The 57,671-nt window shown below is 45.9% G+C and carries 59 protein-coding genes (2 of these 59 only partly in view); 4 read left to right on the top strand and 55 right to left on the bottom strand.

Annotated elements, in window-relative coordinates; translation table 11 throughout:
* The 10 genes from BQ7364_RS09170 to BQ7364_RS09125 form a co-directional block, all read right to left on the bottom strand.
* A protein-coding gene (locus BQ7364_RS09170) for an N-6 DNA methylase (RefSeq protein WP_234973168.1) crosses the window boundary here: on the bottom strand, positions 1-1,842 show its 5' portion. It extends 99 nt beyond the left edge of the window; the window shows 1,842 of its 1,941 coding nt (coding positions 1-1,842); it begins with the start codon at positions 1,840-1,842; its stop codon lies off the left edge, out of view.
* A gap of 43 nt (positions 1,843-1,885) precedes the next feature.
* Complete coding sequence (locus BQ7364_RS18165) at positions 1,886-2,353, bottom strand: type I restriction-modification system subunit M N-terminal domain-containing protein (RefSeq protein ID WP_200798786.1); 468 nt, start codon at positions 2,351-2,353, stop codon at positions 1,886-1,888.
* 43 nt (positions 2,354-2,396) lie between these two features.
* Positions 2,397-3,386 carry a restriction endonuclease gene (locus BQ7364_RS09165; protein WP_072684432.1) on the bottom strand — a complete coding sequence of 330 codons (990 nt, stop codon included), beginning with the start codon at positions 3,384-3,386 and terminating at the stop codon, positions 2,397-2,399.
* A gap of 106 nt (positions 3,387-3,492) precedes the next feature.
* Positions 3,493-3,702: a helix-turn-helix domain-containing protein gene (locus tag BQ7364_RS09160; RefSeq protein ID WP_072684431.1), complete on the bottom strand. Its 210-nt coding sequence runs from the start codon at positions 3,700-3,702 to the stop codon at positions 3,493-3,495.
* A gap of 138 nt (positions 3,703-3,840) precedes the next feature.
* Entirely contained in the window at positions 3,841-4,086 is a 246-nt protein-coding gene (locus tag BQ7364_RS09155; RefSeq protein WP_072684430.1) for a DUF6061 family protein, read from the bottom strand.
* Between the two features lie 524 nt (positions 4,087-4,610).
* A complete protein-coding gene (locus BQ7364_RS09145) occupies positions 4,611-4,844 on the bottom strand; it encodes a complexin-2 (RefSeq protein WP_072684428.1) in 234 nt (77 codons plus the stop codon).
* Positions 4,845-4,937: 93 nt separating this feature from the next.
* On the bottom strand, positions 4,938-6,125 hold the full coding sequence (locus BQ7364_RS09140; protein ID WP_072684427.1) for an AAA family ATPase: 1,188 nt from the start codon (positions 6,123-6,125) through the stop codon (positions 4,938-4,940).
* Positions 6,115-6,450: a plasmid mobilization protein gene (locus BQ7364_RS09135; RefSeq protein ID WP_002566187.1), complete on the bottom strand. Its 336-nt coding sequence runs from the start codon at positions 6,448-6,450 to the stop codon at positions 6,115-6,117. Before BQ7364_RS09135 ends, BQ7364_RS09140 begins: the two co-directional genes overlap by 11 nt.
* Before the next feature lie 4 nt (positions 6,451-6,454).
* Positions 6,455-7,537 carry a site-specific integrase gene (locus BQ7364_RS09130; protein ID WP_072684426.1) on the bottom strand — a complete coding sequence of 361 codons (1,083 nt, stop codon included), beginning with the start codon at positions 7,535-7,537 and terminating at the stop codon, positions 6,455-6,457.
* Positions 7,538-7,539: 2 nt separating this feature from the next.
* Entirely contained in the window at positions 7,540-7,743 is a 204-nt protein-coding gene (locus BQ7364_RS09125; protein WP_002566189.1) for a hypothetical protein, read from the bottom strand.
* 310 nt (positions 7,744-8,053) lie between these two features.
* Between BQ7364_RS09125 and BQ7364_RS09120 the strand changes: the two genes are divergently transcribed.
* Positions 8,054-8,542 (top strand): helix-turn-helix domain-containing protein, encoded by a 489-nt coding sequence (locus BQ7364_RS09120; protein WP_072684425.1) that lies wholly within the window; start codon positions 8,054-8,056, stop codon positions 8,540-8,542.
* Positions 8,543-8,836: 294 nt separating this feature from the next.
* Here BQ7364_RS09120 and guaA read toward each other — a convergent pair whose 3' ends face one another.
* From guaA to BQ7364_RS09070, 10 genes are all read right to left on the bottom strand, one after another.
* On the bottom strand, positions 8,837-10,144 hold the full coding sequence (guaA, locus tag BQ7364_RS09115) for a glutamine-hydrolyzing GMP synthase (protein ID WP_072684424.1): 1,308 nt from the start codon (positions 10,142-10,144) through the stop codon (positions 8,837-8,839).
* A 181-nt stretch (positions 10,145-10,325) separates the two neighbouring features.
* Complete coding sequence (locus tag BQ7364_RS09110) at positions 10,326-11,828, bottom strand: IMP dehydrogenase (protein WP_006060786.1); 1,503 nt, start codon at positions 11,826-11,828, stop codon at positions 10,326-10,328.
* A 147-nt stretch (positions 11,829-11,975) separates the two neighbouring features.
* Positions 11,976-13,325 (bottom strand): dihydrolipoyl dehydrogenase family protein, encoded by a 1,350-nt coding sequence (locus BQ7364_RS09105; RefSeq protein WP_072684423.1) that lies wholly within the window; start codon positions 13,323-13,325, stop codon positions 11,976-11,978.
* Positions 13,316-14,311 carry a lipoate--protein ligase gene (locus tag BQ7364_RS09100; protein ID WP_072684422.1) on the bottom strand — a complete coding sequence of 332 codons (996 nt, stop codon included), beginning with the start codon at positions 14,309-14,311 and terminating at the stop codon, positions 13,316-13,318. Before BQ7364_RS09100 ends, BQ7364_RS09105 begins: the two co-directional genes overlap by 10 nt.
* Positions 14,312-14,315: 4 nt before the next feature.
* Positions 14,316-15,746, bottom strand: a complete 1,431-nt coding sequence (gcvPB, locus tag BQ7364_RS09095; protein WP_072684421.1) for an aminomethyl-transferring glycine dehydrogenase subunit GcvPB — start codon at positions 15,744-15,746, stop codon at positions 14,316-14,318.
* Entirely contained in the window at positions 15,743-17,065 is a 1,323-nt protein-coding gene (gcvPA, locus tag BQ7364_RS09090; RefSeq protein WP_072684420.1) for an aminomethyl-transferring glycine dehydrogenase subunit GcvPA, read from the bottom strand. Before gcvPA ends, gcvPB begins: the two co-directional genes overlap by 4 nt.
* A gap of 3 nt (positions 17,066-17,068) precedes the next feature.
* Entirely contained in the window at positions 17,069-17,452 is a 384-nt protein-coding gene (gene gcvH, locus BQ7364_RS09085) for a glycine cleavage system protein GcvH (RefSeq protein ID WP_072684419.1), read from the bottom strand.
* A gap of 166 nt (positions 17,453-17,618) precedes the next feature.
* On the bottom strand, positions 17,619-18,701 hold the full coding sequence (gene gcvT, locus BQ7364_RS09080; RefSeq protein ID WP_072684418.1) for a glycine cleavage system aminomethyltransferase GcvT: 1,083 nt from the start codon (positions 18,699-18,701) through the stop codon (positions 17,619-17,621).
* Positions 18,702-18,820: 119 nt separating this feature from the next.
* A complete protein-coding gene (feoB, locus tag BQ7364_RS09075) occupies positions 18,821-20,833 on the bottom strand; it encodes a ferrous iron transport protein B (protein ID WP_072684417.1) in 2,013 nt (670 codons plus the stop codon).
* Positions 20,830-21,063 carry a FeoA family protein gene (locus BQ7364_RS09070; protein ID WP_072684416.1) on the bottom strand — a complete coding sequence of 78 codons (234 nt, stop codon included), beginning with the start codon at positions 21,061-21,063 and terminating at the stop codon, positions 20,830-20,832. The genes feoB and BQ7364_RS09070 overlap by 4 nt, the downstream gene beginning before the upstream one ends.
* Positions 21,064-21,203: 140 nt before the next feature.
* Between BQ7364_RS09070 and BQ7364_RS09065 the strand changes: the two genes are divergently transcribed.
* Positions 21,204-22,904 (top strand): proline--tRNA ligase, encoded by a 1,701-nt coding sequence (locus BQ7364_RS09065; protein ID WP_072684415.1) that lies wholly within the window; start codon positions 21,204-21,206, stop codon positions 22,902-22,904.
* Between the two features lie 452 nt (positions 22,905-23,356).
* Here BQ7364_RS09065 and BQ7364_RS17980 read toward each other — a convergent pair whose 3' ends face one another.
* From BQ7364_RS17980 to BQ7364_RS09000, 11 genes are all read right to left on the bottom strand, one after another.
* Positions 23,357-24,106, bottom strand: a complete 750-nt coding sequence (locus BQ7364_RS17980; protein WP_159432783.1) for a TIGR04076 family protein — start codon at positions 24,104-24,106, stop codon at positions 23,357-23,359.
* Positions 24,103-24,927, bottom strand: a complete 825-nt coding sequence (locus tag BQ7364_RS09050) for a PfkB family carbohydrate kinase (protein WP_072684414.1) — start codon at positions 24,925-24,927, stop codon at positions 24,103-24,105. Before BQ7364_RS09050 ends, BQ7364_RS17980 begins: the two co-directional genes overlap by 4 nt.
* A 113-nt stretch (positions 24,928-25,040) precedes the next feature.
* A complete protein-coding gene (locus tag BQ7364_RS09045; protein WP_072684413.1) occupies positions 25,041-25,241 on the bottom strand; it encodes a hypothetical protein in 201 nt (66 codons plus the stop codon).
* 438 nt (positions 25,242-25,679) lie between these two features.
* On the bottom strand, positions 25,680-26,951 hold the full coding sequence (locus BQ7364_RS09035) for an alkaline phosphatase family protein (protein ID WP_072684411.1): 1,272 nt from the start codon (positions 26,949-26,951) through the stop codon (positions 25,680-25,682).
* Positions 26,944-27,510: a hypothetical protein gene (locus tag BQ7364_RS09030; protein ID WP_006059253.1), complete on the bottom strand. Its 567-nt coding sequence runs from the start codon at positions 27,508-27,510 to the stop codon at positions 26,944-26,946. The genes BQ7364_RS09035 and BQ7364_RS09030 overlap by 8 nt, the downstream gene beginning before the upstream one ends.
* Before the next feature lie 71 nt (positions 27,511-27,581).
* On the bottom strand, positions 27,582-28,919 hold the full coding sequence (locus tag BQ7364_RS09025; protein WP_072684410.1) for an extracellular solute-binding protein: 1,338 nt from the start codon (positions 28,917-28,919) through the stop codon (positions 27,582-27,584).
* A 47-nt stretch (positions 28,920-28,966) separates the two neighbouring features.
* Complete coding sequence (locus BQ7364_RS09020) at positions 28,967-29,806, bottom strand: carbohydrate ABC transporter permease (RefSeq protein WP_072684409.1); 840 nt, start codon at positions 29,804-29,806, stop codon at positions 28,967-28,969.
* Between the two features lie 15 nt (positions 29,807-29,821).
* The gene (locus BQ7364_RS09015; protein WP_072684408.1) at positions 29,822-30,742 is read right to left on the bottom strand and encodes a carbohydrate ABC transporter permease; all 921 of its coding nucleotides are present in this window, start codon (positions 30,740-30,742) and stop codon (positions 29,822-29,824) included.
* Entirely contained in the window at positions 30,735-31,787 is a 1,053-nt protein-coding gene (locus tag BQ7364_RS09010; protein WP_072684407.1) for an ABC transporter ATP-binding protein, read from the bottom strand. Before BQ7364_RS09010 ends, BQ7364_RS09015 begins: the two co-directional genes overlap by 8 nt.
* A 163-nt stretch (positions 31,788-31,950) precedes the next feature.
* Positions 31,951-32,880, bottom strand: coding sequence for a transketolase family protein (locus tag BQ7364_RS09005; protein WP_072684406.1), 930 nt, complete (start codon positions 32,878-32,880; stop codon positions 31,951-31,953).
* On the bottom strand, positions 32,873-33,694 hold the full coding sequence (locus tag BQ7364_RS09000) for a transketolase (RefSeq protein WP_072684405.1): 822 nt from the start codon (positions 33,692-33,694) through the stop codon (positions 32,873-32,875). The genes BQ7364_RS09005 and BQ7364_RS09000 overlap by 8 nt, the downstream gene beginning before the upstream one ends.
* A 216-nt stretch (positions 33,695-33,910) precedes the next feature.
* On the opposite strand from BQ7364_RS09000, the gene BQ7364_RS18600 reads away from it, so the two are divergent.
* Entirely contained in the window at positions 33,911-34,162 is a 252-nt protein-coding gene (locus tag BQ7364_RS18600; RefSeq protein ID WP_139248609.1) for an IS66 family transposase, read from the top strand.
* 540 nt (positions 34,163-34,702) lie between these two features.
* On the opposite strand, the gene BQ7364_RS18160 is transcribed toward BQ7364_RS18600, so the two are convergent.
* Genes BQ7364_RS18160 through BQ7364_RS18530 form a run of 3 tightly spaced genes read right to left on the bottom strand, consistent with a single transcriptional unit; the run spans position 34,703 to position 36,333 of the window.
* Complete coding sequence (locus BQ7364_RS18160) at positions 34,703-35,350, bottom strand: PD-(D/E)XK nuclease domain-containing protein (protein ID WP_200798784.1); 648 nt, start codon at positions 35,348-35,350, stop codon at positions 34,703-34,705.
* Positions 35,325-36,008 carry an AAA family ATPase gene (locus BQ7364_RS18155; RefSeq protein WP_200798783.1) on the bottom strand — a complete coding sequence of 228 codons (684 nt, stop codon included), beginning with the start codon at positions 36,006-36,008 and terminating at the stop codon, positions 35,325-35,327. Before BQ7364_RS18155 ends, BQ7364_RS18160 begins: the two co-directional genes overlap by 26 nt.
* Positions 35,980-36,333: an AAA family ATPase gene (locus BQ7364_RS18530; RefSeq protein ID WP_200798782.1), complete on the bottom strand. Its 354-nt coding sequence runs from the start codon at positions 36,331-36,333 to the stop codon at positions 35,980-35,982. Before BQ7364_RS18530 ends, BQ7364_RS18155 begins: the two co-directional genes overlap by 29 nt.
* An 889-nt stretch (positions 36,334-37,222) precedes the next feature.
* Between BQ7364_RS18530 and BQ7364_RS08980 the strand changes: the two genes are divergently transcribed.
* Complete coding sequence (locus BQ7364_RS08980; protein WP_072684403.1) at positions 37,223-38,293, top strand: hypothetical protein; 1,071 nt, start codon at positions 37,223-37,225, stop codon at positions 38,291-38,293.
* A gap of 114 nt (positions 38,294-38,407) precedes the next feature.
* Here BQ7364_RS08980 and BQ7364_RS08975 read toward each other — a convergent pair whose 3' ends face one another.
* The 21 genes from BQ7364_RS08975 to BQ7364_RS08885 all read right to left on the bottom strand — a co-directional run.
* The gene (locus BQ7364_RS08975; RefSeq protein WP_072684402.1) at positions 38,408-39,610 is read right to left on the bottom strand and encodes an IS110 family RNA-guided transposase; all 1,203 of its coding nucleotides are present in this window, start codon (positions 39,608-39,610) and stop codon (positions 38,408-38,410) included.
* A gap of 1,053 nt (positions 39,611-40,663) precedes the next feature.
* Complete coding sequence (locus BQ7364_RS18145; protein WP_200798781.1) at positions 40,664-41,212, bottom strand: hypothetical protein; 549 nt, start codon at positions 41,210-41,212, stop codon at positions 40,664-40,666.
* A gap of 139 nt (positions 41,213-41,351) precedes the next feature.
* Positions 41,352-41,732 (bottom strand): SMU1112c/YaeR family gloxylase I-like metalloprotein, encoded by a 381-nt coding sequence (locus BQ7364_RS08965; protein ID WP_072684401.1) that lies wholly within the window; start codon positions 41,730-41,732, stop codon positions 41,352-41,354.
* A 299-nt stretch (positions 41,733-42,031) separates the two neighbouring features.
* Positions 42,032-42,526, bottom strand: coding sequence for a hypothetical protein (locus tag BQ7364_RS18595; protein WP_369802554.1), 495 nt, complete (start codon positions 42,524-42,526; stop codon positions 42,032-42,034).
* Positions 42,527-42,547: 21 nt separating this feature from the next.
* Positions 42,548-42,766: a hypothetical protein gene (locus tag BQ7364_RS18590; protein ID WP_369802553.1), complete on the bottom strand. Its 219-nt coding sequence runs from the start codon at positions 42,764-42,766 to the stop codon at positions 42,548-42,550.
* Between the two features lie 318 nt (positions 42,767-43,084).
* On the bottom strand, positions 43,085-43,534 hold the full coding sequence (locus BQ7364_RS08955; protein WP_072684400.1) for a VanZ family protein: 450 nt from the start codon (positions 43,532-43,534) through the stop codon (positions 43,085-43,087).
* Between the two features lie 47 nt (positions 43,535-43,581).
* Positions 43,582-43,776 (bottom strand): 4Fe-4S dicluster domain-containing protein, encoded by a 195-nt coding sequence (locus BQ7364_RS08950; RefSeq protein ID WP_072684399.1) that lies wholly within the window; start codon positions 43,774-43,776, stop codon positions 43,582-43,584.
* Positions 43,748-44,740 (bottom strand): Coenzyme F420 hydrogenase/dehydrogenase, beta subunit C-terminal domain, encoded by a 993-nt coding sequence (locus tag BQ7364_RS08945; RefSeq protein ID WP_072684398.1) that lies wholly within the window; start codon positions 44,738-44,740, stop codon positions 43,748-43,750. Before BQ7364_RS08945 ends, BQ7364_RS08950 begins: the two co-directional genes overlap by 29 nt.
* A complete protein-coding gene (locus tag BQ7364_RS08940) occupies positions 44,740-45,747 on the bottom strand; it encodes a Coenzyme F420 hydrogenase/dehydrogenase, beta subunit C-terminal domain (protein WP_072684397.1) in 1,008 nt (335 codons plus the stop codon). The genes BQ7364_RS08945 and BQ7364_RS08940 overlap by 1 nt, the downstream gene beginning before the upstream one ends.
* A 19-nt stretch (positions 45,748-45,766) precedes the next feature.
* On the bottom strand, positions 45,767-46,777 hold the full coding sequence (locus tag BQ7364_RS08935; protein ID WP_072684396.1) for an acyltransferase family protein: 1,011 nt from the start codon (positions 46,775-46,777) through the stop codon (positions 45,767-45,769).
* A gap of 197 nt (positions 46,778-46,974) precedes the next feature.
* Positions 46,975-47,301: a hypothetical protein gene (locus BQ7364_RS08930; protein ID WP_159432782.1), complete on the bottom strand. Its 327-nt coding sequence runs from the start codon at positions 47,299-47,301 to the stop codon at positions 46,975-46,977.
* Positions 47,302-47,429: 128 nt separating this feature from the next.
* Positions 47,430-48,113: a glycosyltransferase 61 family protein gene (locus BQ7364_RS08925; protein ID WP_083538508.1), complete on the bottom strand. Its 684-nt coding sequence runs from the start codon at positions 48,111-48,113 to the stop codon at positions 47,430-47,432.
* Complete coding sequence (locus BQ7364_RS17975) at positions 48,088-48,243, bottom strand: hypothetical protein (RefSeq protein ID WP_159432781.1); 156 nt, start codon at positions 48,241-48,243, stop codon at positions 48,088-48,090. Before BQ7364_RS17975 ends, BQ7364_RS08925 begins: the two co-directional genes overlap by 26 nt.
* A gap of 73 nt (positions 48,244-48,316) precedes the next feature.
* On the bottom strand, positions 48,317-49,813 hold the full coding sequence (locus BQ7364_RS08920; protein WP_072684393.1) for an MATE family efflux transporter: 1,497 nt from the start codon (positions 49,811-49,813) through the stop codon (positions 48,317-48,319).
* A gap of 27 nt (positions 49,814-49,840) precedes the next feature.
* Entirely contained in the window at positions 49,841-50,935 is a 1,095-nt protein-coding gene (locus tag BQ7364_RS08915; protein ID WP_072684392.1) for a polysaccharide pyruvyl transferase family protein, read from the bottom strand.
* The gene (locus tag BQ7364_RS08910) at positions 50,925-52,226 is read right to left on the bottom strand and encodes an O-antigen ligase family protein (RefSeq protein ID WP_072684391.1); all 1,302 of its coding nucleotides are present in this window, start codon (positions 52,224-52,226) and stop codon (positions 50,925-50,927) included. The genes BQ7364_RS08915 and BQ7364_RS08910 overlap by 11 nt, the downstream gene beginning before the upstream one ends.
* Positions 52,227-52,267: 41 nt before the next feature.
* Complete coding sequence (locus tag BQ7364_RS08905; RefSeq protein WP_159432780.1) at positions 52,268-53,425, bottom strand: glycosyltransferase family 4 protein; 1,158 nt, start codon at positions 53,423-53,425, stop codon at positions 52,268-52,270.
* A 15-nt stretch (positions 53,426-53,440) separates the two neighbouring features.
* Positions 53,441-54,610 (bottom strand): glycosyltransferase WbsX family protein, encoded by a 1,170-nt coding sequence (locus BQ7364_RS08900; RefSeq protein ID WP_200798780.1) that lies wholly within the window; start codon positions 54,608-54,610, stop codon positions 53,441-53,443.
* Positions 54,611-54,612: 2 nt separating this feature from the next.
* Positions 54,613-55,737 carry a glycosyltransferase WbsX family protein gene (locus tag BQ7364_RS08895; protein ID WP_072684389.1) on the bottom strand — a complete coding sequence of 375 codons (1,125 nt, stop codon included), beginning with the start codon at positions 55,735-55,737 and terminating at the stop codon, positions 54,613-54,615.
* An 11-nt stretch (positions 55,738-55,748) separates the two neighbouring features.
* A complete protein-coding gene (locus BQ7364_RS08890) occupies positions 55,749-56,945 on the bottom strand; it encodes a Coenzyme F420 hydrogenase/dehydrogenase, beta subunit C-terminal domain (protein ID WP_083538507.1) in 1,197 nt (398 codons plus the stop codon).
* Positions 56,942-57,671 carry the 3' portion of a polysaccharide pyruvyl transferase family protein gene (locus BQ7364_RS08885; protein ID WP_072684387.1) on the bottom strand. It continues 431 nt past the right edge of the window, so the window shows 730 of its 1,161 coding nt (coding positions 432-1,161); the start codon falls outside the window, past its right edge; its stop codon occupies positions 56,942-56,944. Before BQ7364_RS08885 ends, BQ7364_RS08890 begins: the two co-directional genes overlap by 4 nt.

Raw genomic sequence — 57,671 nt, 5'->3', positions numbered from 1 at the left:
TACCAGCTGGGTCACACGAGCAGAAAGGTGATGGGACACCGCCTCGTGAATGGCGTCAATTCCGCTGTAAAGGGCGGCAAACCACTTTTCCTCTACCAGCAAATGGCGAATCTCCTTCAGCGTCAGCTGGGGGTACTTTTTCTCCAGTTTGGTGTCCAGGTCTGCCTCGGCCTGCTTAATTGCCTTCTTGTAATTGCTTTCGGCATCCAACAGGGACATATACTCTTTTAATGCAGCCAATTCTTCCTTGGCAGCGGGGTCTTTCTTGATTGCCTTGATTCGGGCGCCAACGGTGGCTTTTTTCAGATCGTCCAGCTGAGCAAACAGTCCATCCTCGCCGCCATTTTCTTCGGCCAGTTCTTCCAGTTTGGCGGACACCTCATCCAGTTGGCCCCGAAGGGTATCCAGTGCCTTGACATCCTCACCGAAAAAGTGTGCAGCAATCAAAGCCTTGGGGAGCAACTTGCCCTCAAAGCCCTTGATCTTATCGGTCTTGACCTCGATGGTCTGACCGTTTTCTTTTTTCTTCTTGGTCACATACTCATAGGCAATTTCTCGCCCGGCCTCATAGCCGTCATAACAGACCGCATACACATCGTCCTGCATGGTCTCCGCCCAGTACTCCATCAGCACTTCATAGACATCGTATTTGTTGAGAAGAGGTACCTGGGCAAAATCATCAAGGAGCAGCTCGGAAATTTTGGCAACCAGCTCTTTGGGTTGAATGTCCCGGCTGAGTTCCATCAAATCGTGGGTAACGGTCTCCTTCCATTGGGCATAGGCATCGTCCACCTGGTCGGCATGGCGGATAAACTCCGGGTGGGAGGTAATCGTGGAAACCACTTCGTCCTTGTCCACCGCCGGACACAGATATCCCGGACGCAGCGGCTGAAACAGGATTTCCTTCAAAGATGGATATACCGCCCAATATTCCGCCATGCTGTCCACATCGGTTTCTGGAATGCCGCCGTTTAGGTGAGCATTGATGTCCTGTAAATCTTCCGGCTCGCTGCTATCAATATAGCGCGGGATATTCAGGTTGTACTCGTTGGTGACTTTGATCTCCTCGTTCGGAACAAACCGGGCATACTTGGGGTCCGATTCATCCATTGTAAGGAAGGTGGTCACGATCTTGTGAATATCCTGTTCCCGCAGGCGGTTCTTGTTGCCATCCTTTACATAGCCTTTGCTGGCGTCAATCATGAAAATGCCGGTACGATCAGCAGCATCCTCTTTGTCCAACACCAGAATACAGGCAGGAATTCCTGTGCCATAGAACAAGTTGGCAGGCAGACCAATAATGCCTTTGATATATCCCCGGTCAATGATCTTTTTGCGAATATCAGCCTCGGCATTGCCTCGGAACAACACACCATGAGGCAGAATGATTGCCGCCTTGCCGGTAGATTTCAAGGATTTCAGGACATGCAGCAGCCAAGCGTAGTCGCCGTTTTTCTCCGGCGGCACGCCCAACACAGCCTCGCTGTATCGCCCGTAAGAATCAGGGATCGTAATACCGTCCATCCAGGATTTATCCGAGAAAGGCGGATTGACTACGATGTAGTTGAAGGTTTTGAGCAGTTCAGGGTTGTTCTCATCTTTATACTGGGGTGCAGACAAGGTGCTTTTATTGCCGACAATGACGCCAGCGCCCTTGTTGTGTAGGACCAGATTCATGCGGGCAAGACCGGCGGTGGAGTTGTCCTTTTCCTGTCCATAGATGGAAATCTCGCAGGGGGCCTCATCCGCCGCACGAATCAGCAGCGAACCGGAACCGCAAGCAGGATCGTAGACTGTCATGCTGGGGTCGGTAGCTTTATCAATACCGATTACCTTTGCCATGATACGGGAGACTTCGCCCGGCGTATAGAACTGACCCTTGCTCTTACCGAGAATCCTGGGCAAATTTCCGCATCAAAAATTCGTAGGCATCGCCCAAAATGTCATCACCGCCAGCGCGGTTGTTGGTGAAGTCCAACTCCGGTTTCTGGAAAATTTCCACGAGACCAGAGAGCTTATCCACCGCTTCTTTGTCGGTGCCCAGTTCCTCGCTGTTGAAGTCGGCAATGTCAATAATACCTTTCAAGTCGTTGGCTTCTGCCAGCTTGCCAATGATGATATTGATGCCTTCACCAATGTTTTTCTTGTATTTCAGCGCAGCAATATCGTCAAAACTACCGCCTTCCGGCACTTCAATGTCCCAGTTATCGCTGCTCTTGAAGCGGTCGGACACATACTTTACAAACAGCAGTGTCAGAATGTAATCCTTATAACGGGCGGGTTCCACACCACCTCGCAGTTTATCGCACGCAGCCCATATTTGGTTGTAAATTTCGCTCTTTTTAATTGCCATCGGTATCTCTCCGTTCCTTTCTAATTTCCTGTCAGGTTCCCATTTATTCCTCCAACGGAACGGGGATATATACCATTTTCAGGGGGATCATTTTTCGATATTTGACACTGAGCTGGTCGTAATATTTCAAGACCAAATCCACAAGCTCTGTGCCGTTAATACCCCGAATAATAGGAGTGTTATCCGGGTATCTCTGCGCATTTTTGGTATAGTTGGACAGTGTCACAAACAGGCCATAATCTCCTTCACGCATAGCACCTTTTAAGGACTGTATGGTAGTCTCTTTGATATCTCCATCCTGGCTTTTGACCTGGACAACAATGCGGGGCGGCAGTTCGTCTTTATAGGCGGTAATGTCGATACCGCTGTCACCACCATGCGGCGACAGAATCGTGCGGTAGCCCATAGCTTGCAAAAGATTTGCTACAAACGGCTCCAAATCATACCCTTTGAGATTTTTACTTAGCTCTTTTAAGATAAAATCGCGAGTGGCCTCGATGATTTCATCCGCCGTTTGTGCAACCGTCTCATCAGTATCCGGTTCCACAATATCGCCTTTAAAGTTTTTATCCAAAGCTTTCAAATACTCATCCGCATAGTTTTTCACCTGGAAAAAGCTCAGTGCCGAGCCGACTTCGTGCAGAGCCCCCTGGGAAAAGGCTGTGCGTGGCAAATGTTTAAGCCACTTTACTTTCCGGCGATTGGGATATAGCGCTGCAGTATCCTCATAGAAATAAGAGCTTTCAACAATTCCAATGTTGATCTTACGGTCAATCTTAGAGGGGAATACAACATAGTCACCTTCCTGTACCTCATGAACGAATCGGTACAGCATTCCGGCACTTGTAGCAATTGAACCCTTTTTAGCGTCTGGATAGACGGCGTTATACTTTTCTTTATAAGCATCACGGGATGCGATTATGGACGACAAGTTACCCATTCCTTCCCATCCGATTGCAATTAAATTTTGATTCAAAAAAAGTGGGTCATCCATGGTATGGATTCCCCAAACCGTTTTGTTTGCTGCCGCCATCACAGCCACACTCCTATCCGATCTTTTATGGCTTTTCAGTCTGCAATAGTCTTATAAATCGAAAGAAACTGTCAAACATCAAACCCTGTTGTCAAATTATCTTTGTCTATTTTTCTTCGGGAACAAACTCCAGAATATCGTCCACGCCGCACTCCATAACATGGCAGATCCGTTCTATACTTTCGATGGAAACATACTCGTTTCGCTTTAGGCGGGTGATAATATTGGCACTAAAACCAGCCTTTTCTTTCAGCTGTGCGTTACTTATCTTTTTGTCGATCATCAAATGGAATAAGCGGTCATAACAAATCGCCATTTTAATTCCTCCAAGACAATAAATGCTTAAGTTTATTTTATCACATTATCGTGAAAACTCAACTATTAGTTATCCTCTCGAAGAAAAATCCACCAAAGGCGTATCTTTTAGCATATTGCTTCTAAACGGATTTTATTTTTAATCTAATGGAACGATCTTTGTTACAGTTTTTAGATACAGTTCTGGCTCACCATTCAAAATCAGCTCAGCATAGGCCAGCGGATCGTTGTAGATCAGCCAGTCTAGCTCTGACCGCTGATACATACTATTCGCCACTTCGTTCTCTACGGCGGTGCAGTCGATGGAAATCAGTGACCCATCATCCAGGCGCAGCTCCACGCAGGCGGTGTCCAGGTTGAACTCACAGGACAAAATCTTTCTCATAGTCGTTACCTCCTGATGTTTAAATTTCGGTTGATTTTCCGCAGAGGCACAAGGTCGGTTTCGTTAATTTTAGAATCTGGCAAGCAATGCGTGTGGCTATCCACACACAAATCCGGCAAGCAATGCGAGTGTTAATACACACTCACATTTTCTGCCGTCTGCTTGTTGAGGGCAGCGCCCCCAAGCCCCCTTGAACACAGAATTTCATTCTGTGGCTGCGCGTTCTGCGAACGCTTTTTGCCCTGTACCCGGTATCCTGTTTCGGGACATAGTGTGTCGTGAAACGCGACATCCTATGGCGCTTTTGGAGTACCCTAAAATGGGGTACCCTCTTGAATAATGGGGTGGCAAAACGCCACCTCATCCGAGATATTTTTTAGCAGAATTTCTTTGCCCAAACTGCTGTCAGCCATTCCTTCTGGCAGCAGAAAAAACAGGAGCGTGTCACGCTCCTGTCCCTACCAACATAGAGAAAACTTTTATGCTAATCTCATCGGTGAAATTAGTCTAAACGGAAGCTTATCTTACCAGCGAAAATCCGGGAACACTCCACGCTTGTCCAGATACTCCTGCCGAGCCTGCTCCCGTTCTTCTGCGGTGGGTGCAGTCTTATATTTTGCATACAGTTCATGCCGCACCATCGCATCCAACTTTTGCTCCAACCCCTGATGAATTTCCTCAGCATAATCATCGTCATAGGCCAGATGATACCCCACCAAAGCTACAAAAAGGTCATAGGGAATTTGTACACTTTTCATATTCATTTCCTTTCCGCGACGGTTGCGACGATAGCGACGGTGTTTTTGACGGTATCATTTTCACCGTCGCGACCGTCGCTATCGTCGCGCCCCTTATTCTTCGGTTACTTCACAGGCAGTTGACTCTATCAGCAAGGTCAATTTCACTTGCCGACCGGAGTGTTTGGCCTTATTTTCATAGCCAACATGGTATTCCTCCAGCAGCCTGCCTGCCTTGACATTCAGGTACTTAGTGAGGGCATTGGAGGCTATTCCCGTTTGGATGGCTTCAGCCAGTTCGGATGGAGAGCCGATCCACTCCCGGCACTCGGTGGAAACCAACTTTGCAACCGCATCCAGCACCGGGTCCGGCGGTTCTTTATACAGTTCGTTTTCCATGCGTTCCAGATTCCAGATCTGGGTCTGCGGGTCCTTTTTTAAGTAAAGGATCTGATCCGGCTGATCCCGCCCCACAACTTTGATGGTAGCGTCCAGCTCCGTGCGTTTTTTCTTCTGCATCAGCAGCGAACCATCTGCACAGCCCAGCAGCCCAGTGGTGCCGGAAATCGTCTCAAAGGAATCGTCTGCCTGCTGCTTTCGGGTGTGATGAACGGTCAGAACACAGATACCGTGCTGATCGGCAAACTGCTTGATTCTGCCGATGATCTCATAGTCGCTGGCATAGCTGTACGCTTCGCCGCCTACCTCACGGATCTTCTGCATAGTGTCAATGATGATGAGATTGGTGTCCGGGTGCTCCTGCACGAAATTCTTCAGCTGTTCATCCAACCCATTCCCAATCTTTCCGGCGGCGGTGGCGAAGTGGAGGTTGGGGGTATCGTTCACGCCGTACATCATAAACATCCGGCTCTGGATACGCTGAAAATCATCTTCCAGCGCAAGGTAAAGTACCGTCCCCTGATGGACTTTATATCCCCACAAATCCTGCCCGGTACTGACATGGTAGGCAATCTGAGCCACCAGGAAGGACTTGCCGATTTTGGGTGCGCCGGCAAGGATATATGCCCCTGCATAAAGCAGGCCTTCCACCACCGGAGGCCTACTCTTATAGGTGGTTTGGAACAGCTCTGTCATGGTGAGTGTATGCAGGTATCGGGGGTCTGTCATACGCTGTATCTTGCGGTACATTTCTTCCAGACTGTCCTGGGAGTTTACAATTTCATCGTTGCTTTTTTGTCCGGAAGTGGGTATACTATTTTCAGAGTTTTTTGAGATTGACTGCCCATCATCTGCGCCAACAGATGAACCCTGGGCGGTCATTTTCTTTTTCTCATCGATCATAGGCGAATTCCTCCTGCATCCCGTTCATAATGGTTGTAATCATTTGGATCGTGTCCAGCAGCTCGTCGCTCACGCCCTGTCCGGCTTCGATTCGGCGCAGCTCGTCCAGCACGGCAGACAACTGATCCCGCAGGGCTTTGTAAACCTTTGGGTTGCCCTGCACCACCACATCTCGTTCCAATAGCCGACGGATAATGTAATCCTGCTTGGTCAGGCCGGTGAGTTTCACCAGGGTTTCCAGTTGGAGATCCTCTTCCGCCGATACTCGAAAAGCCACCGTCTTGTTTCTCCAGCGGTTGTGGTTGTCATAGTTCTTCTTGGACATCTTCTTACACCCCCTTCTCATTTTTCAGTGAATCCAACTTGTCAGCCATTTCCACCTGTCGAGTGGGGAACAGATGGGCATATCGGTAAGTGATGTCGATACTCTCATGCCCCACACGCTCTGCAATAGCCAGGGCGGTAAAGCCCATGTCGATCAACAAACTGATGTGGCTATGCCTCAAATCGTGTATGCGAATCCTTTTCACCCCAGTTTGCTTACAGCCACGGTCCATTTCTCGGTGGAGATAGCTTTTGCTGATGGGAAACATCCGGCTGTCCGGCTCCACTCCATAAAGCTGCTTGAGGTAGTCCTGGAGTTCATCACAGAGGAACTGCGGCATCTGGATCACGCGGTTACTCTTGGGTGTTTTAGGCGTAGTGACCACATCCTGCTTATTGAGCCGCTGGTAAGACTTATTGATGGTGACAGTGCGCTTTTCAAAGTCAAAATCTGCTGGGGTCAGGGCCAGTAGCTCTCCCTCACGGACACCGCACCAGTACAGTACCTCAAAGGCGTAGAAGGACAACGGCTTGTCCATCATGGCTTCGGAAAATCTAGTGTACTCCTCCCGGGTCCAGAACAGCATCTCCTTTCGTTCCTCCGCCCCCATGTTACCAGCCTGTCGAGCTGGGTTGAGGTTCAGGCCGTAAAACCGAGCAGCATGGTTGAAAATGGCGCTAAGCTGGTTGTGAACTGTCTTCAGGTAAGTTTTCGAGAGAGGTTTGCCGTGGCAGTCCCTCAACTCCCGGATTTCATTTTGCCAACGGATAATGTCCTTTGCCGTGATCTCCGAGAGTTTTCGATTCGCAAAATAGGGGAGGATCTTTTTCTTAATGATACTCTCCTTGGTGAGCCAGGTATTGAGTTTCAGCTTGGGTTTAATGTCCTTTTCATAGAGAGCAACGAAGCTCTCAAAGGTCATGTTCACATCAGCCTGTTTTTCCATCAGGAACTCCCGTTCCCATTCCAGCGCTTCTCGCTTGGTGGCAAAGCCACGCTTGAGCTTCTGCTGGCGTTCACCCTTCCAATCGGTGTAGCGGAATTGAACATACCAGGTGCCATTGTCCTTATTTTTGAACGCTGCCATAATTATTTCTCCTTCCTTTCTGTCTCAGATCTTGTACCGTAGAATTTTTCGTGGAAAAACTTTCGGTCAATTCGCCCGGCAATGGTGATGCAGCCGGTTTTAGCCAGTTCCTCATTCATCTGTCGAATGATCCTATAGGCAAAGGGGATGGAGATCCCCAACTCCTCCGCCACTTCGTTGACACGCATAAAAATCTGATTTGCCATAGTAAATACCTTCCTTTCTTTGTTGATCGTTTCTGCCTGCTAATTTTGCTTTTCATAAAGACCTCCTCACTTGCTACTGCCACTTTTTCTCGGTTTCGCAACCAAAAATCTGATGGTCCATTTGATTTACTATATTATCTAAACTTATTAGCTTAGTATTTTTATAATACTATACATATAAGCTTAGTTCAAGTGTTTTGAAAGAAATTGAAAGAAATATTATTAAATAAATTTGCTTAGATTATCTTGACAAAACTAAACAAATATGCTATGTTTCAAATAAGAACAATCATAGATTGGAGTTGGTCACATGGCGATTGGTGAACGAATTCACTTTTTCCGTCTCCTGCGGGGGATGACACAAAAATATCTTGGCATGTCACTGGGCTTCCCGGAGAAGTCTGCTGATGTGCGCCTTGCACAGTACGAAACAGGATCAAGAACCCCAAAGGCAGACCTGGCCGCTGCCCTGGCTGAAGTGCTGGATGTCTCGCCTCATGCACTCTCCGTTCCGGATATAGACTCCTATGTGGGGCTCATGCACACCCTGTTCACCCTGGAGGACAAGTACGGGCTGAAAGTCACCGAGCAGGACGGTGAGCTTGCCTTACAGGTGGATTTCCGCAAAAACCAGGATGCTGCCCGGCTGCATGAGATGCTTTGGGCCTGGCGGGAACAAGCCGCCAAGTTGGAGGCCGGAGAGATCTCTCAGGAGGAGTACGACCGCTGGCGTTACCATTACCCGGAGTACGACAGCAGCCAAATCCGCGTCAAGATGCCGCCGGAGGGTCTGATCTAACCCCTCTCACTTGTAGGCCACGGCAGAGGCCGTTTGTTGCACAAAATCAGAAAAATCAGATAAATGAGAGCAAAATAAAAAAGGGCTAACTGATCAGCAAAAATCAGTTAGACCTTTTACTTATGAATAAAAAGATGAGGATTTTTAGGCTACTCGCAAGCCACCCGATTTTTCTTTTCAAACTCAATAAATCGGGATTTGACGAGTGCTATCAATCTGCTATCAAATGGGGATTTTGAAAATCAAAAACCCAGTGTTTATGCGGGTTTGTGGGCCCTCATATCCACTTTTTGCTTATTCCCACTCGATCGTCGCACATGGCTTCGGCGATAAATCATAGCAAACCCGGTTCACATTTTTGACTTCCTTTAAAATCCGATCCGTGATCTTTGTCAGCACCGGCCAGTCGATCTGTTCAATCGAAGCGGTCATCGCGTCGATCGTGTTGACGGCGCGGATGATCACCGGATACTCAAAGCAGCGCGCATTGTTCTTGACGCCCACCGATTTGAAATCCGGAACAATCGTGAAATACTGCCAAACTTTCTTATCCAGTCCCGCCTTCGCAAACTCCTCGCGCAGGATCGCATCCGATTCCCGCACCGCTTCCAGCCGTTCTCTTGTGATTGCGCCCAGGCAGCGGACGCCCAGTCCCGGCCCCGGGAATGGCTGACGGAAGACCATGTCATGCGGTAAGCCCAGTTCCAGGCCGCATGCCCGGACTTCATCCTTGAACAGATAATACAACGGTTCAACTAACTCGAAATTCATGTCTTCCGGCAGGCCGCCGACATTGTGATGCGACTTGACGACCTTCGCGGTCTTCGTGCCCGATTCCACGATATCCGGATAGATCGTGCCCTGCGCCAAAAAGTCAATCCCTTCCAGCTTGCGCGCTTCTTCCTCGAACACACGGATGAACTCAGCGCCAATAATTTTACGTTTCTGTTCCGGATCCGCTACCCCTTCCAGTTTCGTTAAGAACCGCTCGCTCGCATCCACATAAATCAAGTTCGCATCCATCTGATTGCGGAACACTTCAATTACACTTTCCGATTCACCCTTGCGCATCAGGCCATGATTGACATGCACGCACACCAGCTGCTTGCCGATCGCTTTGATCAACAAGGCTGCGACGACCGAAGAATCAACGCCCCCGGACAACGCAAGCAGCACCTTTTTATCCCCGACCTGACGCCGGATCAATTCGATCTGGTCGGCAACGAAGTTTTTCATATTCCAATTCGCTTCCGCATGGCAAGTGTCAAACAAGAAGGAATTCACGACCGCTCGCATCGCGTCTTCCTCTGCCGGCCACTGATCAAGGCAATGCTTGCCCTTGGCCGCCGCATAATTCACTGCCAGCACCGGGACGCCTGCATCATAGATAAAATCACGAACTTCAATCGCCTTGCCGTCGACGATGTTCAGCGGGCCGCCGTTAAGGATGATCCCCTTGACATTATCCAGCTTCGCCAGTTCTTCTTCCGTGATATCATGCGGTTTAATCTCGCTGTAGACACCCAGATCACGGATCATCCGCGCCAGTACGGTATTTTCATCGCTGCCTAAATCTAAAATTAAAATCATATCCTGTTTCATCGCTGTTCCTCCTTCAACTTCCTTTTTATTCCAGTCCTAATGTAACAAAATTCGGGTTTCTTTGCAATCGCCGATTGCCTTTCTTACCAACTTTTGAATTTTGCCAACTTATCTTGATCCCCTTCCCCCTTTAGAAAAAGACCGGAGGTTTCCGATCTTTCACTCAGGGTAAGGGAAAAGCTTATTTCATCGAGCTCTTGTCTTTGACAATGACGTCGTGCGCCCCGCCTTCGACAATCGAGGTCGCGGAAACCAGGGTCAGCCGGGCATTCTGCTGCAGCTCAGGAATCGAGAGTGCACCGCAGTTGCACATGGTCGATTTCACCTTATACAACGTCAGCGTGACGTTTTCCTTTAACGTTCCGGCATACGGAACATAGGAATCGACGCCTTCCTCAAAGCTCAGCTTCTGAGCGCCGCCCAAATCGTAGCGCTGCCAGTTGCGGGCACGGTTGCTGCCTTCGCCCCAATACTCTTTGACATAGGTGCCATTGACCATCAGCTTCGTTGTCGGCGATTCTTCAAAGCGGCTGAAATACCGTCCCAGCATGACGAAATCCGCGCCCATCGCTAACGCTAAGGTAATATGATAATCGTAAACGATGCCGCCGTCCGAACAGATCGGGATGTAAATTCCGGTCTCTTCAAAATATTCGTCACGGGCTTTCGCAACTTCGATGACCGCTGTCGCCTGACCGCGGCCGATGCCTTTGGTTTCACGGGTGATGCAGATGGAACCGCCGCCGATGCCGACTTTAATGAAATCCGCGCCGCTCTCCGCTAAGAACCGGAATCCCTCGCGGTCGACGACGTTTCCTGCGCCAACCTTAACGGAGTCGCCGTATTTCGCACGGATCCAGGAAATCGTGCGCTTCTGCCATTCGCTGAAGCCTTCCGAAGAATCGATGCACAGCACGTCAACGCCCGCTTCCACTAACGCCGGAACACGTTCCGCATAGTCGCGCGTGTTGATGCCCGCGCCGACGATATACCGCTTGTGGCAATCCAGGAGCTCATCCGGATTTTCTTTATGCGTGGCATAATCCTTACGGAAAACAAGATACAACAGGTGCTGATTCTCGTCGATGATCGGCAGCTGGTTCAGCTTGTGTTCCCAGATCAGATCGTTGCAGTCCGACAAGGTGTCGCTCTCATGACCGACGATCAATTTGTCATACGGTGTCATGAAGTCCGCAACCTTGGTTTCCGGCGCCATCCGGGAAACCCGGTAATCGCGGCTGGTAACCATGCCGACTAAGCGTCCGTTGGCAGTTCCGTCCTCAGTGACCGGCATCGTGGAATGTCCTGTTTCCTCGACCAGTTCAAGAACCTGCGCCAGCGTCATATCCGGCGTAATGTTGGAATCGCTGACGACAAAGCCGGCCTTGTGATTTTTCACACGGGCAACCATCGCCGCCTGACTTTCAATCGACTGTGATCCAAAGATGAACGAAACGCCGCCTTCCTTTGCCAGCGCCACCGCCATCCGGTCATCGGACACCGCCTGCATGATCGCGCTGACCATCGGGATGTTCATTTCGATCGCCGGTTTTTCACCTTTCTTGAACTTGACTAACGGCGTCTTCAGGCTGACAGACGTCGGGATGCACTCGCTGGAAGAATAGCCCGGAACCAACAGGTATTCGCTGAAGGTATGAGACGGTTGATCATAGTAATATGCCATAGTATTCGCTCCTTTTCCCTTTTTGTATTATCCATGATTATAATGAAATTGTGCCCCAAAGTAAAGGATTAAATGATCCGTTTTGAAAAATTTTACAATTCTTACGATAAAAGGCGGTCCTCCGGTAAAAGAGAGCCCGCCTTTTCGTTATTTTGTACGCTTATATAAGGTATGAATGGCATGCTGATCAAAGTCCATCAGCGCTTCGTGCAGCGCTTCGCTCCAGGTTGGATGAGCCATGATCACGCGCTGGCAGTCGTCGATCGTCAAATGCTGGCTGACGGCCTGAGCCACTGTGCCGATCCAGTCGCTGGCATGCGCTCCAGCAATCACCCCGCCCACTAACTGACGGGTGGCCGCATCGGCGATCAGCTTGACAAAACCGCGCGGCGCCTGTTCGATCATGGATTTGGAATTGCTTAAGGTGCTGGTCTTGCCCACGATGACCGATAACCCCTGCGCCTGCGCTTCCTCCTCCGACAAGCCGACCCACGCCGCTTCCGGATGGGTGTACAGACATGACGGCACGCAGTTTAAATCAAACTGCGGCGTCCGGCCCAGCATTGTATCCACCGCATTGATCGCCTGCGCGCTGGCCAGATGCGCAAGCTGAATCCGGCTGGTCACATCCCCAGCAGCATAAATCGTAGGAACTGACGTCCGGCCGCAGGCATCCGTGATCAAACGGCCGCGCTCCTGCGCCAGCGCCGGCGCGCAATCGCATAACACCGGTTTGCGTCCGGTTGCGGCGATGATCCATTCCCCTTCCACGCACATCGGTTTTTCCTTTTCTACATAGTCTACGGCGTTTTCATGAATCTGGGTGATCGTAATGCCGCAATGCAGCTGCGCGCCCCGGCGCTTGAGGATCATTTGAAGATTCTGCGCGATTTCCCGATCCGCCTGAATCAACGGCCGCGGAGCAGCTTCCAGCAGCGTTACTCCAACTCCCAGATCCAATAATAAATCCGCAAATTCCAGGCCGATCACGCCGGCCCCGATAATCACAGCCTGCTGCGGCAGCGGACGATCCCACTGCAGCACCTGATCCGAGGTCATCGCCAGTTCAATTCCCGGAATCGGCGGAACTGAAGTCCGGGAGCCGGTCGCGATCAAAATATGCTCAGCTTCAATGATCTCATCATTCACACTGACCGTCTGCGGGCCGGTAATTTTCGCTTCGCCATGAAGAAACTGGATTGAATTGCCTTTGATCAGCTGGGCAATTCCCTTCTGCAGCTTCCCCACGGTGTCTTCCTTCTGCAGCCGCAGTGCTTCGCCGTCGATCTCGATCTTGGCGTACTGCGCCGCAATCCGCAGCTGATGCGCCTGGTATAACAGGCTTTTAGTCGGAATACACCCGCGGTTAAGACATGTGCCGCCGACCTGGTCTTTTTCGATCAGCACGACCTGCATGCCGCATTGAGCGGCGTGAATTGCCGCTTCATAGCCGGCCGGGCCGGCGCCGAGAATCACAAGCTCGGTTTTTAATCCCATTTTGCTTCCTGCCCTTCTATTTCTTGGCTGATCCACGCAATGCATTCCGGGATCAGCGGATGGTGCGGACTTGCGGATAAAGCGCGTTCCTGCAGCGCCTGGGACGTCAGCGGACAATCATGAAGCAAGGCTTCCAGCTCCGTGATCGCCGCCGCATCCATCGCGTCGGTATACAGCCGGCAGGCGCAGATACGCTGTGACTGCAGCTGCAGCTGCGCCTGGATCTCACCCCAGGCGAAACGTTTTTCCAAGCATAAATCAGCCTGGAATTTCTCTGGGAACAGCCAGGCGTCGCTGCGGTAAAACTGGGCCAGCGCTTTGATTTCCGCAATCTGCGCCGGCGTCCATTCCCACATTGTTCCCGGTTCTCCATAAACCTGTTCCATCGCTTCCCGCAGTGCGGTTTTCAGCCGGCTGATCGTCATCATTGGCGCGCATTCCTTTAAATTGATGACGCGCTGACGGACGGAATCGACGCCGTTGCCTTTCAGCTTCGCGGCGGATACCTTCAGGTATCTGGCCACTTTCTCACTATCCGTATTGACGAGCAGCGTGCCGTGATGAAAGCTGCCGTGGGGGCCATGATAAAAGGCGTTGCCGGAAAATTTCCGGCCCTGCGCCGTCAGATCGTTGCGGCCTGAAAACTGCGCGTCCACGCCGAACTGACGCACGGCCTGCAAAAGCACGGAGCATTGCCGATGCAGATCAAATTGATCGTTGGGAACCAACATCGTAAAGTTCAGGTTGCCCAGATCGTGATAAACCGCCCCGCCGCCGGAACAGCGCCGGGCTAACAAACCGCCGTCCTGCTTCAGCGCCGCCAGCCGGCATTCCTTCAGCGGATTCTGGTTTTTGCCGATGACAACGGTATGCTCGTTTTGCCACAGATAGAGAATTCGCCGGCCGTCGAGATGATCGCACAGCCACTTCTCCATTGCTAAATTAAAGTAAGGGTCAAAAGTCTGACCCTCTGTAAAATACAGCATTGTGCTATTCGTTTCCCTTTTGCCAGCGCAGAATCGGATGCCGGGCCGCCTGAACCTCGTCGATCCGGCCGACTGGTGTCGTCGTTGGACATGCCTGCAGTGCCTGCGGATCACTGGCCGCCAAGTCAAGCAGCTCACTCAGCACGCGCACCGCTTCATCGAGCACCGCCTTCGGTTCGGTTTCCGTCGGTTCCACCATCAGCGCTTCTTCCACAATCAGCGGGAAATACATCGTCGGCGGATGGATGCCGCGGTCGATCATCCCTTTGGCGATATCCATCGCGCTGACGCCCAGGTCGTGGTGCTGACGTTTCAGCGTCATTACGAATTCATGCATGCATGGCTGATCAATCGCCATATCGTAGCTCCGGCTCAGTTCATGTTCCAGATAGCGGGCGTTAAGCACCGCGACCTGGCTTGTCCGGCGCAGACCTTCCTTGCCCAAGATCATGACATAGGTTAAAGCCCGGACCATGACGCCGAAATTGCCATAGAACATTTTCATCCGGCCTAAACTTTCCGGACAGTCTTCATGAATCCGTCCGTTTTCGATCCGCGGCGACGGCAGATAGGGAATCAAATGGCGTTTGACGCCGATCGGTCCGCTGCCCGGCCCGCCCCCGCCATGCGGCGTGGAGAACGTCTTATGCAGATTCAGATGGACAACGTCAAAGCCCATATCGCCCGGACGCGCAATGCCCATGATCGCGTTCAGATTCGCGCCGTCGTAATAAACCAGACCGCCGGCGTCGTGAATGATTTTTGTGATTTCCAAAATATCTTTTTCAAACAGGCCCAATGTGTTTGGATTCGTCAGCATCAGCGCCGCGGTCGTTTCATCCGCCATCGCCCGCAACGCTTCCACATCGACGTTGCCTTCCGCGTTGCTTGGAATCTGCTTGACCGTAAAGCCCGCCATCACCGCACTGGCCGGATTGGTTCCATGAGCGGAATCCGGCACGAACACGACGGTGCGCTGATCTTCATGACGGCGTTTCAAATAGTTGCGGATCGTCATCAGGCCGCTGAATTCGCCATGCGCGCCCGCGGCCGGCTGGAAGCAGAACGCATCCATGCCGGTGATCTGCGTCAGATATTTTTCCAGCGTTGCGACAACTTCCAGACAGCCCTGCACATCTTCTTCCGGCGCCAGCGGATGGATCGCCGTAAAGCCCTCCAGGTTGGCCGCGTCTTCGTTGACTTTCGGATTGTATTTCATCGTGCAGGAGCCTAATGGATAAAAGACGTGATCGACGCCTTTGACCCGCTGGGAACATTCGGTGTAATGGCGCACGACCTCCAGTTCGCTGACCGAAGGCAGCTGCGGTTTCTCAGCGCGCAGTTTTGTTTTTAAAGTATACGCAGGAACCTGAAGCTTTGGCAGCGCCACGCCCCGATGTCCCTGGGTTCCGCGTTCAAAAATCAGCTGGCTCATGCTGCCACCTCCCCGATCAGTTCGACCAGATGATCCATATTTTCCTTATGGTTCACTTCCGTCGCGCACCACAGAATCTCGTGATCGCTCAGCGGCAGTCCGCCCAGGATGCCGTGATCTTCCAGATGTTTGAGCAGCACGCCGCTCGGCACCTCGCTGACCGTTACGAATTCATGGAAGAATTCGCCAGGATATTTCAGCTTGAGCTTAGTTTTTTCACATAGCTCCTGCGCTAAATAGTGGGCGTTGCTGACACAGTGCGAGGCGACCTGTTCGATGCCTTCCGTGCCCATCGCGCTGCAGTAGATCGCCGCTCTCAGCGCGCATAACGCCTGATTGGAACAGATCGAGCTGCTGGCCTTTTCCCGGCGGATGTGCTGTTCACGGGCCTGCAAGGTCAGGACGTAAGCCCGCCGGCCTTCGTGATCGGTACTCTGGCCGACAATCCGCCCGGGCAGCTTGCGCATCATCGCCGATACGCTGGCCATAAAGCCCAGATACGGCCCGCCGAAGTTCAGCGGCATGCCTAACGGCTGGCCTTCGCCGACCGCAATCACAGCGCCGGCTTCCTTCGCTGACGGCAGCAGCGCCGCCGCGATCGGATTGATGTGCAGAATCCCTTTTACCTTTTTCTCCGCCGCCGCTGCAAACAGCGTTTCTGCGTCTTCAATTAAACCGAAATAGTTCGGCTGCTGCAAAAGCAGACAAGCGGTATCCTCGCTCAGCGCTTCCCGCAGCACGCTTTCTTCCAGCACGCCGTGCAGACATTCCAAGACGGTGATTTCCATACCGTAGGCCTCGCCATACGTCCGGATTACCTGCAGGATCTGCGGATGCACCGACGCCGGCACCAGCACGCGGCGATGCTTCGGATCCCGGCACATCAGCAAGGCTTCAGCCGCGGCCGTCGCGCCGTCATACACACTGGCGTTGCTGACGTCCATGCCCGTCAGCTCGCAGATCATCGTCTGATATTCAAAAATGGAATGCAGCAGTCCCTGACTCATTTCCGCCTGATATGGCGTATACGCCGTCAGAAACTCGCCGCGGCTGGACAGCGCGTTGACGAGACTCGGGATGTAATGGCGGTAAGCGCCCGCCCCGCGGTAGAGATCTTCATAAATCCGGTTGTGCGAGGCCATTTTCTTCAGCTTCGCCAACGCTTCAAATTCACTCATGCCCTCCGGCAGATCCCAGCCGTCTTCTTTTAAAAGCACCGCTTCGGGCAGATGTCCGGTTAAAGCGTCTAAATCTTTCAGCCCCAGCGAATCGAGCATCGCCTGCAATTCTTCCGGGCTGGATGCAATGTAATCGCTCATGGGCTACTCCAGCGTCGTCAGATATTCGCTGTAGGCTTCCGGGCTTAACAGATCGTCTAATCCACTGACGTTCTCCATCACGCAGATCCAGTTGCCGTAACAGTCCTCGTTCAGCTTTTCCGGAGCGTCGATCAATTCCTCATTCGTTTCTTTGATCATTCCGGCGACCGGCGAATAAATTTCACTGACGGCTTTGACGGATTCGACGTCGGCTAACGCGCCTTCCGCTTCGACTTCCTCGCCGGCGGGATGCATGTCGACAAACACGATATCGCCCAGACTGTCCTGCGCGTAATCGGAAATCCCGATTTTCACTGTGCCGTCTGGCAGCGTTTCAACCCATTCATGCGACTTGCTGTAAAGCAGACCTTCTTTTACGACTGACATTTTGTGTGTCCTCCTTCATTTCTTATTTTATTTTTATTGTCCCAGTCCCGCCGGTTTTTTCCATTCCGGCAAGGACTGCAGGTTTCCTCGTTCAAGCGGAAGCTGAGGCCATGTTTCTGCGCTTCACGAACGTTTTCCTTCGCCCTTTTCCGTCCTTTGATCCGCGTTATTTCCGTTTGTAAAACGGCATCGGCGTGATCAGCGCCTTCATGCTTCGGTTTCCATGAACAACCTCGACCTCAGCGCCATCCTGAGCGTGATCGACGTCGACATAGGCCATCGCGATCGCTTTGCCCAGCGTCGGCGCCATCGTCCCGCTGGTGATGTGACCGATGACTGCTCCATCCTGGCGAACCTCGTAATGCTCGCGGGCAATGCCGCGGTCGAGCAGTTCCAGACCGATCCGGACCTTCGTCAGACCTTTTTCCTGAATCCCCTGCTTGCCGAAAAAATCAGCTTTACCCAGCTTCCCCGCGAAGTTCAGCCCCGCCTCTAACGGTGAGGTCTCAGCGTCCAGCTCATGCCCATACAGTGGCATCGCCGCTTCTAAGCGCAGCGTGTCGCGCGCGCCCAGTCCGCACGGGATCAATCCCAGCGGCGTTCCGGCAGTCATGATCGCCTCGACGATCGCCATCGCGTCTTCATTGCGCATGTAAATTTCGACGCCGTCCTCGCCGGTATAGCCGTTGCGCGAAACCAGACAGGCCTTGCCAGCGACCGCGATCTGATCGGTAAACCAATACGATTTTGCCGGCAGTGAAGTCAGATCGGCAATCTTGCCCAGGATCTCAATTGCTTTGGGGCCCTGCAGCGCAACTTGCGAAATGAGCGATGAAACATTGCGCAGCCGGACGTCGAGACGGCAGTTCTGATTAAACCACTCCCAATCTTTCTGCTTGTTGGAAGCATTGACAACACATAAAAAATGCTCGTCGTCAAACCGGTAGACAATCAGATCGTCGACCGTGCCGCCGTCTTCATAACACAGGCAGCTGTAGCGCATCTGTCCATGTTTCAGATTGGCGATCTTGTTGGTCAGCAAATGATCGAGAAAAGCGGCCGCTTCCGGGCCTTCGACGAGAAATTCGCCCATGTGCGACACATCGAACAGTCCCGCTTGTTCACGGACCGCCTGATGTTCTTTCAGGATGCCGGTTGGATACTGGACGGGCAGCCAGGTGTCGGCAAATTCAACGAGCTTGCCCTGGTGGCTTTGATGAAAGTCGTATAACGATGTTTTTTCTGTCATCTTCGTTTCCTTTCCTTTTCAGGTTCCTCTTGTAGCTTTATTATAGCGAAAATGAAAGCGCTTTTCCATAAAGTTCTGCACTTCACAAGACAACTCTGTTCTTTTTCCTATCCAACCGATTACAGCCAGAACAGCAAGCGTCCTAATTGGAACAAAAGCAGACTGACCGCATACGGCAGCGCCAGCATGATCGCGATGGATTTCAGCATCAGCTTCGTTCCATATTCCTGCCGCAGGGCGTTGAGCGTCATGATGCAGGGAATCGAAAACAGACAGTAGACAAGGAAGCAATAGGCCCGCAGCTTGCCTAACGGATCTGGAAAGAGCGCGCCCAGTTCGCTGATCAAACCGGCATCCTGCCCTTCCTGACTGAAATCCGCCAGATGCACGACACTGTTTTTCACCGCTTCGCCCAGACCTGAAATCAGGTTCCGGGATTCCTCAGCAAAGTCCGGCGGCGTTTCCGTCGTTTCGCTTAACACCGAAGCCAGAAAACCGACGACTGTTTCCTTGGCCGCGATGGATCCGGGCAGGCTGGCAACCAATGGCCATTGCGTGCCGAAACCCAGCGGTTCGTAAATCACGGACGCCGCCTTGCCAAACTGCGCGGCATAGGACGTGGCGATCTCCCCGGTCGGAAAATAGGTCAGTCCCCACAGCACTGTCATCGCCAGCATCACGACAGTCAGCGCTTTACGGGTGTAATTTTTGACTTCCTGGCGGACCTTGTTGAACACCACCGGCAGCGATGGGCGGCGATATACCGGCAGCTCCAGCACCATCCACGGCTGTTTGCGATGCTCCGGCAGCGACAGCACCAGCGATAACACCAACGCGCTGACCAGGCTTAATCCATACAGCGTAAACACGACCAACCCACCCTGTCCGGGAAAAAACGCCGCCGAAAACAACAGATAAATCGGCAAGCGCGCGCCGCAGCTGATTAATGGAACGACCAGCGCTGTCCGCCGGCGGCTGCTTTCCTCTTCAATCACGCGCGTCGCCATCACGGCCGGAACATTGCATCCCAAGCCTAACAACAAGGAAACAAACGCTTTGCCGCTGCAGCCAAACGGCCGCATCAGCCGGTCCATTAAAAACGCGATCCGGGCCATATAGCCGCTTTCTTCCAGCAAGCCGAGGAAGAAATACAAAAATGCCATTAACGGTAAAAAGCTGAGCACACTGCCGATCCCTGCCAACAACCCATCGCAGACCAACGATTGCACCCAGGCCGGCATTGAGGCCAATAAGAGCCGGCAGCCGTGCTGCATCCAGAGAGTTAATTGATTCAGCCATGCCACATACGGCGCGCTGCCATTATAGATAAGCATCAGCATCCCAAAGCTCATCGCCAAAAGCAGCGGCAGTCCCCAGATCCGGTGCAGCAGCACCGCGTCGATCCGCTTGGTTTTTAACAGCCGCCGCTGTGGATCCTGACGAACATGGCTCATCAAGCTGTCGACCGCTCGGTACAGCGCCTCATGCATCGCTTGCGGCTGGCGGTCACAGAGCTTTTGATAGGCTTGTTTCTTCAGCGCCAGCGGCGAGGCAAAGGGTTCTGCCAGCTGCAGCGCGTTGACTTCATCGACCCACGCCTGTTCCAACGGTTTTGGCAGCAGCGGCCGGTAGCCGTCAAAGGGCTGATGCAGCATCGCCAGAACGGTGTCCTTCACCTGCCGGCCGGCTTGCTTGTCAAAAGCGCTGGCGCAAAGAATCGGACAGGCCAAACGGCGGCTCAGCTTTGCCGCATCAATCTCAATTCCATTTTTCAGCACCTCGTCGTAAAAGTTAAAAATCAGAATCATCGGAATCTGCAGCGTCCTTAATTTCAGCGTCAGCCGCAGCGCCCGCTGTAAATGCGTCGCGTCCAGGACGTTGATGAGACAGTCGATTGGCTGGGATTCTAGAAAGTCCTGGGTGATTTGTTCCTCGTTGTTGGTTTTCTGTAAATCATAAATGCCCGGCAGATCGATCAGGGTAATCGCTTCCTTATCCCATTCAACCTGTGCCTGCTTGCGCTCCACCGTAACGCCCGGCCAGTTGCCAACTTCAAACCCAGCATCCGACAGTGCATTGATCCAGGCAGTTTTCCCGGCGTTGGGATTGCCGACAAAGGCTACGGTCTTCATTCGGTTTTCTTCAAAGCGACATGGATCCGCGCGGCATCTGGCCGGCGCAGCGCGATCAGGCTGCCCCCGACGCTGTATTCCGCCGGATCCTGCAGCGGCGCACTGCGGACAAATTCAATGTCCTCGCCCACCCGCAATCCCAGCGCTTCCAGCCGGTCCGCCAGCGCCGGCGGCAGGTCAATGCGCGTGATGACCGCACTGAGGCCGGATGGCAATTGTGTTAGTTTCATCGCTGACTCTCCTTTCCTTACAGACTATGCTTATAAAAAGCCCTTCCTTCCGCGCAAATTTCGACATCCTCACTCTGGTATAACAGGCAGATTGTGGTATAATCAGAAAGGTTAATTTCAAAGAATAGGAGAGAAGCGTTATGAGATTAAGTCAAAGTTTCTTTACGACTCTGCGTGAGAACGTAAAGGATGAAGATTCCGTCAGCGGTAATCTGCTGGTTCGCGCGGGCATGATCAAAAAAAGCTCGGCAGGAGTCTATATGTACCTTCCCCTTGGGTATAAAGTGCTGAAAAAAATTGAAAACATTGTCCGTGAAGAAATGGATCAGGCGGGAAGCCAGGAATTGTTGATGCCGGCGTTGATCCCGGAAGAAGTTTACGTCGCATCCGGCCGGCGGGATAACTTCGGTTCCAGCATGTTCTCGCTGAAGGACCGGTTTAACAAGAGCTATGTTCTCGGTCCGACGCACGAGGAACTGTTCGCTGTTGCGGCGGGTATGAAAATCCGCTCATACAAGGACATGCCGTTCAATTTATATCAGTTTCAGACGAAGTACCGGGATGAAGCGCGGCCTCGCTATGGTTTGATCCGCGTCCGTGAGTTCATCATGAAGGACGCTTATTCCTTTGACAAGGATGAAGCGGGCATGGATGTCGCCTATCAAAAGATGTTCGACGCTTACAAGCGGGCGTTTGACCGGATGCACATGGATTACAAGATCGTCCGCGCTGATACCGGCGTCATGGGCGGACTCTTGTCCGAGGAATTCCAGGCGGTCACGGAAATCGGCGAGGATGTTTTAGTTCTGTGCGACCAATGCAGCTTTGCTTCCAACCTGGAAGTTGCGCCGTGCAAAGATGAGGGCGCTGACAGCACGGAAGCGCATCTGCCGAAGGAATTGGTGGAAACACCGAATGCGCGCACGATCGAGGAAGTCACCGAGTTTTTGCATGAAGCGGCCAATCAGTTTGTCAAGACATTGATTTACAATATCGACGGCAAACCGTTTGCGGTGATGGTCCGGGGCGATCGGGAAGTCAATGAAACGAAGGTTCTCAAGCTTGTCGGTGGATTGGAAATCGCGCTGGCAGAACCTGAGATGGTCGTCGAAGCGACGGACGCCAAAGTCGGCTTCGCTGGTCCGATTGGTCTGCATTGTCCGTTAATCATGGATCTGGAAGTTTCGCATATGGCGAATTTCATCACCGGCGCCAACAAGACGGGATATCACTATATCCATGTCAATCAGGAAGATTTCAAAGCGGATTACACGGCGGATGTCCGGCAGATCATGGAAGGCGATACCTGTCCGATCTGCGGCGGCAAGATCGTCTTTAAAAAAGGCATTGAAATCGGGAATACGTTTAAATTGGGAACGAAATATGCCCAGGCAATGGATCTGGAATATCTCGATCAGGAAAACAAACTGAATCCGGTCTGGATGGGTTCGTATGGCATAGGCATCGGCCGCTGCATGGCCGCGCTGGCTGAACAGCACAGCGATGAGCATGGCTTATGCTGGCCGATCAATATCGCGCCGTATCCGGTAGCGATCGTCGTCATTGCCAAAAAGGATGAGCAGCAGATGGCTGCCGCGGAACAGCTGTATGCTCAGCTGCAGGCCGCTGGCGTCGATGTCATGCTGGACGACCGGGATGAACGGCCGGGCGTTAAGTTCAAGGATATGGATCTGATCGGCACACCGATCCGGCTGACCGTCGGTAAGAAAATCGGCGATGGTCTTGTTGAGATGAAGCTGCGCAAGGCGGAAAAAGCGGAAGACATCAGCATTGACAACGTAGTCGCTAAGGTTTTAGAGCTCATTCATCAAGGTGAGTAAGCCAAAAGGACAATCACGATAAAATAAAAAGTGATCTTCTGGGCTCAATGTCAGAAATCACTTTTTTATTGGCGTGAATAGCGTCATTCCCTTTTATTCTGATGGATGTTGGATCATCCTCCCTCACAAGCTACATTTTCGTGACAGTGAGTTTTTAATCTAAGCTCATAATCGGCAGAACCCGATTGTCTTAATCTTCCTCCGCTTTTCCAGCTTCTCCACGCCGGCGTCCGCTTCCCGGGATCAAGGAATCTCGAACCTTACAAAACTGTGAGGATTTTGTCACGCCTGTCCATGGTAGATCCGCCAGGATAAGCATAGAATAAAGACAAAGGAGGAACATCGCTTATGAAATCATTGTTGGAAGTCATCACCGCTCTTTTCGGCAGTCTTCTGTTCTTCCGCCGGAAGACCCCTTTCCGTTTAGGTCAGGTTCCGAAACGAACGCAGCTTTAATTGATTATCCTGTGATAAACCAGAACGCTTTGATCCTCAAAATCGAAGCGTTTTTCCAATTTATAATTCAAACGGCTTAAAAGGCGCTGACAGGCCGTGTTTTCCATGGCAACATAGGCTTGCAGTACAGAAACATTCAAAGTTTGACTGGCAAAATCCTTTGCCCAGCTCAGCAATTCCTGTCCCAATCCGCAGCCCCAGGCTGGTTCATCCAGAAACAACGTTACATCCCGCATTTCAGGCTTCTCCGTTTGCTTTAATGCCAGCACACCCACCGGTTCCTGCGTCGATTTTCTGGTCACAAGCCAGGCATTGTTAATTCCCGCGGTCAGCTGCAGGATTAAGTCTACGGCCTCCGAACGAGATTTCAACGTCGAAAAGCGCATATAGCGGGCAACGGATTCCTTGCCGGCCATCGTCAGGACGGTATCTGCATCTTTGACAGTCAATGGCGTAAGCTTCAGTCGTTCTGTATCCTGACTCACCAGTTTTTCAATCCGGTAAACATTGATCGTGTCGACATCCGGACAGCAGAACACTGCGCAATTTTCCTGATTGCCGGGAATCTGTCCGCCATAGCGAAGAATATCGATGTAAGGAAACGCGACATGCGCCGCCATCGGACACAGCTGGCCGCGTTCTGTGTCAAAGTCATAACTATCGCCGATCTGATGTCCCCGGTGACAGCCGTTGGGTCCCTTCCGATCAATCAGCGTGATGATGATCTTAGCCCGGGAATTCATCATAGAATCCCCCGGTTTTCAGCGATGGCCTGTTCTATCCGCAGGCCCCGATATAAATCGGAATTGTACTGATTTTGACGAATTAACGCTTCAACGGCATCCATTGCTTTTTGACACGCTTCCGGCAGCGGTTTCTGTTGCAGCAATGCCCCTGCCAAAACGGCGGAGAACACGTCGCCGGTACCGGGAATCCGAACGTCAATCATTTCAAACGGGAGATTGAAGCTGACGCCCTGTTCATCCCGTCCGCAAACATAATGACCTCCCTCTTCCGCGAAAACGACGCTGGTGATCACGACCGAGCTGCAGCCTAACGCTGTCAATTCGTCCAGCAGCTGATCCTTCTGTTTCCGGGTAACGCTGATCCCCCAGTCAGGATGCGAGCATAACAGTGCCGCTTCCGTTAAATTAGGAACGATCACCTGCGCCGAAGCGGCTAATTCTCTGCGCAGTTCGACAGCGGAAGGATCTACGCCCGGATACAAATGCCCTTCATCACCCAGAATCGGATCGACAATTTTCAGAGCCTCCGGATGACGGGCAAACAATCGTTTTAATAATTCTACCTGTTTTTCTGAAACGAGAAATCCCGTGCAGATACAATCGAACTGAAAGTTCAGCTGATCCCAGGCATTCAGCGTATTCTCCATGAATTTCGTCGTATCCTGAATATCAAAAACACCGTAATCCAGCGTATTGGACACCAGCGCGGTCGGCAGATTATGCACGATATGTCCCTGTGCTGACAACAGCGGAATCATAACGGACAAGGCGACTTTCCCAACGCCGCACAAATCGTTAACCAGTAGAATTTCTTTTTCCATATCCAACTCTCCCTTTAATTCACAGCGTTATTATAGCATGCCCTCAGAACAAACGTTTGCCTCAATCGTAGAGATTGAGAGAAAACTAGTCTATCCAGCGAAAAATATTTAATCTATAATGAACTTTCCTTTTCTGATTTTTCGATATCACGTTGAATGAGTGATTTAATATAATTTGTTTTATCTGTTTGCTTTTCCAAGTGATTGATAATCGCTTGATCTTTTTTCAGACTGAAACGAAACGCATACTGTTTATAGAACTTTTTCTTATATTCATTAACATAAGCCGCTTGATTAAAAGTCTTTTTTTCCATTGTTTTCTGCCTCCTTTTTGCATATAATAGAGATGGGAAAAAGAAAGGCTCAAAATAAGTCGATCTCTTTAAGAAAAGGAAGAAGCACACCGATTAAACTGATAATTGCCGTTATTAGTTTAACGATTTCAATAATCAGACTGATTTGGTCTTGATTATTGGGCGTGCTTCTTTTTCTCTTGCCCTTGGACTTCCCCATCTCTTCACATCCTTTCCTCGGGCAATTTAAGTCCAGCATAGACTAGTCTATAACTCAATAATGAAGCCAACTTATTTGAGTTTTAAAAACAAGATATCCAAGGGTTAAAAAAAGCAATGAACGACGGACTTGGCAGTGTTTCTTTCACTAGAAACAAGCTCTGTCCGCTCATTGCTTTTTTATATTCTATTCGTTACTCTCTGAGTTATTGACCCTGATCTTCGATGAAAGCTGAAAGGCTAACGCACAACATCGAGCGGATGACCGTCAATATCTTCCATGACAATACCATAAATCTTCATAATTGTCGGCGCTTCGTCCACAAGCTTCGCCCCTTGAATCTGGACGCCCATCTTAATATCCGGACCGCTTAGAATAAACGGCGGCTGATCGCCTTTCGTCGGCAGATGTCCATGCGTGGCAACTGAGAATTTATAGTCGGAATTATCAACGGACTCGATCAGATCGCCCGTCAGGTTCTTGCCAAAGGAAACGGAGGTCGCCGCTTCCACCACGAACTCGAAATCTCCCTTCATGTGCCACTGAGTCAGGGCTTCCTCAGCCGTCCAGACTTTTTCAATTTCCTGCGGATAGGTTTGTTGAATTTCTTTCAGAATTGCCGCCGCTTCATTCCGATCCATCGCCGGGCCTAAATGAATATGCGCAGAAAAAGCGCAGGATTGAGCGTACATCCGCCAGCCTGTAATCTTCCCCTGTTCATCGACGTCGATCAATCCCCGATCATAAAACAACTTGTTCAGATTGAACAAATGGGATACATTGATCTGACCATGATCGCCCAGGATGACGATGTTGGTCTTGTCCAATAAATTCTGACGGTTGAGCGCAGCGATCAACGTGCCGATCTTATCGTCCACAAACCTCAGCGCTTCATTGACTTTTTCACCTTTTACGCCGTTTTGATGCCGCTGATGATCGACATAGGAGAAATGGATAAACATCAGATCCGGCTGGAATGTTTCGATAATTTCCGCACCGCAATGTTCGGCATAGTTATCGAATTCCGGCGTCAGCATCCATTTTAAACGGCCTTTGTTGCGTTCAAAAATTTCTGCGACTGCCGGACTGTTAGCCTGAGTGCAGATGTCTGTCGGGTCGTCGTGAATCGTCGGCGCCCAGATTTCCGCAATGTTATAATCGGCGGCGTAACCGGCCATGACCGGCCAGGTCACCGTGGCAGTGCTCAGTCCTGCCGCTTTCGCGTAGTCCAGCATCGTCTTGACACGGATATCCTTGTACCACCAGTTCCACTGCGGCTTCGGCACATTGACCTGCAGCCGCTCATTATGAACGATGCCGTGCTTATCCGGATAACAGCCCGTCATGATCGAAACATGACACGGATAGGTCAGCGTCGGATAGATGCACTCGATATCGCGCACCTGCGCTGCGCCTTTTACAATGGGTCCTAAATTCGGCAGCGTTTCCAACAGCGGGATATCATCGCTGATCAACGCGTCAATCGAAATGACAAGTGTCTTTTTATTCATGATGTCCCTCCTGATTCTCTGCCATCAGCGCCCGCAGCTGTTGCTTCCAGGTGTTTTCCTCCACCTGCACCTCAGGGATTACCTGACTGGCTTCATCCAGGAAATGCAGATAGCCTCGTCCCATCGCACGGCCTTTTTCCGTGTGCATGTCATACACGAAGTCTGGCAGCTCAATCCCCTTCGGATCGCTTTCCAGCTTCCGCTTGATCAGGCTTTTCAGATTGCAGGAATCACGGTTTTTATCGCACAGACAAAGATAACGAACCGCATGCACCGTGAACATCCAGCGATCGGATTCACCATAGTCGAAATCCTTGCGGAAATGATCGAGACTGTCGATCACCGGCGCCGCCTGCGGCTGACCCATGCCGATATCCTCTACGCAGATCGCTTTTAAGCGTTTCCAGACAAAGTCTTCCAACGCTTCGCTGCTCATGCAGCATTCCATCGCTACCGTCGCGGCCTGTTCCGTTTCTGCGCGGCGGATCAGCTTCTGCAGGGCGGAGATCAATTCCTCGGCCTGATATCCGTGTTTTGTTTTCAAACCTTTTAAATCCATGGCGTTGCGCCTCCTTTCATAAAAAGAAAGGGAAGCGAAGTCAAACCAGCACTCCCCTTCCCTGTCATTGGTTATTTCAGGCTGTTCAGGCAAGCTTCGATGGCCGCTGCCGGATCTTTGAAATTGACCAGGACTTCATCCATCATCGTCTTCACCGCTTCATAAACTGCGCTGGATGTGTAGTCGTCCGTCGAGAACGCCGGCAGGAAGAAGTAAGCGTCGGACTGAGCCGGACCGGAGATCTTCGTGTCGTTGGTGCCCGCTTCCACGAATGCTTTGTATTCTGCATCGTCAACCACACTCTGGCGGATCGGCAGATAGCCCGTATTCAGCGTCATCGGCAGGTTGGATTCCTTGCTTGACATGAATTTGATGAATTCATAAGCCGCATAGCTCTGTTCCGCATTGCCGGATTGGTTCAGCGCCGCTAAAACGTAACCGTTGGAAATGACCTGCTTGTTGGCAGCGTCAGCCTGCGGAATTGCTGCGGAAGCCCAGACAACCTGTTCCGGATCCGCGATCTTGCTGGAAATGTACTGGCTTTCCACGGTTCTGCCGATATACATCGGAACGATTCCGTTGGCAAACGGACCGGAGAAGAACATGTCTTCGCCCGCTAACCGGAAATTGCCGTTCTGGATATTTTCCTGCATGTAGGTCAGCGCCTTGATGGCTGCCTCGCTGTTGAATAACAGTTCGCCCTTGACGTTGGTGTAATCGCCGCCGAACTGTTTGGTCAGCGTGATGAACATATCCGCCGGATAGTCGGTGCCAAATGCCGGCTTGCCTGTGATCGCCTGGATCTTCGCAGAAGTTTCAGCCAGCTCCTCCCAGGTTGTCGGCACGGTTAATCCGTTGGTTTCAAAGAATTTCTGATTGTAGTACAGCACTTCCGTATACATCGTAAACGGCAGCGAATACGTTCCTTCGACGGAATAATTGGCGCCGAATGTTCTGAACGATTCATAGATATCGTCGTAGTCCGTCATGCCGACCGCCGCATCGTTGATATACGGCGTCAGATCGACCACCGCTTCGGAGGCCAGCAGATCTTCCACATAGGTCTGCTGAGACAGAACCACCGCCGGAGCGTTCTTTGCCTTGACCGCGCCGACAACCTTGTTGTTGACTTCCGCGCTGGAGCCCTGGTTGATCGCGGTGACGGTGATGCCTTTTTCCTTACCGATCGTGCTGTTGAATTCCTCAACCCGCTGGTTGACGATTTCCTCTTGGATGTTGGTGCAGTTATGCCAGAATTCAATGCTGATCGGGCTGGTGATCTCTGTGACTAAAGCGGCCTTGTCCGAGCCGCCGTTCTCCGGTTCCGTCGTCTTGCTGCCGTTGGACGAGCAAGCGCCTAAGCCGAGAACCATCATCAGAGAAAGAATGCAAATTAAGCCTTTTTTCATGTTTTCTTTCCTCTCTTTATTTTATATATCAAAGGGCCTGCCCAAGGCTACCCTTTAATACCACCGCGGGCGACGCCGTTGATGATCTGCTTTCTGAAGATCAGATAGAAGACGACCATCGGCAGAATGACGACACAGGCGCCGGCCATCTGCAGATTCACGAAGGATGAAGCGTCGTTGTTGAAGTACATCAAGCCGGTCGTCAGCACCCGCTTATCCGGGCTGTTGGTGACCATCAACGGCCACAGGAAGGAATTCCAGGTCGTGATGAAGTGCAGGATCGAGATCGTTGCGATCGCATTCTTGCTCATGGGGACCATGACCTTCCACAGATAACGCCAGTCGCTGCAGCCGTCGATCTTCGCGGCTTTATATAAGATTGGCGGTACCTGTATGAAATATTCGCGCAGCATATAGATGTAAAATCCGCTGGCCAGGGTTGGAATAATAATGCCCTGATAGGTATCCAGCCAGCCCAGATGGGAGACGGTGACATAGTTCTGGATGATCAAGAGTTCCGTCGGCACCATCATCGTCGACAGAAACAGCCAGAACCAGAATTTCTTCCCCTTGAATTCCAGAACGGAAAAGGCGAAGGACGCCAGCACCGTGACCACAACCGCCAGCAGCGTGGAAATTGTCGCGATGATGCAGGTGTTGATGAAATACTGCCCGAAAGGAGCGGTATCAAAAACCGTTTTAAAGTTTACCGCCATCCATTCCTTCGGGAACCAGATTGGCGGAATCCGGATCGATTCGTCCAGGGTTTTGAACGCCGTCAGAATCATCCAGAGAAATGGGAACAGCATCGTCAGCGCGCCGGCGATCAGGAAGGCATATTTAAGCAATGTGCCCAGCTGACCGGGTAGCTTGTTTTTCTTTTTCATCACGCTCTCCCCTTCCTAGTTATAATGGATGAACCGCTTGGACACTTGGTTCTGGATCATCGTCACAACCGTAATGATGATGAACAGAATGATCGCGGCCGCCGAGGCATAATGAACCTGATTGCGGTTATAGAACATATCATAAATGTAATAAACGACGGTGATCGCGCTGTTGGCCGGACCCGCCTGACCGGAAAACAGCGAAAAGATTTCATTATACAGCTTAAAGGCGTAGATCACTGATACCATGATGACCATCCAGAGCGTCGGCGATAACAGCGGCAGCGTGACGTGAAAGAACGTCCGCAGCTTGCTCGCTCCGTCGATCCGGGCCGCTTGATAATATTGTTCGTCAATTTTCTGCAGACCTGCCAGAAACAGCACGATCTTAAATGCCAGGCCGCTCCAGATATAGAAGATCGTAACCGCCCAGATCGCCAGCTTCGGATCCGACAGCCACTTCATTGCCGGAATCCCGAACAGGCTCAGAAAATAATTGATATAACCGTATTCCGAGTGGAACAACCAGCGGAACACAATGCCGATCGCGATGATCGAGGTGACATATGGAAGAAAATACACCGTTTGGAAAACGCCTTTGAATTTGACTTTGGAGTTGATCAGGACGGCGATCACCAGCGCGATGATCAGCGAAATCGGCAAGCCGACCCCAAAGATGATCAGCGTATTCTTGAGCGCCAGCTGGAAGGATGGATCGCCCAGAACATGTTCGAACGCCTTCAGACCAAACCCCTTGCCGACTTCCGTCAGGTAGTTGTACTTTGTATAAAAACCCATCCGGAACACTTTCACCAGCGGATAGAGAACGAAAACCAGCATGACTAAAATCGCCGGAGCGAGATAGAGATAGGCTTTATAGCTCTCGTAGAATTTCTTCCACGCGGAGCGCTTTTTTACCGCAGGAGCCTTACTCATACTTAAATTCCTTATTCAGCCGCCGGCCGGATTCTTTGTCAAACAGATAGATACGCTTACCCTTAATAGCCAGAGAGATCGGCGCGCCGGCTTTGACTAAATGCACGCTGTCGATCAAAGCATGGACCGGAGTGGCATTGAGCGTGAAGGTGATCAGCTGGTCGCGGCCGCGGATTTCCACGGATTCTACCAGGACCGTCAGTTCCTCTCCCAGCGTAAATGATTCCGGACGGATGCCGGCCAGCACCGTTCCGCTGATGTCTTCCTGTACCGGATACTGCGCTTCGTTCAAGCGTATCCTTCCCTGTTCAGCCAGAACCTCCACGAAATTCATCGGCGGATTGCCTAAGAAGCCGGCGACAAACTGATTAGCTGGTTCCAGATACATCCGCTGCGGGAAGCATTGCTGCTGGATAACACCTTTTTTCATCAGCACGATTTCATCGGTGATGCTCATCGCTTCTTCCTGATCATGGGTCACGAAAATCGTCGTGACGCCGGTTTCTTTCTGAATGCGGCGGATTTCTTCGCGCATTTCCAAACGCAGACGGGCATCCAGATTGGACAGCGGTTCATCCAGCAACAGAACCTTCGGCTGCTTGACCAATGCCCGGGCGATCGCCACCCGCTGCTGCTGACCGCCGGAAAGCTGCGACGGTTTACGTTTCAGCAGATCGTCGACCTTGACCAGTTTGGCCATTTCCATACACCGCGCCAGCGCTTCCTCTTTTTTCACTTTTGCGTTGACTAACGGAAACATGATATTCTGCTGCACGGTCATATGCGGATACAAAGCGTAATTCTGGAATACCAAGCCGATACCGCGCTCCTCCGCCGGCACTTCGGTCACATCTTCCCCGTCGAACAAGATCTTGCCTGAAGTGGGCTGTTCCAAACCGGAAATCATATACAGCGTCGTTGATTTGCCGCAGCCGGACGGACCTAACAATCCTGTCAGCGCACCGTCTTTTATCGTCAGATTGACGTGATCGACCGCCACGGTCTGACCAAACTCCTTAACCAGATCCACTAATTGGACTTGCATGTTTCCCCTCCTGAAATATTTTAATTGAATTGTTTACATCATGAACATTATAAAGCATTTCACAGCCTTCGTAAATAAATCTGAAATGCTTTCTTTGTTAAAATTGTGATAAATACGTAAAAAAAATCCTGGCTCGCATAAGAAGCAAACCAGGATAAGTGTGTTACTTTAAATTGTTGAGGACTGCTTCCACAATCGCATCGCTGTCCATCTTGTATTTGTGCAAAAGTTCCGCCGGCTTGCCGCTTTCGCCATACACGTCGCGCTGCCCGACACGGACAAGCTTGCGCGGACATTGCTCGCTCAGCACTTCCGCCACCGCGCTGCCTAACCCGCCGATGATGCTGTGTTCCTCACAGGTGACAATCAGCTTGGCATCTTGAGCAAATTTCACGATCGTTTCCGCATCGATCGGCTTGATCGTATGGATATTGATCAATGTCGGCGTAATTCCTTTTTCATTCAGACTGTCGCAGGCTTTCATCGCTTCCTGAACTTCCAGACCGGTAGCCAGAATGACGACGTCCTTGCCTTCTTTTAAGACATCTGCCTTCCCGATTTCGAAGTGGTAGTTCTCGTCATGGATAACTTCTACGGCGCTGCGGCCTAACCGGACAAAGCATGGCCCGTTGATTGCCGCAACGGCTTTCACCGCGGCTTCCGCTTCCACCGCATCGCAAGGACAGATTACTTTCATCCCCGGAATTCCACGCATCAGCGCGATATCTTCAAAGGTCTGATGGGATGCACCGTCTTCGCCGACTGAAATTCCGGCGTGCGAAGCGCAGATCTTCACGTTTAACTGCGGGTAACCGATGCTGTTGCGGATCTGTTCATACGCACGGCCGACCGCAAACATCGCAAAGCTGCTGGCAAACACCGTGTTGCCGCAGGAAGCTAATCCCGCAGCTACAGCCATCATGTTGCCTTCTGCGATGCCCATGTTGCAATGGCGATCCGGCGCAACTTTCTTCGCCATGCCCGATTTTGTGGAACCGCTGAGATCCGCGTCCAGCACAACTATATTCTCATTTTCACTGACCAGTTCAGCCAGCGCTTTTCCATAAGCTTCCCGGGTTGCAATCTTAGCCATTGATCTGTGCCTCCAATTCCTGAATCGCAGCTTCCGCCTCTTCCGGCTTCGGCGCTACGCCATGCCAGTTCGCTTTGTTTTCCATGAAGGAAACGCCCTTGCCCTTCACCGTGTGTGCCAGAATCAACGTCGGTTGGCCCTTGCATTCTCTGGCCGCCGCATAGGCGTTTTCAAGCTGATCGTAATCGTGTCCGTCAACCTCGATCACATTCCAGCCAAATGCTCTGAATTTTGTATCAAAAGGAGTTGGATTCATAACGTCGGTAATCTTACCGTCAATCTGCAGTCCGTTAAAGTCCAAAATCGCGACGAGGTTGTCCAGTTTGTAATGGGCGGCCGCCATCGCCGCTTCCCAGATCTGACCTTCTTCGCTTTCTCCATCCCCAACTAACGCATAAACGCGGAAGTCCTGATGATGGATTTTATACGACAGCGCCATGCCTACCGCGCAGGATAAGCCCTGGCCTAACGAACCGGTCGACATGTCAACGCCTTTGATGCTCATGTTCGGATGTCCCTGAATGTGGGAATTGATTTTCCGGAACGTCATTAAATCTTCCTGTGAAATAAACCCTTTTTCTTTTAATACGGAATAGAGCACCGGCGAAGCATGTCCTTTGGACAGTACAAATTTGTCACGGCAGACATCGTCGACATTTTCTTCTGTGATGTTCATTTCATTAAAGTACAGGGAAACTAAAATTTCCACTGCCGACAACGATCCGCCTGGATGGCCTGACTGTGCTGCACAGGTCATGCGGATAATATTTTTGCGCACTTCGGCAGCAATCTTTTTCATTTCAGTTTGATTCATTTCCTTCACTCCTTTTAGCCTTCCCTATTCTATCATCATTGGTCCGGAATGTAAAAAAGAAAACAGGTAAATTTCACAAAATAAAAAAATCACAGAAAATCGTAGATCAACGACGATAAGGAAGCACTTTAAAAATAATTTAACGGCTGACAAACAGAGAACAAAACAGAACCTTCATATAGAGAACTTAATTCAATGAAATTCTCGAAATAATCGATAAATTACTTAATTTTTGACGAAACAACACCTACAAGCCTGGAGGATAAGGCGCAGGGAGAACGACAGAAAAGCTACACGCGAGTTAACATTAGCAGAAAATGGGAAGCAAAGCCTTTCTCTATATACTTCTACAACAAAAGATGTGCGGAAACCATGGCAAATGAAATTCTAATGGAGTATGCCGGGAGCCTTCATTGTGACAGCTATCCTGTTTATTCACGCATTGAGAAAGCAACGATACTGGATTGATTAGAGCATTACCGTCGTTACTTTGTCGAAACGCTGGAAGTCAGACCACTGCATAAACGAGCGAAGAAGCTGAAAGGCGAAGCAGTAAAAGCCGTTTGTGATGGTACGCAAAGCCTGGCTATTCAGAAAAACGAAGAGCGGAGCGAGAATAATCTCGATTTATCCCAGCTTATTGGAGAACGCAAAATTAAACCATCTGGATATTCATCTTTATCGGGTACATGTTAACTCAGATCCAGGAACAGCCGGATTTCATTCGGATCCGTTCATCGTTTGAATCCATATGGCTAATTCTTAGAGTACCACAGGAATTCATTTTTTTCGTTGGGTTGTATTGAACGCTTACGGATATTTCACTTCCAAGAATTTGATTTTTCGCTTCAGCATATAACTCCTAGTCCAACCGATAAGCAATTCCCATCTTCATCACCTGTGTTACGCCCTCGTCCAGTGTCAAAAATGCATAATTCTTCTTATTAATCTGATGGAGTGCCGTTTCAGAAAGCACAGTCAATTTTTCGGTAACATTTTCTGGGGCAACTAACCACGCAGTATCTTCAGTTCGAATAAAATACCTGGCATTTTTTTATTTAGCGGCTTCATCTGAATGTCGTACCGACCGTCACCGGCTTCGCGGTTAAAGATGGTGATCTTATAGCGGTTGTTCATGATTGCGTACAACCCTAGCATCAGACCGTGATAAAAGCTTTCAGAAGAAACATCATAAATGCTGCTCGTCTGCCGCAGAAAATCCTGCAAGTGCTTCTGCAAACTCGGTACATCCTGCTCCATAATCGCCTGCTGGATGGCAATCGCAGTCGGCGGAGAAATGACATCAGCAAAACAGGAAAGAATCTCTTTTTCATACACATAGAAAATTTCCTTATTGGGAATCGCTATAACACAGATACAGTTCTCGTCATGCAGTGCCTGTCGATCAACAATTTTTAAGTAACCTGCCATCAACAGGAAACTATATAACGTATAAGGGTTTCTCTTGATTTCAGGGTAAATGACTGCTGTATCCACATAAGTAGACACCAAGTTTCCTTGCATCAGCAGCTGGAGGTTCTCTTGAATCTCCGGTGTAGTGCTTTTGATAATTTCTCCGATAATCTTGATACTTCCAGTAGATTGCCGAAATGCCTGTGGAGAGCAATTTTCATTGATATAGTTCGCACACTTCACTTAGCTTTTTCTCTAAACCATAATATTGAAGCATTGCAGAAACTTCATCCCGCGTGAATCCAAAATACCTGCTGTAACGGGCATCCAGAACAGAATTGACACTTAAATTGTTCAGGCCGCTGAAAATGCTCTCTTTCGCAACCCGAAGAATGCCGGTCAGAAATCCATAAGAAAGATCGCGATTATCTTTGAATGCACCAGAAAACAGATTACGCATAAAGGAAACCACCCGATCATAGTAGCCTTGCATAAATCCGTTCTGAATTGGTGTGTCGTATTCATCAACGATGATGATAGGTGCTACCCCGTAATGCTCGTCCAACATCTGCGAAAGCTTACTGAGCGAGAATGCCAAGTCCACTTCATTGGGTGAACCAGAAACAATTTTCTCAAAGTCCTGTTTTTTATACTTATTCATGGCAGAGCCATACAATATTTCAGAATGGCGCAAATACTCATTTCGCATCAGTTGATCAATTGAATCGAGCGCTAATTCCCACGTTTCATATTTTACATCCTTGAAGGTAAGAAATATTACCGAATATTTCCCCTGATGTTTGCGATAATCTTTACCTAAAGCCCAGATTTTTTTATCACGGAAATACACAGAAGTATCTTCGGCAGTCTTTTCAAAAAAAAACGCGAAGCATATCCACATTTAATGTTTTGCCAAAACGGCGAGGATGAGTAAACAATGTAACCTTTACGCAAGTATCGAGGAAATCTTTAATCAACAGAGTCTTATCTATATAACAAAAATCCTTTACTGCTTCTTTAAAATCTGAAACTCCTATTGGTAATGGACGCAGCTTTACTGTCTGCTCCTGCATAGCCGCCTCGCTCGTCCGACCATCTTCCGACTTTACAGCATTAACTGGAAGCAGCCAAGATTTTCCAACTTTGTAGCACCAGCAATTCTCTCGTTTCGACATAGCAGCGTAATACGACGTTCCGAAATGCCCCAAGTTAATTATCCATGTCATGGGATAATTGCTCATATCCGAAGAAATATCGGAAACAGGGTAAGCGTCAAATACAACCCAACTATAAAAAAAAGCAACTCTGCGATAATCAAGGTAGAGAAAGAGGCAGGAGACGATGAAGACGCGAACCGCGGAAGAATGGCAACAGATCATGGAAAACTATCGAGCCAACGGCAGAAACGCCCCTACAGGTAAAAATATAATCATATTCTCAATCTCATAGGCCCTGCTCTGCTAAAGGGGGTCAGATTCATGGTCGTCCTGCTTCTCGGTTTTCGCGACAGCAGTGTGACCTGAAGCAAAACCGTTCCGTAAAATGCCAGGAACATGTTTTTGAAGAGCAGAGAACGAAACTCTTTCTGTTTCCCATCATCTCTGTACCGATAGTGGTTTCATATCATTAATGCCAGAGCAGCACAAAGTGCAGCAGCCAGACCATATTTCAGATAGGAAAATGTATCATAGATGTCATGTAAAATAAACGCACCATTCAGTGTCCTCATAAGTTTGTCTTCCTTATAGATAGCGCCGAACCAGGAGTCGACAAACCAATACCAATCTACAGTTTCGCCTCTTCCAAATATCTTCTCACACAATAACTTCAGAATGTGCCCCATCGTGAATCATCTTTCTAAAGGAAACGCCAAAATACTTACATACCTTAAACCTTCACATTATATATGAAAATATAACTGGTGTTTCAATTTCTATCAATAAATAACAAGTAAAATAATTAGCGTAAATTGAAAAAGTAAATTCCACAACAAAACAAAAATATGGAAATTACTCTTACAGACAATTCAATAAGTAATATAGTAGAAATTACTCTTACAATTATATATCATAATTAGTGCTCTTACTGTGATGCTTTCACAGAGGAGGACTTTCTATGAATATCAAAGGTTCTAAACATTTAGACTTACAGTACCGTAATTTTATTGAGCAGGGACTGAATAACAATTCTTCCAAATCTGCTATTGCTGCTGTTATCGAGATGGATAAATCTTCCATTTGCAAAGAAATCAAAAAACATGCCTATGAAGTCAAATTCTCCCGTCAAGGTGTTTCTGCCTATGGTACCTATGATTGCCAAAATATCGCTTCCTGCGGCTTTAATTCATTCTGCCGCAACGCGTGTCCTAATCGTATTCCTATCCCTTGCAAGATCCGCGACAAAACCAGAGGGGTATGCAATGGTTGTGATAAGAAAAGCACTTGCAAGCTCACAAAGCGATTTTATTCAGCCCAAAGAGCCCAAACGGAATATAAATATAGGCTTTCCGATTCTCGTGAGGGTGTCAATCTTACTTACTCAGAACTGAACGCAATCGCTGCTATTATTGTAGAGCCGATCAAAAATGGCCAATCTGTCTATGCAGTCCTTCAGGCGCATCCTGAGATCCATCACTGTGAGAAAACCATCTATAACTGGATCGAAACAGGTGTCTTTCAGCCATTTGGCCTCACCAACCTAGATCTTCGATCCAGAGTCACAAGAAAGCTAAAGAAAAAGGATCAGGTCAAATATAAAAAACGCGAAGACAGGGCATATCTTAAAGGTAGGACTTATGACTGCTTTGAAACCTATATGAGAGAGCACCCTTTCTTATCTGTCGTTAAAATGGATACCGTCTACAATGATGGAACTAACGGTCCTTTCATACAGACTTTCATGCTTGTTTCCTTCGGCATCATGATCGGTGTTCTTCATTCTGCCAAAAATGCAAAAACAATGGCAGTTGGAGTACGTTATGTAAAAACACTACTGGGTGATGATCTTTTCCATTCCATTTTTCAGGTCTTATTGACCGATCGAGGAAGTGAATTTTCTGATGCCTTTGCATTTGAGGAACTGGCAGGGCATGTTTTCTATTGTGATCCTATGGCCTCATGGCAGAAGCCTCACGTAGAGAACAACCATCGCCTATTGCGTTATATTTGTCCAAAAGAAATTAGATAATAAAAAACAAGAGTTTTTTGCGTGAATTTGAAAAATCTCAAAATCTCAAAAAACATCAATACAAAAAGATTGAATCTCTTCAACTTTTTGTAATTTGAGATATAATATAGGTGGTTAGCTGGTGAACACAGTACCCGTCTTGCACATCCCATGGATTGTGCGAATTAGCTTGGTGATACAAGCTACCTTGGCAGCTTTCGACTTTAGTGGGGTTGATTGTTGCCTTTTCTTTTGATAGAAAGCGTTAATGGGATTCTCTTTCCTTGATCGTATACTACAGGTTACCGCTAAATATAAAATACATCTTAATCGTTTATTCCCTTTTTTGGAAATCGATAAATGATAGCCTTCTATGTCCCCTGATTCTGCTCTGTTGGGATCATTCCCCACATAGGCTACCATAGCGCCTCTGGTTTTGAATTTGCTTATATCGCCAAACTCTGCGATGATTCTTGATGCCAGATTGGGACCGATACCATCAATACTTAAAATAATAGAGTAATAGGGCGTTGCTTTCGCAAGCTCTATAATTTTATCGAGCTTCGCCTCTGCCTCTTCCATCGTATCCTGGAGATGATGAATGTCATCGACCAACACCGCAACCCAAGCATCCTCTTTATCACAGCCCGGATACGTTTTGTTCGCAAACTCAATCGCCTTCTCTGCAGTTTTCAAACAAACTTCAAAACTATGATCGGTTTGCTTATTCAGTTTTTTTGCCACTTTCTCTGGCTGCTTGTTCTTCAACCTATCGGGATGGGGATACATTTCCAGTAACTGCAGCGAGATTTGACTGTATCCGTCTTGAAAGAGCTTCATATAGCCTGGAAACACGATACTCAGGTGACTTTGAAAGGTGACTTTATACTTTCTTAAATGGACAAGACAGTCTTCATATACACGATTGGCAGTACGCAATTCATGATAGAGATCCGCTTCTTTTTCATTCTCTCGGAGCTCTTTAATATAATAGACTTCCGCTATGGATTCGGGATCTTTTTTATCTGTTTTCTTATTATGTATTTCTGTTTTCCTTTGTTTCGCTGACTGTAACGGCGAGATGGAGTATTGTTTGATTTCGTTCTTTTCTAAAAATCTTTCTAATGGCTTCGTATACACGCCGGTTGCTTCATAGACCGCTGCCACTTCTTCGTTTGTTTTCTTCTCCAGTTCTTCTATTTTTGATTTTAAGCAGTTAAAGCCTTCTACGGTGTGAGAAATCCGATGCACCTTTCCCATTTTAGTGCCTCTTTGTGTAAAACATTGGAAGTGACTGTTTCCGTTGGATACATCAATACTAACGATAGGCCCTTTCATGGACAAAACCTCCTTTCACAAATAAGAGAGAGAATACTTCCATATTCAATTCAACTTTGTTTCGTAAGAAATCCAGACGATTCCGCTCTTGTGGCGGATGTCTTTTTAGATTTAAACAAGCTTATGAATTTGAATAGGAAGAATGGCATTTTCTTTTACGAACTAAATTGTTCCAAAAAGCGCTAAGCCATTTCTTCTCTATGAGCTTCTTAACTTAGGTTGGCCTACAAAAGAAAAGAAGCTAAGAATATTATATCCTAACTTCTGATACTCTCGATGAGATACTAAGATTAACTGAACATCACCTGTATGATTTCTTCTCAATCTCAATATTTTATACTCATCTAATTCTATATCGAGTAGGATACTTTATTCCTACTTCTATAATACGAAAAAGATCTGAATCAGCTTGGTCTTCACTCTCAGGCTGATCTAGATCTCATTTTTTTCCATATCAATTCGTATCCACGTAAAGAACGATATGGGAAGTCGCCGATTGAAGAATTCACTTTCTATCATCCTGAATCAGAAGCTATCTTATCAGCACTTCACATTCAATGCGTTGATAAAGATAAGATCATACTTAATCCGGCTTTAATCAAAAAATAATTTAATATACCACAGTAAGAGCAGCTCATCTATAAATAGAAAATCGAGTAGAGAATTTAGTCTTACAGTTTAAAAAAAGTCTGAATTAACTACTCTTTTTGTGTTTGTAGAATTAACTCTTACAATAGCAATAGTAGTATATCATATTGTATGAAAACTATGAATATGAAAATAAAAAAGTTCTTATATCCTCTCCTACTATCGGATATAATGAACTTTTGTAAGACTTAAATCAACCGTTTGTTTTCTCTTCATTGTTGTGGAATTTACTTTTTCAATTTACGTATAAATAGCTTGCCCCAAACACACCCAGCTTCTTCGGACCAGTCGCATTCTCTCCCAGCTCCACGGCTCTTCGATACGCCAGTTCCACTGTTGCTCTGGTGATGCTTTTCTCTTTTCTGTCCACAAGTATCTCTCCGCCTTTTACCACATAAGAAAATTTCAGCCCTTGCTCGTCTTAAACGGATAGCCCTGAAAAGCAATAACCGCATTCCATAGGTTTTCGCAAGCTACTGCTGCCGGAATCCCCGGTGCTTTTCTTAGTTGCTCACACGCTTTCTTCCGCTCCCGATACAATTTCATCCTGTCAGCGCCAACGCTGCTCTCTTTCATTTTGTAAATGATTTTTGTATATGGCAGATAGGAATGTACGGATGCCCGGGACAGCTCCAGTGTGGACATGATTTCCTCAACTGTATTTCCTGCCTTCCACAATCTTAAGACTTCATCCGCTGCGGCAGATTGATATATTTTTTGCCCCTGTGTCTCTCCAGCAGTAATCAACAGCTTTCTCACCTTCAGCGGATTTAAACCACAGTCCAGTTCATCTGCTATCGCCTGAAGGGATGGATGATTTCCGTGCTCATCTAACCTATCATATACATTTACCACAGCTTCCAGAAGTTCCCCCGTCACCGAAGCAGGATTATAATCCGGTTTTTTCTTTGGTTTCCCGGCATGCCACCTTCTTTTACTCTTGTGTTTTTTCACACTATCTCTTCCTTATACTTTATTATAATAAATCGTCACTATCTATATAGTTTGCTCCAAAGAAAGACCGATTTCACACCTCTCTGTTAGTCTCTCATTTCACCGTGCGTTCATCGGTTTTTCTCATTTTTTCTATTTCTCACTCATGCAGCTCCAGCGGCAACCCATCCGGGTCTCTGAAAAAAGTCATGTGTTTTCCGGTAAACTCATCCGTCCGGATTGGCTCACACGCTATATCCAATTTTACCAGTTCCTTCACTGTATCTTCCACCGAGTCTACTTTAAACGCCAGATGCCGCAGCCCGCAGGCTTCCGGATGGGATACTCTTTTCGGTGGATTGGACACACCGAAGATTTCTAACTCTATATTTCCGCACTGCAAATCCAGCTTCCAGTCATTTCTTTCCGGGCGGTAGTTCTCACGGATGATGGAAAAGCCCAGCTTATTGACATAGAAATCTTTGGAAATCTGATAATCCGATACGATGATTGCTATATGGTGAATTGTGTTTAGATTCATAATCAGGTTCCTTTCTAATGGCGCTTACTTAATATCCTCTCTGGTTATTCAGTCTGACACCATTATATATTAACACATCCTGAACTCGCATAGGTTCATGGTCGGTATATACCATATCTCCGATTTGAAGCCCGTCTATTCTTTTTTTCTGATCCGTTCGCCATCAACACCATCGTTTCTCCTGTAACATAAATCATGACTATCACCTCCTGTGTTTACCCGACATCATTTGTCATTATTATTTGACCTCCATCTGACGATCGTCTGCGCACATTGATTACAGTGACATCTGGAAATTCTTATAAGTCTGAATATAATTCTTCCTTATACACGCCATCTGCAATCAGCTTCTTAAAGCTCTCTACCACAGCCGCCTTGTCCTCCTTGTAGGTAACGCCGAACCAGGAGTCCCTCTCCAGCGCCTTCACCGTACACTTTCCTTCCCTCAACAATCCACCGATATGTACCGGTAATAAATACTCAGCTTTCAGTGGATTGGATGGAACGGTATCTTTTAAGAATTCCACAAATCCCTGCTCTAGAACCGTCAAATACGCCGGAGCGCAGCCTTCCTTCGCCGGAAAGCCCCAGAAATTCATCGAAACATAAGAATTGGGTGCAATCTCCGCTCCATCTGCTTCCGCACCAATTTTCCCATGCTCATCAACCGTTTTCACAATATTGCTGGTCTCAATCACATCGGTAATATGCGTGTGTCCCTCCGCGACCTTACACACACCTCTGGTCACGCCGCCATTGTCCGATAAGGTATTCTTCAGAATAAATCCTGCCATCGCAATCGCATTGTCCTCATGCTACAAAACCAGCCAGTCGTGAAGCTGACGGAATGCCTCTTTGCCGTAGTAATCATCTGCATTGATCACCGCAACCGGCTCATGAATCAACGCTTTGGCCGCCAGTACAGCCTGACCGGTTCCCCAAGGCTTTGTACGGCCTGCCGGCACTTTCACACCACCTGTGAGATCTTCACCCGGAACGTTATGCAGTTCCTGGAATGTATAAGCGACTTCCACACCAAGTCTCTCACACAATCCCTCCACGCGATTTCCGATTCGCTCCTTAAAATCCGCCTCAATATCCTTCCGGATAATGAAAATGATCTTGTTAAATCCGGCTTCGATGGCATCATGGAAGAATAGTCCATGATGATCTCATCATGTAAGCCCACCGGCTCCAGCTGCTTGATTCCACCGCCGAAGCGGGAGCCGATACCAGCTGCCATAAACAGTAATGTAGTGTTTTTCATATTATTTTTATCTCCTCTCGAATACCAGTCGCCATAGGCCATATCCGATCAAGCCGCCCGGTACATTCATGATCACATCATCCGTCTACAAATATCCTCGCTGCGTCACAAACTGTACAAGTTCAATGCCGACGCTGAGTCCAGTCAGCGCCAAAGTAACCGTGCGCAACCTGCGCAGCCTTCTATACACCAACGGCAGAAACACCCCTACAGGCAGAAAAATAATCATATTCTTAATCTCATATGCCCTGCTCTGCGCTGTTGTTCCCCAGGTGCTAAAGGGAATCAGTTCAGCAGCAATCCTGCTTCCCGGCTCCCGCGACAGCAGTGTTACCTGGAGCAAAACCGTGCCGTAAAAGGCCAGGAACATACTTTTACAGACCAGCGAAACAAACTCTTTCTGTTTCCCACCATCATCCCAGATTCGCCTGCGGTATAATACCGTTAAAGCCAAAGCAACACAAACCGCTGCAGCTATACCATATTTCACATAGGAAAATGTATCGTAGATATCATGCAAAATAAGCTCTATCATTTACCCAGCTTCCTTAACAAGATTTCAACCTATCTAGTTTCCAACCTTCACTCAGTTTTAAAAGGACACACTTTCAAACATTTATAGCAACGAATACATTTTTTTTCATCAATCTGCGGATACTCAAATCCCTCTTCATCTTCCACCATACTTATCGCCTCTTTAGGACAGATGGCAACGCAGGCGGTGCATCCGCAGCATTCTTCTATTCTTTTATACAATACAGGAATATCTTTTTCCACCTTTTACCACCAACTTCTTGATTTTTCTCTTAATCTTTCTCAAGAATGATTTAACATCATTCTTGAATCCAATGCCACCGTATTTCTTGGCAACATACTCAAATGACTTGTTTTCAAAGTCAATCCAAAATTGATTTCTATTTTCCGGTTTTGGAAATGGAGCTTTAAGAGGCGGCTGCATACTATCCTCTAGCTTTGTCTGCTTCCAAATCAGTCTCTCCTTTATTTTTTCAAAGATTTTTTCTCCAGCCTCATTATTTATTAGCACCAATGAAACGCCCTTGTTATCATCAAACTCTGGTGCGGCTTTCTCGATACCCCAGTAATCTGCAATTGTAATATCTCCTGGATGTATTACAGACTTATAAGGGCATTCATAGCAACTTGGCCGTAATACTGTATGTCCATAGAAGAGCTCTTTGAATACCCGGCTGCTTGTAAACTTTCCATTTTCAAAATGAAGCGTTTCCACATGGTCATGCCATCCAAAATCTTTTTTATTACGAAAGTCTACGCTTGCAATTTTAGAATGATTTTTCTGCTCTTGCCAGCGCAGATATGCGTTCCAAACCTTTTGGCTTGGTACTCCGTGGCAAACAATGTCCACACAGAAAAGGTTATCATATTCTTTTCCAAGATATTTTTTCAATCCTTCCACCTGACAGGAAGTTCCAGAAAAAAGTACACTCTTCTGAGCATCGAGATCTGCCTTGACACTTTTAAATGTATCACCTAGTTTACTTTGGATATATTTTGAGCCACGCATTCGATTGCGATCTTCTTCATTATCAGCACGAATATGTACAGCGTTAAAATCATCCATCAAAACACATCCGTAAATCACTCCGCAATTGGATAATACTTGATCCGACAGAGCTGTAAAAATACCGCCGGATCTGGAAGCCGCTCTTGTTGCTTCGTCTTTATGTTTTACTGCATACACTTTAGGCTGCTTCCAGTTCATTACGCTGCCCTCCTTTCGGAGTAATCAGCATAACAGGTACTACTTTCTGTGTACCCCCCCCTCAAAATTTTGAGGAGTTTATTCTTTACTTTTGTTTTCATTGGAACTGTTCCATATTTCTTCATGACGAAATCAATTCCTTTCCTTTGATAATCGTTCCAAAACTCTTCTCTTTGCTCAGACTTCTTGGTCGGTGCTTCAAGGTTCGCCTGCCAACATTGTGTTGTATTACTCAATCTACAATCCAAGTCTCCCTGAATCTTTACAAACAGCTCTTCACCTCGATTTGTATGAATCAAGAATAACGAATTGCCGTTAGGGTTATAGAAGTCTGGAATCGTCTCCTCAATATGCCAGAAATCGCCAATGGTTATATCTGTTTTTCTTTCTGTGGTAGCATAAGGACATTCATAACAGGACGGCCGCAATGCACACCGATTATAAAACACTTTCACATAATCTTTAATCGACTTCTCTGCTCCATTGACTTTCACATAAGCTGTTGGAGATTTCCAACCGTTGCGCTTATCTTTGAAAGTGAGGTATGTTATTTCTCCGTCCTTCTCCTGAATCGACTCTGCATATTCTCTCCACAGCATTGGATTTGGTGAGCCATGACAGATAATATCTACGATGTACACTCGATCACGAATTCCTTTTATTTCGCTGAACTTCCGAAATCCATCAGACTGGCACCCCATACCAACAAAGAGCAACTCTTTTTCTGGGTTCTCCATCAGCCAATTGTAAGCTTCCCGATAAATATCACCGGGCTTGCTTTGCATATATTTTGAACCTTTTGCTCTTTCACGCTGATTCTTATTCAGAATCATCTGGAATTCTGCAGTGTGGTTCTCGTAATTATAGATTGCTGCCACCATAGCGTTACCATTTTCCAGAAAGAAGTCAGAAAGTGCAGTAAATGCGCCACCAGAAGAACTGCTCCTCATGGCAGATTCGTCTTTTAACCTTCCTGCATATACTATTGTATCTATCAAATCTACCATAAGCTGTTCCTCCTACGTATTATTTTCTTCTAATTGCGATCTTAAACTTCTGCAGAACGATAAGGAATATAAGCGTTGCAAAATAAACCACAATCGGTGCAACATATTTGTAAATTGATTTTATCCCAAGTTTACCTGTTATCATTGCAAAGACCGTAATAAAAATCGGATGTATAATGTAAAGCCATGTGGAATACTTTCTTCCAATCACAGCCAATTCCTTATTATGCCAATTACTCTTGAGAGTATATACAAAGAGACAGATTGCTAAAAAAGTCGTGCTGATATAATGATCTCTTGTTGCGTTCAATCCAGCGTTTTCCAAAACAAATCTTTCTGCAAGGCTGGTTATCGCAAACACAAAAATCAATAACCGAAGTGTTTCCCCATTCCATTTTTCAGAACACTGTTTTTCTCTGATGAGATTTCCAATACAGAAATACGGTATTCCTACACAAAGGAAATTTCTAACCAAAATGTACAGAAACTCCCGATGGAAAATGAGCAGCGAATACTTTCCAAACATCAAGTCTACAATGAGCAGAACCGGAGTCAAATAGTACAGAATCTTTCGGCAGTTGAACTTATCCATCAACAAAACAATCACCAACACATAAAGGATTGCTCCTAAATACCAAAGATGTCCTGCCAACGGTGATTCATTCAAAACTAAAAACTCAAGTATGTTCCTACCAGTAAAAATCGACCGAACATAGGTTACTATGCTGTCTCTTCTGAGAATATCGAGAGCAATATTCCAAACAAAGAAAAGTATATTCGCCTCTACAACCAAGCAGAATATCTTCTTGATTTGTTGCTTCTCCTTATGCCTTGCAACGGTATCTGAATAAAAGTATCCTGTAATCATAAAGAAAATAGGAACTGCTATTCTGGTCAGTGACGTAAAATATGCACCGACTCTTCCCGGAAACGGAACATGAATACAAACAATTAGGAAAGCGCATATTACTTTCAAAATGTCAATATTATCTGCTCTGCTCTGCTCTGCTCTGCTCTGCTCTGCTCTCAAGATTTTATCCCTTTCTTAAACCACTCGTCAACTCTCTCATGTATCATTATTTGCATCATATTCGTATCGAACTACATCTTAACCATTCAAAGAATTTACCTACTGCCCAGCACATAGAGGTGCGCAACTTGAGCCACCACCGTGTAATATGTATCACACAGTTTAAGCCCAAACATATTCACATTAAAACTAGGAACTTATTTTCCAAGTAATTTCTTTATCGCTTTTTTAAGATGTTGCTTTATAACCACTAAGCTAATCACCTCTCCAAATTGCTTTCTATAATAATAATACAATTCGTGAGGTTCTGTTCCTTCTATGCTCGGTCTTGATATACCAGAAATTTCCCCCGCCATACCTGCATCGGTTTTGCAGAGTTCTTTCCCTGTATAGGTATTAAAATAAACAACAATGTACTTTATAAGATCATGGAGTCTTATATGCCCTTCGGTTTTACTAACAGATTTAGGCACAGTAAAATTCATATCCTCAGCAAATTCTCTAAGATGTTCATTAAACACCATCCAATAGGGACCCTTATCTGCGGAATTAGGAAAGAACGAAGCGTGGCAATCGATATAAATCACTTTTGCTCCTGATAATTCATTTATCGGAAACTGGTTAACATTAATTCTATAGGTCCTATTCAAAATCACGAATTCTGTATTACTGTCTGAAAACAAGAGGTTAGTGGTATAGTGCCCGATATTCCCGCCATTTTTTTACATGTGCTAAAGTAAAAAAGCTGTTCCTTTAAAGATAACTTCTCTGGTGAAAGTACCTTATATCCATTTGCTTCAAACAGTTCTTCTATTACTTTTTCTCCCGTTTCTGTCTTCCTAGCCTTTTTCAATTTCGTTCTTGTCCAATAAATTTTTTCATACCGCTGATATGACAAATTTAATTTCTCAATCTTTGAATTCATATAATCAAAGATACTTTTATATTCGGCATAATAAGGATATGGGCGCTCATATGATGTCTGTGGAATAATTATATTTGTAAATTCAGTGGGGGATTTAATACAAATAACTCTCTTTGTATCAATGCCAAATACATTTAAAAACTCGGCATAAACTCCATCAATTTCTTGATTTCCAATCGAAATATATACCAACTTTAAATCCGAATCATTATTAATTAAATGCCAAAGCCGAGGAACAAAATCGACAAGGAAATGTCCCCACTGTTTTATAAATAGTCCCAAATAAACCGCTGTTTCATTGATTTTACTCACTTTCATCACTTCGTATGGGCGCTCCATTATATGCTCAGCATGAAGTGCCGACTCTTCAATGTACTCTCCGCGGTTATTTAGTACCCCCCCCCCGGCCATTTAGGAACGGCAAAACAATCGCATCTACATATTCTTTTGCTTCTAGCTTTCCATTTAAAAAATGTGGTTTTTCAGCCAGTCTTTTAAATTCATCAACAAATTGCTCATCCATATATTTAGTATTGTACATACCCTTTTCTCCTATTCATTGCAAAGTCTAATAGTCCGTATCATTTCATTCAAATAATAGATAACATAAATATTTAATATTTTTTCTTTTTTAGTCCAACTCTTTTTATTAGTGATTTGAATGTCTGCCTATCTAGGAAATAAGCCACCACACCATAAGCCAGCGAAACAAACAAAAATGTAACCACTCCGTATAATATAAATTGTATAAAGCTCTCAATTGCCAATGGTTTAATCACAAAAGCAAAAGATATAGAAAAATACAATGCCAAATACGCTATAATTTTAAAGCAACTCTTTCGAATTGATCTCTTTAAAATCACAACATTTCCAAGATACGTTAAATATATAAGTTTAAAAAGCAGCGAAATTGCCGTTGCTAAAGTTATTCCATAAAGTCCCATTTTAGGAGCCAATATCACAGACAGTACAATATTTGATACCGCCTCTGCCACCGATATTTTAGATACAATTTTTGCATATCCAGCAATACCAGTTAGGTTTCCAGACACATATCGATCCCATGAGAGAATTTGTATCAATCCAAAAAGAATCGGTAAATAAATATATATATAATTTGTATCTGTCACGCCCTTTGTGTATAGGCGTACAAATGGAATTCCAAGCACTGAACAGCAACTCATTAAAATAGCAGCGCCAGTCATAAACATCAATTCGAATTCATCGTGTACCTGTTCATATTTACGCAAACTTTCACTGTATGTCTGTCCTAACAAATATATCAAACTTGTATATACAGAATTCATTAAACCTGAAATATTGGAATATACAAGATTATAAACAGAATACACACTTGATAAAGCCGTGCTAAAAAGTATTGACAGCAAAATCATATCCGTTGATGAAAAAACAGTCCACGCTATTTCGGTTAAGACATATGCATTTTTATCCGGTAATTCAAAGTTTTCATACGATTTCAAATCATACTTTATCCAGCCATAATTTTTTTTAATGTACCATTTATAAATCGCCAACTGAATCAGTGATACGCAGAAGAATCCAAACTGAATTGCTACAATATTAACTTTCATACAGGCCAAGACAATTTTAACACCATATGTAAGCAGTTTAGTAATCAATGTGATATTTGCCTGTACATAGCCTTTTCCTTCTGCCATTAGTAATTGCATCCAGTTCTCAGTGAACATAAATCGAATTACACCTGACATACCCTCAAAAAAAACTACAGCAAAAACAGTTTTTGCCGAAAGTTCTGTTTTAAGCACAAATGGAAGTAGTGCTGCCATAAGAATCACAACTCCGGCATAGTATTTCGTAATCTTCCAATAATATTTTCTTGAAACTGACAGGATTCTACAAATTCCGTCTTTATCTTTTTCTGTGATTGGCTTATACAATGCATTTTTAGTAGATTGCCCTATTCCAGCTTCTAGCAACGCCACATAACTAAAAATCTGAGTTAATGTATTTGTCAATCCATTTGTATCTGAGCCATAATTGGTAATCATAATTCTTGGGACAATTAATCCCAATGCAATGATTATCAATTGTGTCATCAATCCTGTTATTGCATTTTTCTTTGCTCGCATTAGTTAATTATAGTCCTCCAAAAATCTTTATACATGTTCTTTCGGCTTTATGTTATCTTTCAGATATCTAATGGACTGCTGTTTCAATTCCTTTAGCCCTTTATACTCAGCTTTTTCCAGATCAAAAATATCGTTACCTTTTTCATCCTTATAGAAGAACTCTGGAGATTTCAGAATTGAAAGCAATGATTCGACACGACCTTTGCCATTTTCATACCCATGAAACACAACTTTTTTCTTAAAGATTGATGAGAATGCAACAGCATGAAAAGAATTTGTACAAATATAAGCCGCATTGTTAATCAGCCACACGAATTCTTTCGGACCAATTTTATACAATTGATTTTCTATCATAAAAGAGCGATTTCCATTCGGATGGATAGAAAGCACTGGGATTCCATAATCCTTTCCTACTTTCTTCGCAGCTCTAATTAATTTTTCGTCTTTACGCAATGCATAATACAAAATATACTTTTCAGGTATATTTTCAACTGGTTTCCGTGCGATGTTTATCCAACAATCCTTATCTAACAGAAAGACCGGATCACATACCACATCTGCGTTACTCACGCCATTATCACTTAATATTTTCACGCCACTTTGCTCTCTAACAGATAATGCATCAAAAGCATTCAAATATTTTTTAATAAACTGGCTTATAGAATTCAGATCATTATCAGCACCAAAACTTGCTGCATAGGCAATTTTTTTTACAGTTTTATCTACAAAATCTCCAAAATAAATGCTATCGCTATTTGTAATACCTAGATTCCAAATCTGATCGCTGCCGTAAATTACTGCATCAGCCCGGTTTAAGACATTTTTCGCCAAATCTATATCTGACGTATTCTCATTAGCACATTTTAAATCATTTTTTCTGAAATTTGAAAAAAATTCAAACTGTTTTCTTTTATATGGAATGGCTCTAGCCCTTCGTATTATTTCACGCGGGTGTATTCCACAGGAAAAAGGATTTAATGAATACAGCTTTTTTAAATGTTCAGGCTCATAATTCAAAAACTCCACATTTCCATACTGACTCAAATGTGCTTGTAATGCATACGCTTGGAGAACCGCACCATAATTATTAGCAAAATGAAATGTTACAATCTTAAGATTCATATGCTGTTAACTCCTTGACCTTTCTATAATAATATTCTCCAAATGCGCATCCAAAAATATAAGGAAAAAGAAACGGCGCATCATAAAGAGGATTTCCTGTAAGACTGTATAACAGGAAAAATGCTTGTATGTAAACTGAATATAGTAGCAACGACTCATTAATACCACCCAGTTTTTGTACTCTGGTCTGTTTCAATGCATTCCAAGCATGTAAAAATGAAACAATAAAAAATGCAAAAAATGCCAAACTAAAAAACAATCCCTCTTCACACAAAAGCTGCAAATAAACATTGTGTACGTTAAGCCACTCTCCAAAAGTAGCATTATAATAATAAGTAAACCCGTTCCATCCGATTCCTGACAAAATATTCCGTAAAAACAAACTCAATGCCAGAAGCATTCTCGCATTTCGCCCCAGCGAACTATCTTCCAACTGCGACATATAAATAAATCGCCTAATAACTGGTACAGCATCAGGTGCAATCTCTACAATTAAAACTAGAGCTATACCGCCAACTGCTATCAATGTTAGTGTTTTCATTAGACGGCTTTTCGGTTTATCAGAATTGTATACATAATATGCCGTCAACAAGCATACCAAAGCGAATACACAATGTGCCCTTTTTCCTGTAAGAATCAATACAAATAAAATAAATGCTGTAAGAGCGATATTAATTTTATTCATAATCGGTTTTCCTTTAAACCTTCTATCCGTCAGGCGAATAAAAGCTGCTCCAAGTGCAACCGACATATACATGGCATTTGTACTATAGTGAGGTGTAAGTCCAACTGCATAACCATTTCTTACGCAATACAGTAAAGTCGATTCGTAACCAAATGAAACAAACAGTGGCATGACATATTTCATGTACACATTTGGCAAAAGGTATAAAACAAATGAAGTAACCGCATGAAACAAACCACCATAAAACAGAAGGTTTGTTGCTATTTCCATCCATCGATTATCATTTTTTGAGACCAAATAGAACAAGAAAATAGACACTGTCGCCACGGTATTAATGTACGACCCATTCTTTATGTCGGCATTGTTAAAGATAAGCGCAACCAACATAATCACAACAAGAAGGTCGACTGGCTTTATCGTCTTAATTTTTCTGATTTTAGGGAACCCAGTATTAGCTATGCAACCGAGCACAGCTGCACCTAGAAGAGCTGCAATAATATTTTGCCATGTTCCAAAAATATAGCTGGCCAGTCCACTGGTATACAAATAAATCACATATATTAAGACAGATAAATACCTGCATATTTTTTTATATCCTATCTTCATTGTCTCATTTTCATCCTTCCAGCGGTACCTTTTTGATCATATTAGATTTCTTTTATCATCTCTTGATATATTCTCATGCCACAATTTCCATTTGTGTACTGCACCGCATATTTCTGCGCTCTTACAGCTGTTTCATACATATTTTCTCGGTTTTCTTGAATCTTATAAATACATTCAAATAGCTTATGATAATCCCCAGACGGATAAAGATATCCTGTTTTGCCGTTATTGATAAGTTCTGAATTCGCTCCAGCATCAGTTGCCACAACAACTAATCCTCCAAGCATTGCCTCTATGGTAACACGTCCAAACGCCTCACTTTTAGATGCAACCACCGCAATATGCATTTTTTTTCTAAGTGTATTCATATCTTCAACAAAACCAAGGAAATGAACTTTCTCGTTCAATTGATTGTCAGCCACATATTTTCTTAGCTTTTGCGTATAGGATTCATCGCCTTTTCCAGCGATATATAGATTTGCCTTTACTCCCACTTTGCACAATTCATTAAAGGCTTTTAGAACATCAATCTGACCTTTGCCTTCTTGCAAAATACCTGCAATTAATATGTTAAGAGAATCGCCTCTAAACTTTTCATAGTTAAAATTTAACAGATACTCATTCGACACATCATCATAGATTGTAACCATCTTTTCAGATGGGACCCCTTTACTTTCATAGTAATTTTTCAAAGCCTTAGATATCACGATCATTTTGGTCGTATATCTTTCAATAAATTTTTTAAATGTCGCAAAACCTAAAATATATCCATTACCATGATCCAAATCTCCAAATTCACGGACATGCCAAAAATGGGGAATCCTATAAATTGCGTTGAGCATTGCGCCAAAGAAGATAGTGTTAGTATTAGTGTATACGATATCTATTTTTTCTTCTCTCAAGGTCTTTTTAAATTTCAATGCCTCTATGTAAGTTTTTATCTGCTTAAAGCGCCCCCAAGTAAAGGATTTGAATTTACTTTTGGTGGATGCATTTAGCTTGTAGTCCCATCTTGTATAAGGAACATACAACACTTTTACGCCTTGCTCCCGCAAGTACTCAATCGCTGATCCATCTTTAACCGGAAATGTCGCAATAATTCGAGCGCCTTTTTCCGAAAACACTTCCAACATGTCCAGTAACGACTTTACTCCACCATTATTTTTTTCATTAAAGTGAAAGCAAAACAATACCGTCATACATTTTCCCATCCCTTAGTTTTCTTTGTTATAAGATTTAATCGCCAATTGCAATTGCTCAAGGTAAGCAAAGCCATGCTTTTCGTCCGGTTCCAAATATGCTCCCTCCGCCCACTCATTCCAAGCATTAATAAAGACAAGCGGAAGATCATTCTTTTCTCTCATCTGATTAAAGAGGTTTTTTGCGCACTTTCCAAATTTTTCTGGATTTCCACCTTTAAAAACAAAGCCATTTTTTCGCCTTGCGGTATTATCCCAGTCTGTAAACAAACCCTGCACAATCTTTCTGGAATGTGGACCATTCAAGATATCTGTGCATTCTTTATCATAGCTAAAAATTGACAACGGCTTATCATTTCCGACCACTTTTTTTCTACTTTTTACAAAGGCATAGATTGGCTTTTCTAATCTGACTTCCTTTAGAATTTGATAAGCAATCTGGCGACGTTTAATTTTATTTAAATCTTTTTCCGCGTACTGCTTTGAAAAGTAAGGCTCAAATTTAATTTGATAATCAAAATCTCTATCATTGTAAGACGGTGAAAAATACCATCCAGAATTCTGGATCATTAAGCAAATCCGATTGAAACCAAACTTTTTAATCTCCGACTGCCAATAAGTTACCATACGATGCAGATCCGGAATCTCTTCAGGTTTATAAATGAGAAAAACTGGATCCCCATTTAATGTAATATATCGTTCGTCCTTAAAAAACTGAACCATATAAAGCAAATGTTTTTTCCAATCATCTTCTGTGCCGTAATTCTGCTCCGCAATAATCTCCTGATTACCGCCATCCCATCTCTTACTCCAGTTCTCATTTGCCCAAGACATACAGAATGGGATATCAACATCTTTATTTTGCAGCATTTGCTCTAGTGGTTTTTCAAGCAGCTTCTTTCCATCTTTAAACCAGTAGTGATAGTAGCAAAAACCAAACACACCATACTTCTTCGCTAAATTTGCCTGCCAAATTTTAACATTGTCATCTAACAAGTTATAATAGTTTTCATTTAGCGGAACCTTTGGCTGGTAATGTCCCTCAAATAGCGGAGTAGCCTTTTTTGTATTTACCCATTCCGTAAATCCTTTCCCCCAAAATTTGTCGTTTTCCGGAATAGCGTGATACTGAGGTAAATAAAATGCAATTGTTTTAATTTTATTATCTGATAATATCTCTGCCATTTTTAGTTCTCACTTTCCAATTCATCAACGCATGATTTGATTGCATCTAAATACCCATACTGATTTTTCATATCAGGCTCTAAATATCCACCTTCTGACCATTCATTCCATGCAAAAATGAAAATATAGTCAGACTTGTATTCGTCCCGCGCTTTTTTCAGCTGTTTTCCAAAATACTCTTTAAACTTCTCAGGCGTTGCACCAGTCAACACGCGACCTTTTTCTTTATATCTCGGCGTATTATCCCAGTCCACAAATGCCCCTGGAATCATTCCAGGCTCTGCTTTTCTATTTAGAACTGTATTCCATACTTCATCATACGATAATTTCTGCAGGTTTGCCTTTTTAGCAGACTTAAAGCTCTTTAAATGATCCCTTGCCCATGTCTGTACATTCTGCTTAATAACGCTCATCTGCTTCTGCATCCAAGAGCTCATATCATAAAACGCAAAGCCTGGCTGATATTCAATCTGGTATTTGAACATTGACTTATCGACGCTCTTCTCAGCATAAAAAGAAACATGCTGTGCTGCAAAAACCAGCCCGTCAAAGCCTTCTTCTTGAGTACGTTTATTATAATAAGCCAATCTTGCACTCAGCTCTGTAATATACTGTGGCCGATAAATCACAAAAAGCGGCTTATTAGCCTCCTTTATGTATCTCTCGTCCTTAAAGAACGGAAGCAAATACTGGAAATGTCTCTCCCATTCTTCTTTATCACCGTACTCCTGTTTGATTAAGGTCTTTCGATCAGACTCAGTTTCCGCAGCCCAAGCATTTGTCCATGTTTCGTTTGCCCAGCAAAAGCAAAACGGTAAATCACAGTTTTTATCTTTCAGATAAATCTCCATAGGCTTTTCAAGAAGCATCTTGCTTCCAAACCAATAGTGGTAGCAGCAGAAACCGTATACGCCGTGTTCTTTCGCAATTTCGGTCTGCCACTCCAGAGTTTTCTCATCTAAAAGATTATAATAATTATTGTTGAGCGGAATTCTTGGCTGATTATGTCCTTCAAAAAGTGGTTTGGCAGCTTTCATGTTATTCCACTCGGTAAAGCCTTGTCCCCACCACTCATTATTTTCTGGCGTTTCATGGAACTGTGGCAGATAGAATGCAATTACTTTCATTTCTTCTTCCTTTACTTTTTAATCTTTGTAAGTAGCTTTTTAATCTTCAAATTTTTACTCAGGCTTGTGCTAACCATTGCCCGTTTAACCATATCCATAATGGCTTCTTTTTTAGAATATGGAATATACTTATCAATTAATTCTGTATATGAAAGTTTTCCATAATCACTCCAAAATTCTGCACGAGCCTTATTTTTTACTGCGGATTCATAGATCATGTCTCCGTCATTCTTATTCGTAACCGCTGTTTCCGTTTTTACAGCAGTAACTTGAGCCTCGATTTGTTTCCACAAATCAATTGCCTTTTGTGTGCGAATATACACATTGGACAGCCCCATATCATCATCTTTAAAGCCATACTGTCCAGCTGACTTAAAAGAATCAAATAGTGTAAAATCACTCACACGATCTTCTTCTTTAAAACTGCAGGCATAGCAAGATGGCCGTGATGCAAACCCGGCAAACCATAATCTCGGATAAGATTTCACCACTCGTCTGCTGTGAATTAGCTTTCCATTTGAAAAGCGAACTGCAATCGTGGACAAGTGATGCCCTAAGACCTTGCTTCTAAAATATATGTTCTGAATATCACTTTCGTATTTTTCTGAGAGTGCAGCCTTATAGTCTTCAAACAGCTTTGGCGATGGAACGCCATGACAAACCAAATCAAGGAGAATTAGATTTTCGTCTTCTCTATTAATATAAGCTCTAAGTCCTGCTACTTGACAAGGCGTACCAGAGAACAAAACGACTCTATCTGCTTTCAAATACTTGTCCACCTGTTTAAATGTATCACCTAAATCACTTTGCACGTACTTGGACATTCTCAATTTTTCTAAATCTGCTTCATGTTCTATAGCTATATGCTTAACCCTAAGTTTTTCATCATATGCCGCACCAAAAACTACGCCATTCTTCTCTAAGACATAGTGAGCTATGACGCTAAACAGACCACCTGATGCACTTGCTTCACGCTGATTCTTATTATTATTCATAGCGATATAAGAGGCTACTACTGAATTTTTCTTTTGCTTATTCGTGATAGGACATGTCTTTACACATTTTCCGCATTCCACGCACCGATTTCTATCAATAACTGGATATTTAAATCCTTCCTCATTGGTACACATTGATATTGCTTCTTTCGGACAACAGACCATACAAGCTGTGCAGCCCGAGCAGTGGTCTTTCTCAACTAATTTAATCATTCCTGTGCACCCTTTAAGCACTTTATGGCTCTTTCAAAATACTCTCGTGAACTTTTTCTAAAATCATTTAGCCTCTTATTGACATCAGACCAGTCCACTTGATATGCGAGTGCTACTTCCGGAGTAATTGAGTTTTCAAACAAGCGATTGGACAAACCAACGATTGAAAGAATATTTTTTACCCTCGAATTCATAGAGCTTTTCTGGCTATCTGAAAATCTCTTAAACGTAAAGAAGTTCTTATTATACATTATCGAGAAAATCGTTCCATGAAAAGAATCCGTACATACATATGTGGCGTATCTAATAAAATTGACAAACTCTTTTGGCCCGACTTCTAAATAGTCAATATCGCCAAAGTCATCATCACTTTTAATATACTCATCAATGTGTTTAACTGCTAAGATTTTGCATCCCGTTTTCTGTGCTAATTTTTTTGCAAACTCTCGTTGGCTTGGATTATTTCCAATAAAATAGCAGAAAATATACTTTTCACTCACAAACGGACAATCTCCACTAAGCTCGTCCCATCTCTTCCGGTCTGTCAGCACAGTAGGATCACAACAGACTTCAGCCTTTTTTCCCGTCAATTTTTCAACAATCTCTGCCCCCTGTTTTTCTCTAACCGAGATCATATTGAATCGAGACAGGTATTCTTTCGTCTTTTTTACTTGGCTCGCAGGTATCTCGGATACACCGAAGCTCGAAGCATATGTTACTTTGGGA

It is taken from the genome of Holdemania sp. Marseille-P2844, assembly GCF_900120005.1.
Lineage (GTDB): Bacteria > Bacillota_I > Bacilli_A > Erysipelotrichales > Erysipelotrichaceae > Holdemania.
This window is presented reverse-complemented; position numbering and strand designations above follow the sequence as displayed.

What these genes read in the sequence shown, in the direction of transcription:
- BQ7364_RS18165 (WP_200798786.1), bottom strand. Translation starts at nt 2,353, where the DNA reads ATGGCAATTAAAAAGAGCGAAATTTACAACCAAATATGGGCTGCGTGC.
- BQ7364_RS09165 (WP_072684432.1), bottom strand. Translation starts at nt 3,386, where the DNA reads ATGGCGGCAGCAAACAAAACGGTTTGGGGAATCCATACCATGGATGAC.
- BQ7364_RS09160 (WP_072684431.1), bottom strand. Translation starts at nt 3,702, where the DNA reads ATGGCGATTTGTTATGACCGCTTATTCCATTTGATGATCGACAAAAAG.
- BQ7364_RS09155 (WP_072684430.1), bottom strand. Translation starts at nt 4,086, where the DNA reads ATGAGAAAGATTTTGTCCTGTGAGTTCAACCTGGACACCGCCTGCGTG.
- BQ7364_RS09145 (WP_072684428.1), bottom strand. Translation starts at nt 4,844, where the DNA reads ATGAAAAGTGTACAAATTCCCTATGACCTTTTTGTAGCTTTGGTGGGG.
- BQ7364_RS09140 (WP_072684427.1), bottom strand. Translation starts at nt 6,125, where the DNA reads ATGATCGATGAGAAAAAGAAAATGACCGCCCAGGGTTCATCTGTTGGC.
- BQ7364_RS09135 (WP_002566187.1), bottom strand. Translation starts at nt 6,450, where the DNA reads ATGTCCAAGAAGAACTATGACAACCACAACCGCTGGAGAAACAAGACG.
- BQ7364_RS09130 (WP_072684426.1), bottom strand. Translation starts at nt 7,537, where the DNA reads ATGGCAGCGTTCAAAAATAAGGACAATGGCACCTGGTATGTTCAATTC.
- BQ7364_RS09125 (WP_002566189.1), bottom strand. Translation starts at nt 7,743, where the DNA reads ATGGCAAATCAGATTTTTATGCGTGTCAACGAAGTGGCGGAGGAGTTG.
- BQ7364_RS09120 (WP_072684425.1), top strand. Translation starts at nt 8,054, where the DNA reads ATGGCGATTGGTGAACGAATTCACTTTTTCCGTCTCCTGCGGGGGATG.
- guaA (WP_072684424.1), bottom strand. Translation starts at nt 10,144, where the DNA reads ATGAAACAGGATATGATTTTAATTTTAGATTTAGGCAGCGATGAAAAT.
- BQ7364_RS09110 (WP_006060786.1), bottom strand. Translation starts at nt 11,828, where the DNA reads ATGGCATATTACTATGATCAACCGTCTCATACCTTCAGCGAATACCTG.
- BQ7364_RS09105 (WP_072684423.1), bottom strand. Translation starts at nt 13,325, where the DNA reads ATGGGATTAAAAACCGAGCTTGTGATTCTCGGCGCCGGCCCGGCCGGC.
- BQ7364_RS09100 (WP_072684422.1), bottom strand. Translation starts at nt 14,311, where the DNA reads ATGCTGTATTTTACAGAGGGTCAGACTTTTGACCCTTACTTTAATTTA.
- gcvPB (WP_072684421.1), bottom strand. Translation starts at nt 15,746, where the DNA reads ATGAGCCAGCTGATTTTTGAACGCGGAACCCAGGGACATCGGGGCGTG.
- gcvPA (WP_072684420.1), bottom strand. Translation starts at nt 17,065, where the DNA reads ATGAGCGATTACATTGCATCCAGCCCGGAAGAATTGCAGGCGATGCTC.
- gcvH (WP_072684419.1), bottom strand. Translation starts at nt 17,452, where the DNA reads ATGTCAGTCGTAAAAGAAGGTCTGCTTTACAGCAAGTCGCATGAATGG.
- gcvT (WP_072684418.1), bottom strand. Translation starts at nt 18,701, where the DNA reads ATGACAGAAAAAACATCGTTATACGACTTTCATCAAAGCCACCAGGGC.
- feoB (WP_072684417.1), bottom strand. Translation starts at nt 20,833, where the DNA reads ATGAAGACCGTAGCCTTTGTCGGCAATCCCAACGCCGGGAAAACTGCC.
- BQ7364_RS09070 (WP_072684416.1), bottom strand. Translation starts at nt 21,063, where the DNA reads ATGAAACTAACACAATTGCCATCCGGCCTCAGTGCGGTCATCACGCGC.
- BQ7364_RS09065 (WP_072684415.1), top strand. Translation starts at nt 21,204, where the DNA reads ATGAGATTAAGTCAAAGTTTCTTTACGACTCTGCGTGAGAACGTAAAG.
- BQ7364_RS17980 (WP_159432783.1), bottom strand. Translation starts at nt 24,106, where the DNA reads ATGATGAATTCCCGGGCTAAGATCATCATCACGCTGATTGATCGGAAG.
- BQ7364_RS09050 (WP_072684414.1), bottom strand. Translation starts at nt 24,927, where the DNA reads ATGGAAAAAGAAATTCTACTGGTTAACGATTTGTGCGGCGTTGGGAAA.
- BQ7364_RS09045 (WP_072684413.1), bottom strand. Translation starts at nt 25,241, where the DNA reads ATGGAAAAAAAGACTTTTAATCAAGCGGCTTATGTTAATGAATATAAG.
- BQ7364_RS09035 (WP_072684411.1), bottom strand. Translation starts at nt 26,951, where the DNA reads ATGAATAAAAAGACACTTGTCATTTCGATTGACGCGTTGATCAGCGAT.
- BQ7364_RS09030 (WP_006059253.1), bottom strand. Translation starts at nt 27,510, where the DNA reads ATGGATTTAAAAGGTTTGAAAACAAAACACGGATATCAGGCCGAGGAA.
- BQ7364_RS09025 (WP_072684410.1), bottom strand. Translation starts at nt 28,919, where the DNA reads ATGAAAAAAGGCTTAATTTGCATTCTTTCTCTGATGATGGTTCTCGGC.
- BQ7364_RS09020 (WP_072684409.1), bottom strand. Translation starts at nt 29,806, where the DNA reads ATGAAAAAGAAAAACAAGCTACCCGGTCAGCTGGGCACATTGCTTAAA.
- BQ7364_RS09015 (WP_072684408.1), bottom strand. Translation starts at nt 30,742, where the DNA reads ATGAGTAAGGCTCCTGCGGTAAAAAAGCGCTCCGCGTGGAAGAAATTC.
- BQ7364_RS09010 (WP_072684407.1), bottom strand. Translation starts at nt 31,787, where the DNA reads ATGCAAGTCCAATTAGTGGATCTGGTTAAGGAGTTTGGTCAGACCGTG.
- BQ7364_RS09005 (WP_072684406.1), bottom strand. Translation starts at nt 32,880, where the DNA reads ATGGCTAAGATTGCAACCCGGGAAGCTTATGGAAAAGCGCTGGCTGAA.
- BQ7364_RS09000 (WP_072684405.1), bottom strand. Translation starts at nt 33,694, where the DNA reads ATGAATCAAACTGAAATGAAAAAGATTGCTGCCGAAGTGCGCAAAAAT.
- BQ7364_RS18155 (WP_200798783.1), bottom strand. Translation starts at nt 36,008, where the DNA reads ATGTGGATATGCTTCGCGTTTTTTTTTGAAAAGACTGCCGAAGATACT.
- BQ7364_RS18530 (WP_200798782.1), bottom strand. Translation starts at nt 36,333, where the DNA reads ATGACATGGATAATTAACTTGGGGCATTTCGGAACGTCGTATTACGCT.
- BQ7364_RS08980 (WP_072684403.1), top strand. Translation starts at nt 37,223, where the DNA reads ATGAATATCAAAGGTTCTAAACATTTAGACTTACAGTACCGTAATTTT.
- BQ7364_RS08975 (WP_072684402.1), bottom strand. Translation starts at nt 39,610, where the DNA reads ATGAAAGGGCCTATCGTTAGTATTGATGTATCCAACGGAAACAGTCAC.
- BQ7364_RS08965 (WP_072684401.1), bottom strand. Translation starts at nt 41,732, where the DNA reads ATGAATCTAAACACAATTCACCATATAGCAATCATCGTATCGGATTAT.
- BQ7364_RS18595 (WP_369802554.1), bottom strand. Translation starts at nt 42,526, where the DNA reads ATGGCAGGATTTATTCTGAAGAATACCTTATCGGACAATGGCGGCGTG.
- BQ7364_RS08955 (WP_072684400.1), bottom strand. Translation starts at nt 43,534, where the DNA reads ATGATAGAGCTTATTTTGCATGATATCTACGATACATTTTCCTATGTG.
- BQ7364_RS08945 (WP_072684398.1), bottom strand. Translation starts at nt 44,740, where the DNA reads ATGAACTGGAAGCAGCCTAAAGTGTATGCAGTAAAACATAAAGACGAA.
- BQ7364_RS08940 (WP_072684397.1), bottom strand. Translation starts at nt 45,747, where the DNA reads ATGGTAGATTTGATAGATACAATAGTATATGCAGGAAGGTTAAAAGAC.
- BQ7364_RS08930 (WP_159432782.1), bottom strand. Translation starts at nt 47,301, where the DNA reads ATGGTGTTTAATGAACATCTTAGAGAATTTGCTGAGGATATGAATTTT.
- BQ7364_RS08925 (WP_083538508.1), bottom strand. Translation starts at nt 48,113, where the DNA reads ATGGCCGGGGGGGGGGTACTAAATAACCGCGGAGAGTACATTGAAGAG.
- BQ7364_RS17975 (WP_159432781.1), bottom strand. Translation starts at nt 48,243, where the DNA reads ATGTACAATACTAAATATATGGATGAGCAATTTGTTGATGAATTTAAA.
- BQ7364_RS08920 (WP_072684393.1), bottom strand. Translation starts at nt 49,813, where the DNA reads ATGCGAGCAAAGAAAAATGCAATAACAGGATTGATGACACAATTGATA.
- BQ7364_RS08915 (WP_072684392.1), bottom strand. Translation starts at nt 50,935, where the DNA reads ATGAATCTTAAGATTGTAACATTTCATTTTGCTAATAATTATGGTGCG.
- BQ7364_RS08910 (WP_072684391.1), bottom strand. Translation starts at nt 52,226, where the DNA reads ATGAAGATAGGATATAAAAAAATATGCAGGTATTTATCTGTCTTAATA.
- BQ7364_RS08905 (WP_159432780.1), bottom strand. Translation starts at nt 53,425, where the DNA reads ATGACGGTATTGTTTTGCTTTCACTTTAATGAAAAAAATAATGGTGGA.
- BQ7364_RS08900 (WP_200798780.1), bottom strand. Translation starts at nt 54,610, where the DNA reads ATGGCAGAGATATTATCAGATAATAAAATTAAAACAATTGCATTTTAT.
- BQ7364_RS08895 (WP_072684389.1), bottom strand. Translation starts at nt 55,737, where the DNA reads ATGAAAGTAATTGCATTCTATCTGCCACAGTTCCATGAAACGCCAGAA.
- BQ7364_RS08890 (WP_083538507.1), bottom strand. Translation starts at nt 56,945, where the DNA reads ATGATTAAATTAGTTGAGAAAGACCACTGCTCGGGCTGCACAGCTTGT.